Annotated in this window: 55 protein-coding genes (2 of these 55 running past the window's edge); 20 read left to right on the forward strand and 35 right to left on the reverse strand. The window is 66.1% G+C overall.

The window, feature by feature from the left end; all coding sequences use genetic code 11:
- From NM2_RS20975 to NM2_RS20985, 3 genes are all read left to right on the forward strand, one after another.
- Positions 1 to 102, forward strand: the end of a protein-coding gene (locus NM2_RS20975; RefSeq protein ID WP_067671357.1) for a S53 family peptidase. The gene continues 1473 nt to the left of window position 1, outside the view; the window shows 102 of its 1575 coding nt (coding positions 1474–1575); the start codon falls outside the window, past its left edge; its stop codon occupies positions 100 to 102.
- A gap of 25 nt (positions 103 to 127) precedes the next feature.
- Positions 128 to 676: a YdcF family protein gene (locus NM2_RS20980; RefSeq protein WP_067671360.1), complete on the forward strand. Its 549-nt coding sequence runs from the start codon at positions 128 to 130 to the stop codon at positions 674 to 676.
- 130 nt (positions 677 to 806) lie between these two features.
- A complete protein-coding gene (locus tag NM2_RS20985; protein ID WP_067671363.1) occupies positions 807 to 2447 on the forward strand; it encodes a purine-cytosine permease family protein in 1641 nt (546 codons plus the stop codon).
- A 198-nt stretch (positions 2448 to 2645) separates the two neighbouring features.
- On the opposite strand, the gene dcd is transcribed toward NM2_RS20985, so the two are convergent.
- The 5 genes from dcd to NM2_RS21010 form a co-directional block, all read right to left on the reverse strand.
- Positions 2646 to 3221 carry a dCTP deaminase gene (gene dcd, locus NM2_RS20990; protein ID WP_040828835.1) on the reverse strand — a complete coding sequence of 192 codons (576 nt, stop codon included), beginning with the start codon at positions 3219 to 3221 and terminating at the stop codon, positions 2646 to 2648.
- Between the two features lie 140 nt (positions 3222 to 3361).
- Positions 3362 to 4081 carry a hypothetical protein gene (locus NM2_RS20995; RefSeq protein WP_067671366.1) on the reverse strand — a complete coding sequence of 240 codons (720 nt, stop codon included), beginning with the start codon at positions 4079 to 4081 and terminating at the stop codon, positions 3362 to 3364.
- A 1-nt stretch (position 4082) separates the two neighbouring features.
- Positions 4083 to 4898, reverse strand: coding sequence for a hypothetical protein (locus NM2_RS21000; protein ID WP_157121210.1), 816 nt, complete (start codon positions 4896 to 4898; stop codon positions 4083 to 4085).
- A gap of 99 nt (positions 4899 to 4997) precedes the next feature.
- Entirely contained in the window at positions 4998 to 5546 is a 549-nt protein-coding gene (locus tag NM2_RS21005; RefSeq protein WP_169816209.1) for a TetR/AcrR family transcriptional regulator, read from the reverse strand.
- 120 nt (positions 5547 to 5666) lie between these two features.
- Positions 5667 to 6311 (reverse strand): TetR/AcrR family transcriptional regulator, encoded by a 645-nt coding sequence (locus NM2_RS21010; protein WP_067671375.1) that lies wholly within the window; start codon positions 6309 to 6311, stop codon positions 5667 to 5669.
- Positions 6312 to 6404: 93 nt separating this feature from the next.
- Here NM2_RS21010 and NM2_RS21015 point away from each other — a divergent pair, with 93 nt between their 5' ends.
- Positions 6405 to 7979, forward strand: coding sequence for a phytoene desaturase family protein (locus NM2_RS21015; protein WP_067671378.1), 1575 nt, complete (start codon positions 6405 to 6407; stop codon positions 7977 to 7979).
- Between the two features lie 153 nt (positions 7980 to 8132).
- On the opposite strand, the gene NM2_RS21020 is transcribed toward NM2_RS21015, so the two are convergent.
- The 5 genes from NM2_RS21020 to NM2_RS21040 all read right to left on the reverse strand — a co-directional run bounded on the left by NM2_RS21020 (position 8133) and on the right by NM2_RS21040 (position 13413).
- Positions 8133 to 8996, reverse strand: a complete 864-nt coding sequence (locus NM2_RS21020) for an esterase/lipase family protein (RefSeq protein ID WP_169816210.1) — start codon at positions 8994 to 8996, stop codon at positions 8133 to 8135.
- A 334-nt stretch (positions 8997 to 9330) separates the two neighbouring features.
- Positions 9331 to 10353, reverse strand: a complete 1023-nt coding sequence (locus NM2_RS50255) for an acyl-CoA dehydrogenase family protein (RefSeq protein ID WP_067671384.1) — start codon at positions 10351 to 10353, stop codon at positions 9331 to 9333.
- Complete coding sequence (locus NM2_RS50260) at positions 10350 to 11480, reverse strand: acyl-CoA dehydrogenase family protein (RefSeq protein WP_067671387.1); 1131 nt, start codon at positions 11478 to 11480, stop codon at positions 10350 to 10352. Before NM2_RS50260 ends, NM2_RS50255 begins: the two co-directional genes overlap by 4 nt.
- A 40-nt stretch (positions 11481 to 11520) precedes the next feature.
- Positions 11521 to 12303: an enoyl-CoA hydratase/isomerase family protein gene (locus NM2_RS21035; protein WP_067671390.1), complete on the reverse strand. Its 783-nt coding sequence runs from the start codon at positions 12301 to 12303 to the stop codon at positions 11521 to 11523.
- 279 nt (positions 12304 to 12582) lie between these two features.
- Entirely contained in the window at positions 12583 to 13413 is an 831-nt protein-coding gene (locus NM2_RS21040) for a mycofactocin-coupled SDR family oxidoreductase (protein ID WP_067671393.1), read from the reverse strand.
- Between the two features lie 298 nt (positions 13414 to 13711).
- On the opposite strand from NM2_RS21040, the gene NM2_RS21045 reads away from it, so the two are divergent.
- Positions 13712 to 14509, forward strand: a complete 798-nt coding sequence (locus NM2_RS21045; protein ID WP_067671397.1) for an enoyl-CoA hydratase/isomerase family protein — start codon at positions 13712 to 13714, stop codon at positions 14507 to 14509.
- A 119-nt stretch (positions 14510 to 14628) separates the two neighbouring features.
- Complete coding sequence (locus tag NM2_RS21050) at positions 14629 to 15336, forward strand: TetR/AcrR family transcriptional regulator (protein WP_084531393.1); 708 nt, start codon at positions 14629 to 14631, stop codon at positions 15334 to 15336.
- Positions 15337 to 15565: 229 nt separating this feature from the next.
- Here the strand turns inward: NM2_RS21050 and NM2_RS21055 are convergent, their stop codons facing one another.
- Genes NM2_RS21055 through NM2_RS21065 form a run of 3 tightly spaced genes read right to left on the reverse strand, consistent with a single transcriptional unit; the run spans position 15566 to position 17426 of the window.
- Positions 15566 to 16369, reverse strand: a complete 804-nt coding sequence (locus NM2_RS21055; RefSeq protein WP_067671402.1) for a hypothetical protein — start codon at positions 16367 to 16369, stop codon at positions 15566 to 15568.
- 22 nt (positions 16370 to 16391) lie between these two features.
- Positions 16392 to 16727, reverse strand: a complete 336-nt coding sequence (locus NM2_RS21060; RefSeq protein WP_157121211.1) for a cytochrome C oxidase subunit IV family protein — start codon at positions 16725 to 16727, stop codon at positions 16392 to 16394.
- Between the two features lie 33 nt (positions 16728 to 16760).
- Positions 16761 to 17426 carry a cytochrome c oxidase subunit 3 gene (locus tag NM2_RS21065; protein ID WP_067671604.1) on the reverse strand — a complete coding sequence of 222 codons (666 nt, stop codon included), beginning with the start codon at positions 17424 to 17426 and terminating at the stop codon, positions 16761 to 16763.
- A 110-nt stretch (positions 17427 to 17536) separates the two neighbouring features.
- Here NM2_RS21065 and NM2_RS21070 point away from each other — a divergent pair, with 110 nt between their 5' ends.
- On the forward strand, positions 17537 to 18223 hold the full coding sequence (locus NM2_RS21070) for a TetR/AcrR family transcriptional regulator (protein ID WP_084531376.1): 687 nt from the start codon (positions 17537 to 17539) through the stop codon (positions 18221 to 18223).
- Positions 18224 to 18291: 68 nt separating this feature from the next.
- Here the strand turns inward: NM2_RS21070 and NM2_RS21075 are convergent, their stop codons facing one another.
- The 7 genes from NM2_RS21075 to NM2_RS21105 form a co-directional block, all read right to left on the reverse strand.
- Entirely contained in the window at positions 18292 to 18747 is a 456-nt protein-coding gene (locus tag NM2_RS21075; RefSeq protein ID WP_067671411.1) for a PaaI family thioesterase, read from the reverse strand.
- Complete coding sequence (locus tag NM2_RS21080; protein ID WP_067671415.1) at positions 18744 to 20582, reverse strand: AMP-dependent synthetase/ligase; 1839 nt, start codon at positions 20580 to 20582, stop codon at positions 18744 to 18746. Before NM2_RS21080 ends, NM2_RS21075 begins: the two co-directional genes overlap by 4 nt.
- 43 nt (positions 20583 to 20625) lie before the next feature.
- Positions 20626 to 21474, reverse strand: coding sequence for an alpha/beta fold hydrolase (locus tag NM2_RS21085; RefSeq protein WP_067671607.1), 849 nt, complete (start codon positions 21472 to 21474; stop codon positions 20626 to 20628).
- A gap of 121 nt (positions 21475 to 21595) precedes the next feature.
- Positions 21596 to 22651, reverse strand: coding sequence for an acyl-CoA dehydrogenase family protein (locus NM2_RS21090; RefSeq protein WP_067671418.1), 1056 nt, complete (start codon positions 22649 to 22651; stop codon positions 21596 to 21598).
- Positions 22652 to 22760: 109 nt separating this feature from the next.
- Positions 22761 to 23525, reverse strand: a complete 765-nt coding sequence (locus NM2_RS21095) for a crotonase/enoyl-CoA hydratase family protein (RefSeq protein WP_067671421.1) — start codon at positions 23523 to 23525, stop codon at positions 22761 to 22763.
- A 73-nt stretch (positions 23526 to 23598) separates the two neighbouring features.
- Positions 23599 to 24363 carry an SDR family NAD(P)-dependent oxidoreductase gene (locus tag NM2_RS21100; RefSeq protein ID WP_067671424.1) on the reverse strand — a complete coding sequence of 255 codons (765 nt, stop codon included), beginning with the start codon at positions 24361 to 24363 and terminating at the stop codon, positions 23599 to 23601.
- Positions 24364 to 24378: 15 nt separating this feature from the next.
- The gene (locus tag NM2_RS21105; protein WP_067671427.1) at positions 24379 to 25569 is read right to left on the reverse strand and encodes a thiolase family protein; all 1191 of its coding nucleotides are present in this window, start codon (positions 25567 to 25569) and stop codon (positions 24379 to 24381) included.
- Positions 25570 to 25700: 131 nt separating this feature from the next.
- Between NM2_RS21105 and NM2_RS21110 the strand changes: the two genes are divergently transcribed.
- Genes NM2_RS21110 through NM2_RS21120 form a run of 3 tightly spaced genes read left to right on the forward strand, consistent with a single transcriptional unit; the run spans position 25701 to position 29188 of the window.
- Positions 25701 to 26852, forward strand: coding sequence for a CaiB/BaiF CoA transferase family protein (locus tag NM2_RS21110; protein WP_067671430.1), 1152 nt, complete (start codon positions 25701 to 25703; stop codon positions 26850 to 26852).
- 27 nt (positions 26853 to 26879) lie between these two features.
- Positions 26880 to 27662, forward strand: coding sequence for an enoyl-CoA hydratase/isomerase family protein (locus NM2_RS21115; protein ID WP_067671433.1), 783 nt, complete (start codon positions 26880 to 26882; stop codon positions 27660 to 27662).
- Positions 27663 to 27679: 17 nt separating this feature from the next.
- Positions 27680 to 29188 carry a class I adenylate-forming enzyme family protein gene (locus tag NM2_RS21120; protein ID WP_067671436.1) on the forward strand — a complete coding sequence of 503 codons (1509 nt, stop codon included), beginning with the start codon at positions 27680 to 27682 and terminating at the stop codon, positions 29186 to 29188.
- A 277-nt stretch (positions 29189 to 29465) separates the two neighbouring features.
- Here the strand turns inward: NM2_RS21120 and NM2_RS21125 are convergent, their stop codons facing one another.
- On the reverse strand, positions 29466 to 30881 hold the full coding sequence (locus NM2_RS21125) for a wax ester/triacylglycerol synthase domain-containing protein (protein WP_067671439.1): 1416 nt from the start codon (positions 30879 to 30881) through the stop codon (positions 29466 to 29468).
- A gap of 606 nt (positions 30882 to 31487) precedes the next feature.
- Between NM2_RS21125 and NM2_RS21130 the strand changes: the two genes are divergently transcribed.
- Complete coding sequence (locus NM2_RS21130; protein ID WP_067671442.1) at positions 31488 to 32717, forward strand: DUF445 family protein; 1230 nt, start codon at positions 31488 to 31490, stop codon at positions 32715 to 32717.
- Positions 32718 to 32813: 96 nt separating this feature from the next.
- On the opposite strand, the gene NM2_RS21135 is transcribed toward NM2_RS21130, so the two are convergent.
- Positions 32814 to 33464, reverse strand: coding sequence for a TetR/AcrR family transcriptional regulator (locus NM2_RS21135; RefSeq protein ID WP_067671609.1), 651 nt, complete (start codon positions 33462 to 33464; stop codon positions 32814 to 32816).
- Positions 33465 to 33731: 267 nt separating this feature from the next.
- Between NM2_RS21135 and NM2_RS21140 the strand changes: the two genes are divergently transcribed.
- Complete coding sequence (locus NM2_RS21140) at positions 33732 to 34622, forward strand: alpha/beta fold hydrolase (protein WP_067671445.1); 891 nt, start codon at positions 33732 to 33734, stop codon at positions 34620 to 34622.
- 85 nt (positions 34623 to 34707) lie between these two features.
- On the opposite strand, the gene NM2_RS21145 is transcribed toward NM2_RS21140, so the two are convergent.
- The 6 genes from NM2_RS21145 to NM2_RS21170 form a co-directional block, all read right to left on the reverse strand.
- On the reverse strand, positions 34708 to 35472 hold the full coding sequence (locus tag NM2_RS21145; RefSeq protein ID WP_157121212.1) for a hypothetical protein: 765 nt from the start codon (positions 35470 to 35472) through the stop codon (positions 34708 to 34710).
- A gap of 64 nt (positions 35473 to 35536) precedes the next feature.
- Entirely contained in the window at positions 35537 to 37111 is a 1575-nt protein-coding gene (locus tag NM2_RS21150) for an aldehyde dehydrogenase family protein (protein ID WP_084531381.1), read from the reverse strand.
- Between the two features lie 25 nt (positions 37112 to 37136).
- The gene (locus NM2_RS21155) at positions 37137 to 38297 is read right to left on the reverse strand and encodes an NAD(P)/FAD-dependent oxidoreductase (protein ID WP_084531382.1); all 1161 of its coding nucleotides are present in this window, start codon (positions 38295 to 38297) and stop codon (positions 37137 to 37139) included.
- A 4-nt stretch (positions 38298 to 38301) separates the two neighbouring features.
- Complete coding sequence (locus NM2_RS21160; RefSeq protein ID WP_067671454.1) at positions 38302 to 38496, reverse strand: ferredoxin; 195 nt, start codon at positions 38494 to 38496, stop codon at positions 38302 to 38304.
- A 29-nt stretch (positions 38497 to 38525) separates the two neighbouring features.
- Positions 38526 to 39767, reverse strand: a complete 1242-nt coding sequence (locus NM2_RS21165; RefSeq protein WP_067671457.1) for a cytochrome P450 — start codon at positions 39765 to 39767, stop codon at positions 38526 to 38528.
- Positions 39768 to 39876: 109 nt separating this feature from the next.
- Complete coding sequence (locus NM2_RS21170) at positions 39877 to 40290, reverse strand: SCP2 sterol-binding domain-containing protein (protein ID WP_067671615.1); 414 nt, start codon at positions 40288 to 40290, stop codon at positions 39877 to 39879.
- A gap of 308 nt (positions 40291 to 40598) precedes the next feature.
- Here NM2_RS21170 and NM2_RS21175 point away from each other — a divergent pair, with 308 nt between their 5' ends.
- The gene (locus tag NM2_RS21175; RefSeq protein WP_067671460.1) at positions 40599 to 42095 is read left to right on the forward strand and encodes a carotenoid oxygenase family protein; all 1497 of its coding nucleotides are present in this window, start codon (positions 40599 to 40601) and stop codon (positions 42093 to 42095) included.
- 244 nt (positions 42096 to 42339) lie between these two features.
- Here the strand turns inward: NM2_RS21175 and NM2_RS21180 are convergent, their stop codons facing one another.
- A complete protein-coding gene (locus NM2_RS21180; protein ID WP_067671463.1) occupies positions 42340 to 42972 on the reverse strand; it encodes a TetR family transcriptional regulator in 633 nt (210 codons plus the stop codon).
- A 157-nt stretch (positions 42973 to 43129) separates the two neighbouring features.
- Between NM2_RS21180 and NM2_RS50265 the strand changes: the two genes are divergently transcribed.
- On the forward strand, positions 43130 to 43876 hold the full coding sequence (locus tag NM2_RS50265) for a hypothetical protein (RefSeq protein ID WP_067671466.1): 747 nt from the start codon (positions 43130 to 43132) through the stop codon (positions 43874 to 43876).
- Positions 43877 to 43878: 2 nt separating this feature from the next.
- Entirely contained in the window at positions 43879 to 45039 is a 1161-nt protein-coding gene (locus NM2_RS50270) for a spirocyclase AveC family protein (RefSeq protein ID WP_067671469.1), read from the forward strand.
- Positions 45040 to 45202: 163 nt separating this feature from the next.
- Here NM2_RS50270 and NM2_RS21195 read toward each other — a convergent pair whose 3' ends face one another.
- Together NM2_RS21195 and NM2_RS21200 are read right to left on the reverse strand one after the other, a co-directional pair.
- A complete protein-coding gene (locus tag NM2_RS21195; RefSeq protein WP_067671472.1) occupies positions 45203 to 46342 on the reverse strand; it encodes an acyl-CoA dehydrogenase family protein in 1140 nt (379 codons plus the stop codon).
- Entirely contained in the window at positions 46339 to 47502 is a 1164-nt protein-coding gene (locus tag NM2_RS21200) for an acyl-CoA dehydrogenase family protein (protein WP_067671475.1), read from the reverse strand. Before NM2_RS21200 ends, NM2_RS21195 begins: the two co-directional genes overlap by 4 nt.
- Before the next feature lie 711 nt (positions 47503 to 48213).
- On the opposite strand from NM2_RS21200, the gene NM2_RS21205 reads away from it, so the two are divergent.
- The 4 genes from NM2_RS21205 (at position 48214) to NM2_RS21220 (ending at position 52934) form a co-directional block, all read left to right on the forward strand.
- The gene (locus NM2_RS21205) at positions 48214 to 50124 is read left to right on the forward strand and encodes a nitric oxide reductase activation protein NorD (protein ID WP_067671479.1); all 1911 of its coding nucleotides are present in this window, start codon (positions 48214 to 48216) and stop codon (positions 50122 to 50124) included.
- A 26-nt stretch (positions 50125 to 50150) separates the two neighbouring features.
- A complete protein-coding gene (locus NM2_RS21210) occupies positions 50151 to 50969 on the forward strand; it encodes a CbbQ/NirQ/NorQ/GpvN family protein (RefSeq protein WP_084531394.1) in 819 nt (272 codons plus the stop codon).
- A gap of 89 nt (positions 50970 to 51058) precedes the next feature.
- Positions 51059 to 52219 (forward strand): acyl-CoA dehydrogenase family protein, encoded by a 1161-nt coding sequence (locus NM2_RS21215; protein ID WP_067671482.1) that lies wholly within the window; start codon positions 51059 to 51061, stop codon positions 52217 to 52219.
- 70 nt (positions 52220 to 52289) lie between these two features.
- On the forward strand, positions 52290 to 52934 hold the full coding sequence (locus tag NM2_RS21220; RefSeq protein WP_067671485.1) for a TetR/AcrR family transcriptional regulator: 645 nt from the start codon (positions 52290 to 52292) through the stop codon (positions 52932 to 52934).
- A gap of 39 nt (positions 52935 to 52973) precedes the next feature.
- Here NM2_RS21220 and NM2_RS21225 read toward each other — a convergent pair whose 3' ends face one another.
- Positions 52974 to 54128: a spirocyclase AveC family protein gene (locus NM2_RS21225; RefSeq protein ID WP_084531385.1), complete on the reverse strand. Its 1155-nt coding sequence runs from the start codon at positions 54126 to 54128 to the stop codon at positions 52974 to 52976.
- Positions 54129 to 54339: 211 nt separating this feature from the next.
- On the opposite strand from NM2_RS21225, the gene NM2_RS21230 reads away from it, so the two are divergent.
- Positions 54340 to 54990, forward strand: coding sequence for a TetR/AcrR family transcriptional regulator (locus NM2_RS21230; RefSeq protein ID WP_067671488.1), 651 nt, complete (start codon positions 54340 to 54342; stop codon positions 54988 to 54990).
- Between the two features lie 38 nt (positions 54991 to 55028).
- Here NM2_RS21230 and NM2_RS21235 read toward each other — a convergent pair whose 3' ends face one another.
- From NM2_RS21235 to NM2_RS21245, 3 genes are all read right to left on the reverse strand, one after another.
- Entirely contained in the window at positions 55029 to 56372 is a 1344-nt protein-coding gene (locus NM2_RS21235) for a protoporphyrinogen/coproporphyrinogen oxidase (RefSeq protein WP_169816211.1), read from the reverse strand.
- Positions 56369 to 56737 carry a hypothetical protein gene (locus NM2_RS50935; protein ID WP_169816212.1) on the reverse strand — a complete coding sequence of 123 codons (369 nt, stop codon included), beginning with the start codon at positions 56735 to 56737 and terminating at the stop codon, positions 56369 to 56371. The genes NM2_RS21235 and NM2_RS50935 overlap by 4 nt, the downstream gene beginning before the upstream one ends.
- 125 nt (positions 56738 to 56862) lie before the next feature.
- On the reverse strand, positions 56863 to 57072 hold the 3' end of the coding sequence (locus NM2_RS21245; RefSeq protein WP_067671495.1) for a hypothetical protein. Its footprint extends 516 nt past the window's final position; the window shows 210 of its 726 coding nt (coding positions 517–726); its start codon lies beyond the right edge, outside the window — the gene reads right to left on this strand; it ends in the stop codon at positions 56863 to 56865.

Consider the following 57072-nt stretch of genomic DNA (forward strand, 5'->3'; position numbering starts at 1 on the left):
TATCGGGCCGGTACGGGCTGGGACGCGTGCACCGGACTGGGCGTGCCGAACGGCGAGGAGCTGCTGGAGGTCGTGCGGCACTACCTGATCTACGGGGCCTGATAACCGCGCTGGCTACGATCGGCGGATGTCACAGCGCCGCGTCGGAGCGAGAGCGAGGTGGGTCGTCCTCGTCGTGATCGTTCTGCTCGCGGGCACGGTGGCCGCGCTGTGGCCGGTATACGTTCGGCCGCAGGTGGATTCGCCCGCGCGGGCCGATGCGATCCTGGTGCTCGGGGGTGCGCACGACGGACGCGAGGAGCTCGGATTGCGGCTCGCGCGGGAGGGTTACGCACCCCGTGTGCTGTTCTCGGACCCGTACGAGCACAGCCCGCTGATGAATCGGATCTGTCACGGCGGATACCGGGTCGAGGTGGACTGCTTCGACCCGGATCCGCGCACCACGCTCGGCGAGGGCCGTGCCCTGGCCGAGCGGGCACGGGCGGGACATTGGCGGCGGGTGATCGTGGTGACGTTCACCCCGCACGTCTCGCGGGCCCGCTATGTGCTCGGAAAGTGCTGGGGCGGAGAGATTCTCATGGTCGACGCGCATCCGCCGATCTCGTTCGGGCGGTGGGCGTACAACTTTCTCTATCAATCCGTGGGATATGTCAAGGCCGTGACGGAGAATTGCTGAACTCTCCCGAATTCGCCGCCGAAGGTTGTGACGTAACGTATCCGTAACGGCCCGGCAAACGCCGCTCTACATTCGCGAATCACGCTCTGCCCTGTGCCTGTTCACGCAGGCCGGGATCGAGGGAGTTCACGTGGTCGAGGTCGAGGATCGCCGGGTGCAAGCCACCGCGACGAAGGAAACACTGGAAGACTACACGTTACGGTTCGCACCGCGCAGCTATCGGAAATGGAGTCCGGCCGTCGTCGGCGTATCGGCCCTGGGCGGCATCGCCTACCTGGCCGATTTCTCCATCGGAGCCAATGTCGGCATCGCGAACGGCACCGGGAACGCCCTGCTGGGCATCGGCATCTTCGCGGTCGTCATCATGCTGACCGGATTTCCGCTGGCCTACTATGCCGCGCGCTACAACATCGATCTGGATCTGATCACCCGCGGCAGCGGATTCGGATACTACGGGTCGGTGATCACGAATCTGGTGTTCGCGTCGTTCACGTTCATCTTCTTCGCCACCGAGGGCTCGATCATGGCGCAGGGATTGCAACTGGGACTGCATATTCCGCTGTGGCTGGGTTATCTGGCCTCCACACTGCTGATCTTCCCGCTGGTCGTCTACGGCATGAACACCCTGGCCAAACTGCAGGTGTGGACGACGCCGCTGTGGCTGCTGCTGATGGTGCTGCCCTTCGTGTTCCTGCTTGTGCGGCACCCGGATTCGGTGCACAGCTTCTTCGCCTACGGCGGAAAGGACGGCGGCGGGGTGAGTCTCACGGGCGCGCTGCTGGCCGCCGGTGTGTGCCTGTCGCTGATCGCGCAGATCGCCGAGCAGATCGATTATCTGCGCTTCATGCCGCCGAAAACCCCGGAGAACAAGCGCAAATGGTGGGGCTGGATGCTGCTGGCCGGGCCGGGCTGGGTGATCTTCGGCGCGGTCAAGCAGGTCGTCGGCCTGTTCCTCGCGGTGTACCTGATCGCGAATCTTCCCGGCGCGCAGAATATCGCGAATCAGCCGGTGCATCAGTTCCTGGAGATCTACCGCGATATGGTGCCGAGCTGGCTGGCCATGACGCTGGCCGTGGTACTCGTGGTGATCAGTCAGATCAAAATCAATGTGACCAACGCGTATTCGGGTTCGCTGGCCTGGACGAACTCCTTCACCCGCGTCACCAAGACCTATCCCGGACGGCTGGTATTCCTCGGTGTGAATCTGGCGATCGCGCTGATTCTCATGGAAGCCAACATGTTCGACTTCCTGAACAATATCCTGGGCTTCTACGCCAACTGCGGTATCGCCTGGATCGTCACCGTCGCAACGGATATCGCGATCAACAAATACCTACTGAAGATCTCGCCGAAGCAGCCGGAATTCCGCCGCGGCATGCTGTACAACTTCAACCCGGTCGGACTCGTCGGATTCGGCGCGGCGGCGGTGCTGTCCATCCTGACCTTCTTCGGCGCGTTCGGGGAAACGCTGAAGCCGTATTCGCCGATCGTCGCGGTGGTGCTGGCCTTCGTGCTGACCCCGCTCACCGCGGTCCTCACCAAGGGCCGCTACTACCTGCGCCGCACCGACGACGGTATCGATCTGCCGATGTTCGACGAGCACGGCAACCCGTCCGGGGAAACCCTCACCTGCCACGTCACCGGCGTCGACTTCGAACGCCCCGACATGATCGCCTCCGCGGTCCCCGGCCCCGAGGGCGAAATCCAGTACATCAGCTCGCTGGCCCTGTCCACCGACAAGTCCGGTGAGCACGTCCTGCCCGGTCACTGAGCCACCGACCTCGGACGCGCCCCGTCCCCGAGCCGCCTCGCGCGGTCCGGGGACGGGGTGCGTCTGTGTATGCAGCCAGGCTTGTCAGGCGAAGGACACGTCGCACCTGCGCTCACAGCCGGGGAAGATCCGAGAAGCGATCCGCGTAAATCCGGTCGTGCCCGGGTACTGCGCGGCAACGGCCGGACTGCGGCTCGGTCAGGGCTTGGGCAGGGGAAAGTTCAGGTAGGCGCGCGACGGGGTCGGACCGCGCTGGCCTTGGTACTTCGACCCGGCTGCACTGCTTCCGTACGGGTTCTCCGCCGGGCTGGTCAGACGCAGCAGGCAGAGCTGCCCGATCTTCATCCCCGGCCACAGCGTGATCGGGAGATTCGCGACGTTGGACAGTTCCAGGGTGATGTGGCCGGAGAATCCGGGATCGATGAATCCGGCCGTGGAGTGGGTCAGCAGGCCCAATCGGCCCAGACTCGATTTACCCTCGAGCCGCCCGGCCAGATCGTCCGGCAACGTACACACCTCGAGCGTCGAGCCCAGCACGAATTCGCCCGGATGCAGAACGAACGGTTCCCCCTCGGTGGGTTCGACCAGGCTGGTCAGCTCGTCCTGCCGCTGCGCCGGATCGATGTGGGTGTAGCGGGTGTTGTTGAACACCCGGAACATCCGGTCCAGCCGCACGTCGATACTCGACGGCTGGACGAGCCTCTCCTCGAACGGCTCCAGCCCCAGCCGACCACTGGCCAGCTCGGCACGAATATCGCGATCGGAAAGCAGCACGCGGAAATCCTAGCTGTGACCCGCCGCGTCTCCGTTGAGTGGCGGCGGGAACCGCTCCCCCGCCGCTGCCCCCGAGCCGCACAGGCTCGAGGGCAGCAGCGTCCCCGCACTCCGCGATTCCCGATAATCGAGTTGGAGTATCAGACCGTGGCGTAGTCGCGCGCGGCGGCGGGGTCGTACTCGGGCGCGCGAATTACGAGCCATGTCATCACCAGTGCCATGACGAGTGAGGAGAGCCCGACCAGGATGTACGTCGGTGTCTGGAAGTGCGGTCCGAAGAAGAAGGTCGACGCGGTGAAGTAGCAGACCGTCATCATCAGGAATCCGCCACACATGCCGAGCGACATGCCTCGTCGGCTGCCGTGGCGCAGCACCGAGATGATGGCGCTCCCCGGGTAGCTCAGGACCGTCAGTGCGAAGATGTCCAGATAGATCGGGTCGTCCATCGACTGCTTCAACCAGGTCCACGCCACGATCATCGCCGCGCACCCGCCCAGTAGGCCGAGGCGGTACTGCCATACCGACAGAGTCGGCGCCAGCTCGTCCTTCGCGTACTTCAGCGTCTGGACGATGAAGGCGATCTCGAACGCGACGGTGAAGATGAGCAGAACCCAGAACAACTTGGGGAACCAGTGGTGGTAGGTGCGGAACCAGGTGTTGTAGCGGGCCACGAAAGAGGAGTCGTGCGCGAACCAGAAGAAGGTCAGGAATACCGGGATCGGGTAGGTACGGTGCGCCTTCGCCACTTTGAGGGCCGCGAAGAACCAGATGTAATTGCCCAGCATCGCCAGGCCGCAGAGAGCGAAGACCGGGACGGTGTGGGCGTCGAGCGCATCGAAGATCGGCTGCGGATTACTCATGTCAGACGCTCCCCATCGCGATGCCGGCCACCTGCGGAGCGGCTGCCGTCTCGTTCGTCCTTGCCCAGGGCTTGCGCACCGCAAGGCTGACGATCCACGCCAGGACGACAGCGAAAGCGCCGCTGCCCAGCGCGCCCAACGCCAGATAGAAGTGGTTGGTCGTCCCGCTGTGGAGTGAGACGGCCAGCGGAAGCGAGGTCATACCCTGTGTCGCGAACATGAGCATAGGCACGGCAGGGATGAGCAGCCACTGCTGGCGCTTGGGCAGCACCCGCTCGAGCCCGGCGACACCGGCGGCGATGCCGAGACAGAAGGAGACATACGTGAACGGCGTGAAGAATGGGACATCGCCGACCACGAAGGCCTGCGGTCCGTAGTAGATCCAGGTCGGTCCGGCGGTCTCGGTCACCAGGATCTCGAATCCGATGCAGAACGACAGCGTCGCGAGCCAGGCCGCCCAGAACTGGCGCGTGGTCACGCCCTTGCTCGCCCTGCGCAGCAAGGCATACGCGCCGAAGGGGAGATACCAGAAATAAAGGATGCCGATGAAGGCTGGGATGTCGCGACCGAACGTGTGAATCCAGGTGATCTGGCCGTGCTCGGTGTAATACACGTGTACGAGCGAATCACCCAGGGCTTCGTAGGGTATGGCCAGTCCCGCGCCGATCACGAGGAAGATCAGCAATAGGTCACCTCGACGCCGGGATTCGACGATCGCGTAGCCGATCGACAGCAACGCGAGCGCCGACATGCCCACGATCAGCACCAGTTGGCCGATATGCGGCATCGGGACATCGGAAGGGACGGGAAGGTCCATGGCGAGCTCCTAATACTCCATCACTCTAGCGAGCAATCACTCGCTAGAAGATAGTGCGCCACGTCACTTTTGACAAGCCGCGTCTCAAAAAGTGGGCCGCTAATCCCGAGAACCGGTATGCAGCGTCGCGCCCACCAGCATCCGCGTCATCTCGGCCAAAAGACGTTCACCGCCGAGCGGAGCGGGAAACAGCGTGTCCTCGAACATGGTGGTCGCGACCACGGTGGCGGTGGCGATGCGTACGGCCACCGGCACGTCGAAGTCCAGGCCGTACGTCCGGGCGATGGCTTCCCCAACGGTCTCCAGTCGAGAGAGTGCCGGCTGCGCACCCCCGGTGAGCGGATCGGCCGACGCCAGAGCGGCGATCAGATGCCGGTTCCGGGCGACCAGCCCGTGCAGCTCGACGACGAACTGCTGCAGGACCAGCGCAGGGTCCCCGCCGGGAATCTCCGCCGCCATCCACTTCGCCGTGAAGTCCTCGAGGAAGCGGTCGAAGGGGCCGAGGACAGCGGCTTCGTAGAGTTTCTCCTTGGTTGGGTAGATGCGGAACATCGTCGGCTCGGCGACGCCCGCGCGGCGGGCGATCTCCTTGGTCGTCGCGCCGCCATACCCTCGCTCGGCGAAGGTCTCCACAGCGGCGGCGAGCACCAGGGACCGCACCTCTTCGGATGTACGTCGAGGTCGGCGGGCGCGGCCCGCGGTGCGGGTTTCGGGAGTCACGCCCTGCAACCCTAAATGACGCGCCGTCGACCCTGCCGGGGTGACCGGCTACGGTCGGTGCGAAATCCCGTGCAAGATCATGGTGACGACCTCCTGCTCCTGACGTGCATGTGTGGGCCGGACCTGGCCAACGGGATATAGCCAGTCTTCGTGCAGCACCATCGAGAAGATCATCCCGACGGTGGCAGCCCACGTGGCGACCGGGTCGATATTGCGATAGTGGCGAGCGTTCCCTTGCTCGAGGAGCAGCTTCTGCATCATCGACATCGCATCGGCGAAGCGGCCACCGATATCGGACGCTATTCGATCGAGGGAGTTGTCCTTGCTGTCGGCCTTGACCGCGATGATGGTGAGCAGCATGCTCTTGTGCTCGCGCAGGAGTGCGAAGAAACCTCGGACGAACTTCGTCACCAGCTCCTGCGCCGGGGAATCGAGCGGTTGTCCCTGCACCGCCTCGGCTACATAGCCATCGATGAACTGAGCGAACGGCTCTACAACGACGCTCTCGAAAAGACCCGCTTTCGATCCGAAGTGACGGTAAATGGCCGGCTCGGTCACACCGGCACGGTCGGCTATCCAGCGCGTGCGAGTGCCTGAATAACCGTGCTGGACGAACAACTCGCGCGCCGCGTCCATGACCAGAGTCGCGACCTCATCGGTGGCTCGTCGGGATCGCGTGTTGGAAGTTGTCATGCCGAAAACCATACGCGGAATCAGAATCGCTGACAGCACTCGTCCTTACAAGATAGTATCACTATCCTAAATTCGGGGTTGGAAGGTTGCCATATGAGTGAATCGTGGGACTACATCGTCATCGGGGCCGGCCACAACGGCCTGACCGCCGCCTGCACACTCGCCGAGCGGCAGAACCGTGTGCTGGTCGTCGAACGACAACCGGTAATCGGTGGATGCACGACCAGCCTGCCGAGAGTCGCTGCGGCTCCGCATCACCTTCTGCATATCGGTGCGATGGACGATATGTTCATGGCGGGTACCAGCCTCGCCGAGGAACTGCGACTGGCTGATTACGGATACCAGGCGATTCAGCTGGACCGCCCCTATGGCTGGATGAACGAGGACGGCGACACGCTGATCCTGCACCGAGACATCGAGCGCACGCTGGCTGAGATCCGCTATTTTTCTCCGCGGGATGCCCAGCGCTATGCGCAAATCAGCGCAGTGCTGAACTGGCTGGTGGACCTGCAGGTACGGCTCGGCAGCCGGCATCCTTCCGAAGTGAGCAAGCTCGACCTGCTCAAAGCGGCCGGCAAAGTAGGTATGAACCGGAAGCTCCGGTCGTTCCTGGGCAAGATGCTTTCGATGAACATTTTCGAAATCGTCTCTGAAACCTTCGAATCGGAGGCGCTTCGCGGGCTCTGCGCGTACTGGGGCAGCATGTTCGGTCCTGCCAGCCTCGACGGAAGCGGAATCTATCTGGCCGGATTCGCCGCAGTGCACCGCGGCCGAGGTGTTTTGCGGGCCCGTGGCGGTATGAGTGTCATGGTGGAGGCATTGGCCGCCTCGCTGCGCGCGAGAGGTGGAGACATCCGATGCGGTCATGGTGTGGACCGGATCCTTGTCGAAGAAGGGCGCGCGGTGGGAGTACGACTCTCCGATGGTGTCGAACTGCGGGCACGGCATGGAATTCTGAGCAGTTGCGCGCCTCAATACACGCTCGGCTCGATGCTCGAAGAAGGTGTGCTCGACGCACACCACAGTCTGCAAGTCGAGATGCTGCCCGCGAATGCCGCCAACGTGGCGTTGTTCAAGATAGATATGGCTATGGGCGGGCAGCTCTCCTATCCGCAGGCGCAGGCCGCCCGGAACCGGCGGGACGGTCTCGACCTGAGGCCCACCACATTCATGACCGGAACTCTCGAAGATCACGTCGCGCAATTCCATGTCGTGACCAACGGCGGAAACGTGGATCTGCCACCGGTATATATGTCGATTATGTCGGCGGCTGATCCCAGCCTCGCCCCGAATGGACAAGACGTGCTCTATCTGCTCACCAACTGCGCGGCGCGACCGGTAGCGGGATGGGATACCGAGAAGAGCTCTTACAGCCAGGCCATGATGAAGTCTGTATCGCGATACATGGGTGGGTTGGCGACCGAAATCGGCCGGGTCGAGCACTCCCCGCTCGACTTGCAAAATGTCCTCGGGTTGCCGAACGCATGCTTCTTCCACGTGGATATGACGCCCACCCGGCTGGGCATGAACCGCCCGGCCGCGGGTCTCGGCGGCTACGGTACGCCGGTCGATCGGTTGTATATCGCCGGATCCGGCGCGCACCCGGGTGGTGGCGTCAGCGGCTGGCCCGGCCGGCTCTCCGCCCGATATGCGATGAGTAGTCGATAGTAGGGCATTGGCCCGCTGCCCCGCGGCGTTCTCCCGGGCCTCGGCGAGGACGGCGCGGTGCGGCATCGCCCCCCGCCAGGTCTATTCCCAGCGCCGGTATCGGCCGAATGCGCGAATAATCAATCCCGTCGGCGAATCGTTTACCATCGCGTGTCAGTTTATGATCGGCAGTACGAGCCGACAATCAGGCGGAATGGCATTCGACGGATCCAGATAGTTCCGCACGATACGAAGGGCGATCTCGTTGTAGATGTAGAGGCTGTGATCACCGTAGTAGTTGTCGCAAGAGTCTTGAATCAAGGCATTCGTCACGTTCGGCCCCTCCGGGAGTGCTGCTTCCCCGGGCTGTATGACGGTATCGGTCCGGGACAGGATCGTCACGTAGCGCACGGTGGGACGGGTCAGGCCGCCCGCGGCCGTCTGCCGGACGAATTCGGAATCGGTCGCGACATCGATCTCCGCGGGCAGGACTCGGCCGACCGGTGGCGAGACGACCGGGTCAGTGGCAAGCCAAGGCAGAATGCCGAATACGCCTATTCCATGACTGGGCGGCGCGGCCGCTATCAGGGCGCCGACCGCGTCCGCGCCGCCGTGTCGGTTGACGTAGTTCAGCGCAACGAGCCCACCTTGTGAATAGGTGACCAGGTCGACCTTCGCCGCGCCGGTCGCGGCCCGAACCGTCGTGACGAAAGCGGCGAGTTCCGCGGCGGATTTGTTCATGGGGCCGACTTGGCGCCAATACGGCGCGGCTCCGGGTTCGTAGCCGTAGTCGAGCCCGAACACACAGTAGCCATCGGCACGCAGGCGCGGGGCGTACATCGACCAGTTCATGTACATATTCCCGAACGTCCCGTTCACCAGGACGACCGGCCGGGGATGCGCCGCGGTGGGCTTGCAATCGAAGTCGTTCATGCCGGTCGGCAGCGCGTCCGGATGCTCGAGCGCGTATCGGATAGCGCTGACCGCATTGGTCTGTGGTGGCCCCTGGACAACCGGCTGCGAACGTGCGTTCGCCACTGTTCCGGCTGAGATGGCCAGTGCCAGAAGGCAGGCCGCCGGCACCCGGGGCGCAACGCCACATAGTGTCTTATGAAGTCGAATCATGCTTAACAGAGCCAAGATTGCTCCTCAGTCAGCCGGGCTGGACATCGGATCCGATGCATTGAGCTCGCCTATCGAGTTTCACATCCCGCATCATGCATGTCAACGATCGTTCTCGCATGGTCGGCAGGTAGACGGGTCGGCGCGCCCCATGACGGAACCGCGCGTGTGAAGGACCGCCGAGGGTCCTCCACGCGCGCGCACCAGCCACGTTCGGATACCGCGGGCTCGACCCGGGTGACCGAAACGCTCAGTTCGTCGCGGTGAGCTCGCACCACAGGGCGTTCTCGCCCTGCGCCAGCGTCGCATCGCCGACCAGCTCGGACCAGCGGGCCTCGCTCTGGACCGCATCACGCCACGCCCACAACTTCGTGGTGAGCCGGTGCAGCGGGTATTCGGCCGTGATGCCCATCGCGCCGTGCAACTGGTGGGCGATCCGGGCCGTCTCGGTGGCGCTGGTCGCGCAGACGATACGAGCCACCGCTGCCGCAGCGAGTACCGAATTGTCCTGCGCCCCAGACGAAGACAGCTCCACGGCCCGATCGACCGTGGCGTCGGCCTGTAGCAACTGGGTTCGGATGGTCGCCAAACCCGCTGCGACAGAGGGGATCTTGACCAGTGGCGCGCCGAATTGCTCTCGCGTGCGCACATACTCCCGGGTGAGATCGTAGGCGCCGCGGACAGCGCCGAGCACCGCCGCCGACCACAGCACCCCGAGCCGGGCCAGCACGACATCCCGCTCGGGCGCCGATGCCAGCACCGCACCGCGCGCGGCGGTGAGGACGACGGTGTCACTCTGTTCGCCCGCGAGATTCACGCCGGGCTCGACCGATACGCCGGGATCGCCGATCATGAAGCTCACCGGGGATCCGGCCTCCGGATACACGATCACGCGGTCGGCGCCCCGAGCCCACGCGACCCCGCCCAGTCGGGCGGTCACCGGGCCCTCGCCGTCCCACGCCTCCGCGGTAACGGCGATCACCGACAGGCTCGCGGGGTCGATGTGCTGCCCGGCCTCGGCCAGCACCCAGTTCGAGGTTGACGCCTCGATCAGCGGCACGCCGATACCGTGCTGCCCCAATGCCTCCGACAGCACGGCCAGATCGGCAAGGGTGCCGTCGGCCCCTCCCGAGGATTCCGCGATCCCGACGACGTTCAGGCCGAGTTTCACCATCTCGGGCCAGATCTGCGGCAGCTCGCCCGCGCCGCCGCCCGGGCCGGCCGACTCGGCAAGGTCGGAGATCAGTTCCCGCAGAGGCGATTCCGCGCTCATATCCGCGACTCCTGTTTTGCGATGATCGAGAGCAACACATCGGCGGCGCCGCCGCGGATGCTGAAACCGGGAGAGGCGAGCAACGCCTGCCCCAGGAGACTGTCGGGTGTAGCGGCGCTGCCGCCCAGTACCTCTCGCGCGAATTCGATGACGTCGCGCTCGAAGGTGTTGCCCAGCAGTTTGAGCGTGGCAGCCTCCTGCACGGGCGCCCGGCCGGCGTCGAGGTGCCGGGCGACATCCCAGCACATGCGCCGCAGCGCGGTCAGCCTCGCCACCAGCGCGCCGAGGCGGCCCTGCAGATTGCGATCACGTACCTCGTCGGCTCGATCCACGATCGACGCGAGCAGTGGATATGTCGAGAGCACCCGTTCGGGACCGCCGCGTTCGAAGGACAACTGCTCGACGACCTGCTTCCAGCCCTGGCCTTCCGTGCCGATCAGGTGATGCTCGGGCACGAAGACCCCGTCGAAAACCGTTTCGTTGAAATGATGTTCGCCGGACATGTCGACGATCGGCGTCACCTCGACGCCCTCGGCGTGCATGTCGACCACGAACTCGCTCAATCCCAGGTGTTTGCGCTCGGACTTCTCGGTCCGCGCCAGCACGTAGGCGTGCGTCGCGTGATGGGCCCCGGTGGTCCAGATCTTCCGGCCGGTGATACGCCACCCGTCCCGCACCCGCTCGGCCGTGGTGCGCACGGCCGCCAGATCGGATCCGGCGCCCGGCTCGCTCATGCCCAGGCAGAAAAGGATTTCCGCGCGGGTGATGCCGGGCAGGAGTTCCTCGCGCAGCCGGTCCGAGCCGTGCCGCAGGATGGCGGGCCCGATCTGGCGGTCGGCGATCCAGTGCGCGGTCACCGGCGCGCCCGCGCGCAGCAGTTCCTCGGTGACCGCCAGCCGGTCGACGTTGCGGTATTCGCCGCCGCCGTATCGCCGCGGCCAGGTCATCCCGATCAGGCCGCGCGCGGCCAATTCCCGGCTGAATTCCAGGTCGAATGAGCGCATCCACGAATCACACTGCGGCACATAGCGTCCGGAGTGCTTCCAGGTGGCCGTCAACTCCCGGACGGTGCTGCGCAATTCGTCGTGATTCAGCCGCGCCGAACCCTCGGTTGCAACGGTCGACATCTTCTTCCCTCTGAGTTCTCTTGTCCCGTACCAGTTCCCGCTATCGCCGCCGGAAGACCGGATCACGCTTCTCGGTGAATGCGGCGAACGCCTCGGCCGAATCCTCGGTCGAGGTGATCACGGCCATATGCGAGGAGATCATGTCCAGCGCGGTGCGCAGATCCTGATCCAGACCCTGATACACCGACCGCTTGATCACCTGGACGGCCAGCGGCGCCCTGGCCGCGATGGCCCTCGCCAGCTCGTACGCGGCGTCGAGCACCGCATCGTCCTCGTGCACCTCGGAGACCAAGCCGATCCGCAGCGCCTCGTCTGCGCCGACGAAGTCACCGGTCCACAGCAACCGCAAAGCGTTTGCCACTCCGACGATCCGGGGCAGGTAATAGCAACCGCCATCGCCGGGCACCAGGCCGACGCGAATATAGCCCTCGGAGAAACGAGCAGACCGGCCGGCCAGGCGGATATCGCACATCAGCGACATATCCATACCCGCTCCTACCGCCACCCCCCGGACCGCGGCGATCGCCGGCTTCGACAGCGCCTGCATCGCATATGCGACCTGATGTATCCGCCGGCTCAGATATTCCTTCTCCGCCAGCGGTCCCCGCTTCTCCCCCTTGAACTTGCCCAGATCCACCCCGGAGCAGAACGCGTCGCCCGCCCCGGTCAACACCACGACCCGGACGTCATCGTCGGCCTCGGCCTCGCGCAGCACCCGCGCCCACTCATCGATCATCTCGAGGGTGAAGGCGTTCTTACGCTCGGGACGATTCAGCAGGATGGTGGCGACACCATCCTTGACCGAGTACTCCAGATCACTCACTGCTGCTCCCGTCCGCTGTCCAAGCGCGAATCGTCGCCTGCTTCCTCAATATTGATACACAGTTTCTCACAACTACACGCGACGCATCAACCATGGCGTCCACCACGCCGGATCCGAGAACCGTGAGCATAAAAGGCTCGGGCCGGATCAACGTTGATCCGGCCCGAGCGCCGCCGGCAGCCAGAGTGGGACTGCCCGCGCGGTGTCAGATGCCGACGGAAACGACGCCCTCGCACCGCATCGCCGAACATGGCGAGGGACGCCACCCGCGGTGACCCGTCAGCGGTAGTTGGTGAAGCCGGCGTCGACGACGACCGTCTGACCGGTGACGTACTTCCCGGCGTCGGAGACCAGGTGCAGGATCGTGTCGGTGACGTCCGAGCACTCCAGCAGCCCGTTCGGCACCGGCAGCGGGTTCTGCAGGTTTTCCGCGATCTCGGGGAACTGCTGCACGTAACGACCGAACGCCTCGTTCGCGACCATGGGCGAGTTCACCCCGGTGGGATGCACGGTGTTGACCCGAATGCTCTCCGGCGCAAGGGTGTTGGACAGCGTCCGCATGATACCGACCACACCGTGCTTGGCCGCGGAGTACCCGGTGACGCCGGGGTTGCCCTCGGAGATGCCGCCAACGATGCCGTTGGTCGAGCTGGTGATGATGATCGAGCCGCCACGGCCGCCGGACCGCACGTGCGGGATCGCCGCGTAGACGGTGTTGTACACACCGATCAGCATGACCTCGACGGCGGAGACGAACGACTCGCGCTGCAGCCGCTCGTCACCCGTGATCGGCATGATGCCGGCGTTGGCCAGCACGATGTCCAGGCGCCCGAACTCACCGATCCCCGCCTCGAGGACCTGCTGGACGGCGTCGAAGTCGCGCACGTCGGCGACTGCCGCGTGGATGCGGCCGCCGGCCTTCTCGACCAGCCGGATGGTCTCGTCCAGATCCTCGCGAGTGGCCAGCGGGTATTCGACCTGCGGGTTGTCGGCGCACACGTCGAATCCGATGATGCTGGCGCCTTCCTCGGCCAGCCGGACCGCATGCGACCGACCCTGGCCCCGGGCGATGCCCGAGATGAAGGCGACCTTGCCCTCTACACGTCCCACGAGTTACCTCCACGATTGTGTCCGCATCGCTGATCCGATCCGGGAGCGGCATGTACGGAATATTTGAGCCCACTCGTCTCTAAATACTAGTGGCTGATCTCACATCGGTCAATAATCGATTATCCACCGAGGTCGAGGCGGGCTCTCGACGGCGTTGACCGGCCGTTGTCCCAGGGATACTATTGAGACGATTCGATTCATAAATCCTCCCAAGCGCGGATCTGGTCCGGACGGGTGTCCGACTCTGCACGCAGCAGCCTCATCACGGCGCGTCAACGGAAAGGACCGGCGATCACGAATGGCGCCACAACCGGCAACCCTCGAGGTAACCACCCACGAAAACGGCGTGCGCGAGATCATCTTCTCCCGGCCGAAGCTGCTCAACCGCTTCGACGAGATGCTGCACCACGAACTCACCGACACCCTGGTGGCGACCAGCACGGACGACCGGGTGCGCGCGGTGGTGCTCGGCGCGCAGGGCCCCGCCTTCTCCGCGGGCGGCGATTTCGAGTTGATGGAGAACGCCTACAAGGACCCCATCACCCGGCGCGCCATCGTAGACGACGCTCGACGGCTGCTCGACGCATTCCTCGACCTGCCCCACCCAGTGGTCGCGGCCGTGCAGGGACCGGCCATCGGACTCGGCGCGACGATCGTGCTGGCCTGCGACGCCGTCGTCATGGTGCGGTCGGCCTCGCTGGCGGACACCCACGTCAACGTCGGGCTGGTCGCGGGCGACGGCGGCTGCCTGGTGTGGCCACAGGCCATCGGCATGCTGCGGGCCCGCCGTCATCTGCTGACCGGCGACCCCCTCGACGCGGTGACGGCATTCCGCCTCGGTGCGGTCACCGATCTGGTCGACACGCCGGAGGAGGCGTTGCCCGCCGCGCGGGCGGTGGCGGACCGCATCGCCGCGAACGCGCCGCTGGCGGTCCAAGGTACGAAGCGGGCGCTCAACCGGGTGTCACAGCAGCGCGCCGGAGAGGTCGTGGATCTGTCGCTCGCCTACGAGGAGCGCACCCTCGGATCCGAGGATCTGCTCGAGGGAGTCGCCGCGTTCCGCGCTCGGCGACGCCCACGCTTCGCGGGCCGATAGGCCGGATCCACAGTGGGCGTGGACATGCCACACGCATGGAGCGGTCGGCTGGATATTGAGACGGGTAGGATGTTATCAATCCCGTCCGAGCAACCGAGCCGATCGAAAAGGTGGACGACGTGCCCGCCCGCAAGAACGCACAGGAAACCGCGGCGCAGGCGCCCGCGCCCCGCGCCAACGGCGCACGGCCGCGCGGGCGCCCCCGGCGGGAGATCGACCTGACGGCGGTCGCCGATGTCGCGGCGAAGCTGTTCAACGAGCAAGGTTACGACGCGGTCTCGATCGAGGCTGTCGCCGAAGAGCTTTCGGTGTCACGCGCGACGCTGTACCGCACCGTGCCCACCAAAGAGGATCTGCTCGGGATGGTGCTGGAAAGCAGCACCGCCGAAGTGCACCAACTCGCTATCGAGGCACTGGAGGCCGCGGCCGATCCGAGTGAGGCACTGTTCGGGCTGATCCGGATGCAGATCGCTGCCGCGATCCGGTTGCGCGACTATCTTTCGGTGTTCTTCGGCGGTGCGGGCCTGCCACCCGACACGTACGCCCGGTGGCGGGTATGGGCTCGTGACTACGAGGACCTTTGGGTGCAGGCCGTCAGCCAGGCGATGGACGCCGGCGTGCTCGAACCGGACGATCCGAAGCTCACCACCCGGCTCATGCTCGGAATGATCATGTGGATATGCCGGTGGTACCACCCCTCGCAGAATGTCAGCGCGGACGAGATCGCCGATTCCGCTATCAAACTCATTCGCCGCGCCTCGGCGCCGAACGCCGAGGAACCCGCCCCCTGGGTGCCCTTGCCACCAGTGTTCTCGGACCGCCGGTAACCCGGAGAACGCATCACGATTCCGGGGCGAGAAGCTTGGCCACACCGACGATATCGGTGGCCCTTCCATCGGATATGGAAGAACGGCAGGGCGCTGGCCACGAATCGCGTGTGGCCGGCACCCGACGCGAGCGATATTCAGGACCGATGCCGCGAGGAACCGTCGATCACCCTCGTGCCGCTGACCTTGGTCGCGACCTTGCCCTTACCTTGCAACCGGCGCGTGAGCCTCAGCGACGATCGGGCACAGTTGTGTATGACCCCGCATCGCGGGATCCGGCTTCTTGGGCGTCCCCGGGTCTCGGCTTTGTCTGTGTGGTGGCCGCGTGCTCGCGTTCTTGTGTCCGGATGGCTCGGAGTAGGCAGATGGACATCATCACCATCCAGAAAGTGAAGGACGGAAGCGCGATCCACCAGGAGAAGAAGCCGTCCCAGGCGAACGGTCCATGTTTGAAGAAGGGGTTGAGGATCGCGCCCTGCACGTCAACCATGACGAAAATGTTGAGATAGGCCAGCCAGCGCGGGAAGACCGAGGGGCGGGATTTGTCGGCGAGCACCGCGAACGCAAATGACATTCCTTGGAGGAGCACCACCAGGCCGGGGTTGAGGAACATGAACCAGCCGAGGTCGTTGAGGCGCAGGGTGATTTCAGGGTTGTCCAACGGACGAAAGGCTGCGGTATTCCAGATCACCACGGGAATGATGAACACCAAGGTGAATGCGGTGCCCATCGCCAGCTGGGTGTAGGCCATCACGGAGTAACGGCCTTCGATCCGTTTCATCTGAGTCGTGATGGCTGCGGTCCATGCGCCGTAGAGCACGCCGCCGAGCGCGACGAACACGGCTCCGAGCCTGATCGAATTGACATTCGAGGCGTAGCGTTCAGCGACCATTTCGGCGGTATCGAGCGGGCTGATAGGGGGTACCCATCGTGCGAAGACGGCCAGGCCCATGACCCAGCAGAATGCGGCCACGAAACCCATGTAGGCGCAGACACGTTGGCTGGTGAAGTTCATCGGATCGTCTCTGGTCATTCGGTTGGCCGCCTATCCCGTTTCAGAGGAAGTGGATATAGCTGTGAAGGTGCATTCCGAGATACATGGCGATGAGCACCGCCAGCCATGTCAGCAGGAGCCACGCTCCGAAGGCCAATTTCAGCCACGCGACCGAGGCGCGTACGTCCATGTATTCCGCGCCGACCAGGTACGCTTTGATCAGTGCGAGCCCCATGATCAGACCGACGTCGACGAGCAGGGCCGTGCCACCTGTGTTACCCGGGTTGAGGATTCGGAACAGTAGCCATCCGATGCTGGTGAGGGCCACCAGGGTGGCCCCGATTCCGTAGAGGAATCGGTCACGCGGTGTTGTCCGCACGTCTTGGACGTCTTGCACGGCTCCTACCTCCTTGCGGGATTGCGCCGTCGGCTAGGTGATGTACAGCAGGGAGAACAGAACCAGCCAGATGATATCCACCATGTGCCAGAACAATCCGACGGAATAGACTGCGCCGCGGCGATCAGGCGATGGTGTGGCCTGCCCGTTGCCGACTGCTCTCGCGGCGAAAAACAGCCCGGCCGAACCGGCGAGCACATGGACGATATGAAAACCGGTCAGGACGAAGTAGAACATGAAGAAATCGTTGGTGCCGACCGTGTGGCCATCGTGGGCCGCCAGGATGTACTCGGTGATCTTGATCAGGATGAACAGCACGCCGCACAGCCCCGCCCAGAACAGCATTCGGCGGACGATATGTGTCGAATATCCACTGTCCCAACGGCGTAGCGCCACAGCGACCAGTACTGATCCGCTGATCAGTACGACCGTGTTGACGAAGCCGAGACCGATATGCAGGCCTCGCGCCGAGGTCTCGAACAGGGCCGGGTTGCGGCCCCGGTTGTAGGAGAACAACGCAAAGAAGATGGAGAACTGAAACAGGTCGCAGATCAGCAGGAGCCACAGGCTCGACTCGCCGGGGATCAGTTTCGATCGAGCGATCCGTTCACCGGGGCGTCCCGATGAAGGCCCAGCCTCGGCCGCACACTGATCGACACCATGACCATTCACGGTCGTGGCACGGATGTTGTTCAACATGTTGAGACCGATCTCCCCCGATTTTGCGTCGTTGCAGTGATGGGTCAAGTCGCTCGAAATAGTCGACGAAGGCGGTGTCGGATCGCTCCGCGCGTCCGACGCTAACATAAATGGACCGTCGGCTCAATAGGGCCAGAGGACTATTTAGACCACGGTTGCCTATACTGGTGGCGATGTCGGACTTACGGGAACGCAAGAAAGCCGTGCTGCGGGCCACGATCGTGCGGTCGGCTGTCCGCTTGTTCGATGAGCACGGCTACGACCACGTCGGGGTCGATGAAATTGCCTCGGTATCCATGTGTTCGCGCAGTACCTTCAAACGCTACTTCGGCACCAAGGAAGACGTCCTTTTTCCCGGCTCCCAGGAGATCACCGCCGGTCTGCGCCGCGTCCTGCAAGCTGCCGACCCGAGCGCGGACCGCTGGGATGTCGCGCGGGCGGCGGTTATCGGGCAACTGCGGTTGTTCTTCGATGCGCTGGATCCCGAGGTGCGCACGACGTGCTTGCGCCTATGGTTGACAGCGCCTTCGCCGCGGCGCCGCTACCTCGAGATCGCTCATGAATTCGAAGAGATACTGCAAGAATTCTTTGCCGCTGGACTGGCCGACGATGCCACGACGCATATGCGCACACAGTTGCTCGCATCAGCGATGGTGAGCGCATTGCGGGCCACGATGCACGCCACGATCGAATCGCACGGTGAGGTCGGCGATCTCGCCGAGACAGCGTTCACAATGATCGAGGCCGGCGTGCCCGCACTGGCATCGGCGTCGATGCGGCAGGTCACCGGCGCCTGAGCCGAACGGGAGCAGTAGCATGGCGGCGGTCACACGAACCGTGTGACCGCCCAGCCGCAGGCTCTTGTTCAGCCGATATGCCGCGAAGCGCCGTCGATCACCATCGTGCCGCTGACCTTGGTCGCGACCTTGCCCTTACCGTTGACAACAGTGACGGTGATGAACGCCAGCGTCCGACCGCACCGGTCCACCTCCGCCACGAAGGTCAGCGGCAGGGTCGCGGGCCGCAGAAAATCCGCGGTCAGCGTCGCGGTCGCGGGCATGCGCTCGACGTCCAGGACGGTCGACCCGACGATGCCGAAGCAATGGTCCGCGACGGCGATCACCGCGCCGCCGTGCACCGCGCCGACCGGATTCAACGGCCACTCGGAACTGTCGATCATCAGCTCCGCACGACCGTATTCGATGCTGACGCAACGCAACCCGATCTGCTGGGAGGTCGGCATATTCTCCGCCCAGGCCGCCCACCGGTCCCACCCAGCGCCGTGGGGAGCCGCCCCGGCGGAATACTGCTCCGCACTCACTTCGCCGCCCGATCGGCGTAGAGGTCCTCGATCAGGCTCGCGTACTTGGCGTGGATGTTGCGCCGCTTCAGCTTTGCGGTCGGGGTGAGTTCCTCGCTGTCCGGCGCCCAGGCCAGGCCCACCACCGCGAACTTCTTGATCTGCTCGTTGCCGTTGAGCCGCTCGTTGCCGCGATCGACCACCTGCTGGACCTCCGCCCGCAGCTCCGGCGAGTCGACAAGCGTTTCCACCGGCGAGTCGGCCAGGCCGAGACGTTTGGCGTACACCGGCAGTGCCTCGGGATCCAGGGTGATCAGCGCGGTCATGTACCTCTTCCCGTCCCCGACGGCGACCACCTGACCGAGCAGTGAGCTGTCTCCCTTGATCGCGGATTCGATCAATGCCGGCGACATGTTCTTGCCCGCCGCATTGATGATGATCTCCTTCTTGCGATCGACGATCGAGACGAAGCCCAGCTCATCGATCTCCGCGATGTCCCCGGTATGCACGAAGCCTTCGGCGTCGATGGTTTCGGCGGTCTGTTCGGGCAGGTTCAGGTAGCCGACCATGTTCTGGTCCGAACGGGCCAGCAATTCACCGTCGTCGCCGAGCTTGATCTCGACACCCGGCAGCGGCCGCCCGGCGGTGCCGGCCTTGAAATCCTCGACCCGGTTGAACACGTTCAGCGAAACTTCGGTCGCGCCATAGGCTTCCAGCAGCGGGACACCGACCGCCCGGAAGAACCGGACGATGTCCGGGGTGCACGGAGCGCCACCGATGAAGGCCGCCTTGATCCGGTCGAGGCCGAGCCGGGCCAGCACCGGACGCAGCGTTTCGATCCCGCGCGCATGCTCGGCGGCGAGTTCGTCGCCGACCTCGGCGGAGATGTCGGTGCCCGCGTCGGCCGCGCTGACCCGGCGCAAACCGATCTCGATCGCGGCCCGGCCGGCCTGCCGGGCGGCTTCGTCGGGATTGGCTTCGACCATGCCCTCGATCGCCACCTGCAGCTTCTCCCACATCCTCGGCACCGAGAAGAAGGCGTCGGGGTGCGCCGCGGCGAGGACCTTCGGCAGATCCCGCATATCCGGGCAGACATGCAGCGTCGCGCCGTAGCACAGCGCCATGTAGTGGGCCGTGATCCGCCCGCCCGCATGCGCCATCGGCAGGAAGGAGACGATCCCCTCGCTCGGCATCGGCAGCGCGGCGTCCAACGCGCGCTGCTGCGCCATCACCGTTCGATGCGACCACAGCGCGGCCTTCGGCTGCCCTGTGGTGCCCGAGGTGTAGATCAGCGTCGCCAGGTCGTCGACTCCGACAGAGCGCCACGTCTGCTCGAAATCGAAGGCCGGATCGCCGGAACTCTCGAGTTCGGCGAGCGTGCGCGTGCCCCCGTCGCCATCGACGACGACCAGGTGCTCGACCTTATCGCCGAGCGCGGCGATCGCTTGCTGGGTCTTGGCCAGGAACTGCTGCCCGGTCACCACGATCCGCGCCCCGGCGTTGCCCACCTGGTATGCGATCTGCTCGGCCGCGGAGCTGTTGAAGATGGCGAATGGCACCAGCCCCAGATGCGTTGCCGCGTAGTCGATCACGTGACATTCCACGGTATTGGGCAGGAGTATTGCGATGGTGTCGCCCTTGCGCAGCCCGAGGGCGGCCAGGCCCGCGGCCACCGCGCGGACCCGCTCGCCGAGTTCGGCCCAGGTCAGCTCGAATCCGTCCGCATGGGATCGCAGCGCCGGTCGCTCGCCGTACTGACGTACCGTGCGTTGGAAGGCCGCGGGAACGGTCGGCGCCGTGAGGGGCGAGTCGGTCGCCGGGCTGGGCGTCGACGGTGCGGTCGATTGTGTGCTCACTGGTCGTACCTCCTCCGGCCATCAGCCGGGCAATTCTGGGTTGTCACGCTGTGGTCGCGGCGTTCGGACGGATAGGTGCCGAGGCCGTCTGATCGGAATCGATGAACGCGAGCAGTTCGTCGCCGAATCGATCGGGGGCCTCGAGCATCGGATAGTGGCCGCAGTCGGCGAGTTCGACGAGCCGGGCGTCGGCGAGGCGCTCGTTGAGCCACCGGGCGCCCCTGGCCGAGTGCACCGGGTCGGTGGCGCCGATCAATTGCAGCACCGGCACCCGCACGCGCTCGATATCGTCGAGGAGATCCGTCTCGAGCATGGAGTGGTAGCAGGCCACCGCGGCCCATGACGGCATCGACAGCGAGCAGCTCACCAGCCAGTCCAGCACCGCCTCCGCGGGTGGGCGATGGAATCCCGACAGGATGGACTCTCGCCGTGCCGCGAAGCGGTCCCGCTCCTCGGCGGCGATCAGCGGCGGAACCAGCTTCTCCGGTGGCAGCCCGAACGGGAAGTCGGCGCTGCGGCTGGCCCGCACGGCATTGGAGCCGACCAGGACCAGCCGCTCGATCAGCTCGGGGCATTGCGCGGCCGCCCGGAACGCCGCCTGGCCGCCGAACGACCAGCCCACCACGGTGGCGGCGGTGACGTCCAGCCGGCGCAGCGCGATGACCAGATCCTGGGCCAGACGCTCGACGTCGTATCCGTCCAGGGGTTTGTCGGACAGGCCGTGACCGCGCTGGTCGATGCACAGCACCCGGTGCCGGGGCGCGAGGACGCGAACCTCGCGGTCCCAGATCCGGTGATCGAGCCCGAACCCGGCTACCAGCACGACAACCGGTCCGGCGCCGACGTCCTGCACGAACAGTCGTACCCCGTTGTCGACGTCCACATAAGGCATGGCGGTCACGCCCTTCCTGCCCGTCCAACGGACGGCCACTCGCCGATAATATTGATATTAGCCGGATCATAAATAGCCGGGAAGCGGTTCGGCGGAATTCCGTCGACCGGTCCGGCGATACCTAAAGTCCCAGCTCGACGGCCAGGATCTCCCTCATCGCCGCATTGCCGCCACCCTGCAGGCGCAGGTGCCGCGAATCCGCGTACGCCTCCGAGATGGGGTACTCACGCATGTAGCCGTATCCCCCGTGCAGTTGCAGGCCCTGATCCGCGGCCAGCGCGAACAGCTCGGCGGCCCGCAGCCTCGCCGCGGCGGCCGAGCGCGCGTCGAGCCGATGTCCGAGCTGGTCCAGCACGCACGCGCTCACCAGCGCCTCCACCGAGATGATCTCGGCCAGTACGCCGCCCAGCACATATCGGGTGTTCTCGAAGGAGGCGACCGGTCGGCCGAACACCTTGCGCTGCTGGACATAGTCGATCGTCCAGTCCAGCACCGTGCGGGCACCCGCCAGCGCCACGACCGCCGTCCAGAGCTGCTCGGCCCGCCATAGCCGGTCCAACGCGTCGCCGGCATGAATATCGCCGTCGGCGACGACGACCCCGTCCAGGCGGATATCCGCCAGCCCGGCGCCGCGCGTACCCACCACATCCGGCCGGATCTCACGGGATGCGCCCGCCGCGTCGAGGTCGACGATCGCCACCGCGGACGCACCGTCCTCACCACGCACCGGCACCAGCAGCAGGCTCGCCGACGCGGCGTTCACCACCGCGGACAGCACACCGTCGAGCCGTGCGCCGACCGGCGCCTGTTGCGCACTCACCTCCGAATGCGCCACCGCCGCAAGCTGTTTGCCCGACACGAGCCCGGGCAACGACCGGGCCTGACGATCGGCGTCGGCATGCTCGAGCAACCACGGGATCGCGACCCCGACGTGCGTGACGAACGACAGTCCCGCACCGGTCAGCCCGGCCCGCATCAACTCCTCGGCCGCGACCACGGCGAAACGGCAATCGTCCACGGCCCCGCCGCCGAACTCCTCGGGCGCCTGCACGCCGAGAAATCCGTAATCGCCCGCCTGCTCGAAGAAGTCGCCACCGGCGGCTTCTCGTTCTACGAACGTGCGGAAACTGGCACGGAACTCGTCGTGCTCGGCCTCGAATGCCACGCCGCCGCTCATGACCGCACCTCGGTCGCACTCGGCTGCCGCTTACCCGCGACCTCACGTTCGCCCGGCACCGTGACGAGCGAACGCCCCGGCGCACCGATCGCCCGCTCGCCGCGGCCGATCATGAGCCGGACCACGCCGGTGCTCGCTTCTCGACGAATGCGCGCGCCCCCTCGGCGGCGTCGCGGGAACTGCGCACCGCGTCCGTGTGCGGGGCCTGCCGGGCGAAAGCCTCGGCCGCGGGCCAGTCGGCCGACTCATCGATCAGCAGCTTCGCGGTGCGCACGGCCAGCGGCGCGTTGGCGGCGATCGCCGCGGCGAGGGTACGCGCGTGATCGGCGGCCGTCCCGGCCGGAACCACCCGGTTGACCAGGCCGAGATCCTGGGCGCGAGCCGCGCTGATGGGCTCGCCGGTGAGCACGAGTTCCTTGGCGACCGTGGGTGGGATGCGCCGCGGCAGCCGCAGCACACCACCCGCCGCCGCGACGAGTCCCCGCTTGACTTCCGGCAACCCGAACTCGGCATTGTCCGCCGCGACGATGAGATCGCACGCCAGGGCGATCTCGAAGCCGCCACCCAGCGCCTTGCCCTCGACCGCGGCGATCAGCGGCTTGGCCGCCGGGCGCTCGACGATACCGAACCCGCCGCGCTCGGTGATCGGTCGTTCCTTGGTCGCGCTGAACGCCTTGAGATCCATACCGGCGCTGAAGATTCCGCCCGCGCCGGTCAGCACGCCGACGCTCACGTCGTCGCGGGCGTCCAGCTCGTCCAGCGCGGCCGAAATCGCCTGTGCCGTAGGCAGATCCACCGCATTGCGACGCTCCGGACGATCCAGCGTGATCACCGCGATCCGGTCGGCGACCTCGAAGCGCACCACGTCACTCATGGCTGCACCTCGCCGACGCTCGGTTCCGCCATGCGCGATGCACGCTGTGCCCATGATTCGCTCGCACGCTCGTTCATCGGGGCGCCATCCGGATCGCGCCGTCCAGGCGGATGGTCTCGCCGTTGATCATGCCGTTGTCGATGATGTGCATCGCGAGCTTGGCGTACTCGTCGGGCTCACCGAGCCGGCTCGGGTGCGGCACCGTCTTGGCCAGCGAGTCACGCACGTCATCCGACAGCCGGGCCAGCAGCGGGGTGTCGAAGGTGCCCGGAGCGATGGTGTTGACCCGGATGTTCTTGCCCGCCAGGTCCCGTGCCGCGACGATGGTCATGCCGACGATGCCCGCCTTGGCCGAGGCATACGGAATCTGACCGATCTGGCCCTCGAACGCCGCCACCGACGCCGTCAGCACGCAGACGCCGCGGTCGCCGTCGAGCGGCTCGTTGCCGGCCATCCGGGTCGCGGCCAGCCGCAGCACGTTGAACGTGCCGATCAGGTTGATCTGGACGACCTCCGAATACAGATCCAACGATCCGGGTGTGCCGTCCCTGTTCACCAGCCGCACCGCGCCACCGCGCCCCGCGCAGTGCACCAGCGCCCGCACCGGACCCTGCTCCTGCGCGGCGTCGAAGACCGCGTTCACCTCGGCTTCGCTGCGCACATCGGCGGGCACGAAGCGCACGCGGTCACCGAGTTCCTTGGCGACCGCCTCACCGTTCGAGCTCGGCAGGTCCGCGATGACGACCGACGCGCCGCCGGCCAGCAACCGGCGTACCGTCGCCAGGCCCAGGCCCGACGCACCGCCGGTGACGACGGCGGAAATTCCATTGACGTCCATATGTTTTCAGCCCTTCTAGAGTCGTTCGATGATGGTCGCGTTGGCCATGCCGCCGGCCTCGCACATGGTCTGCAGGCCGAAGCGGCCGCCGTTCGCCTCGAGCGCGCCCAGCATCGTGGTCAGCAGTCGTGCGCCCGATGCGCCGAGCGGGTGGCCGAGCGCGATGGCGCCACCGCGCGGGTTCAGCTTCTTCGGGTCGGCGTCGAAATGCGCCCGCCACGCCATCGGCACCGAGGCGAAGGCCTCGTTCACCTCGTAGTGGTCGATGTCCTCCAGCCGGATGCCGGAGCGGCGCAGCACCTTCTCGGTGGCCGGGATCGGCCCGGTGAGCATGCTGATCGGGTCGTCACCGGCGACCGCGAACGAGTGGAACCGGGCCCGCGGACGCAGGCCGAGCGCCGCGGCCCGCTCCTCGCTCATGATCAGCACAGCCGATGCCCCGTCGGTCAGCTGCGACGAATTGCCGGCGGTGACGCTCCAGTTGATCTGCGGGAAGCGCGCGCTCATCTCTTCGCTCTGGAACGACGGCTTCAGCTTGGCCAGCTTGTCGACGGTCGTTCCGGGACGAGGCGTCTCATCCTCGCGCACGACCGTCCCGTCCGGGGTGGTGATCGGCACGATCTCACCGCTGAAATCGGCGGCCACGGCCAGCTCGTGCGAGCGAGCGGAGAATTCGTCCAGCGCGGTGCGGTCGAAACCCCAACGCGCGGCGATCAAGTCGGCCGACACGCCCTGCGGGATCAGCCCGGGCGCGTAACGCTCGGCGACCGACGGACCGTAGGGGTCCATCCCGATGCGCGCGGTGAGCATCGGGATGCGGCTCATCGACTCCACGCCGGAGGCGACCACGATGTCATAGGCTCCGGCGATCACACCCTGCGCGGCGAAATCCGCCGCCTGCTGGCTCGAGCCGCACGCGCGATGCACCGCGGTGGACGGCACGTGCTCGGGCAGTCCGGCAGCCAGCCAGCTCCAGCGGCCGATCGGGCCGGACTGTTCGCCGACCTGACTGACACAGCCGGTGATCACGTCGTCGACCTCGGCGGGGTCGACGTCGTTGCGCTCGAACAGCTGGCGGAATACCTGCCCGAGCAACTCGACCGGATGCACCGACGACAGCGCACCGCCCGGGCGGTCGTCCTTCGGTGCTTTCCCCTTGGCCATCGGCGATCGGATCGCGTCCACGATGACAGCGCTGCGCGTCATAACCTTCCCATCACTGCGGGTCGCGACATGTCCACGCCGCAACAACTTTCGAATCCACTATTTTTGAGCTAGCGTGTCTCAAAGATACGACGGGTCGAAGACTGTGTCAAAGGCCTCAGCGAGGAGGAAAAATGACAGGCGGAAGTGGCGCGGGGCCGCTGGCTGGACTGCGCGTAGTAGAACTCGCCGGGATCGGGCCCGGCCCGTTCGCTGCCATGTTGCTGGCGGATCTGGGCGCCGAGGTGCTGCGTGTGGACCGGCCGGGCGGCGGCAACAGCATGGTGGCCCCCGCCCTCGATGTGACCCGGCGCGGCCGCCGTTCGGTCGTGCTCGACCTTCGCTCGCCGGGCGGGGTCCGCGCGGTGCTCGACCTGGTCGCCAGCGCCGACGTCCTGATCGAGGGCAACCGGCCCGGCGTGACCGAGCGGCTGGGCCTCGGCCCGGAGGACTGCTGGGCCCGCAATCCGCGCCTGGTGTACGGCCGCATGACCGGGTGGGGTCAGGAGGGTCCGCTGGCCACGGCCGCCGGGCACGATATTTCCTATATAGCGATCACCGGCGCACTGCACGCGATGGGCCGTGCAGGCGAAGCGCCCGCGGTTCCCCTGAACCTGGTCGGCGATTTCGCCGGCGGATCGCTCTACCTCGTCATCGGCGTGCTCGCCGCGGTCATCGAGGCCGCCGAGTCCGGCCGCGGCCAGGTGGTCGACGCGGCCATCGTCGACGGCGCCGCCTCGCTCACCGCCGCGCTGCACGGCATGATGGCCGCCGGTATGTGGCGCGACGAGCGGGGAGCGAACCTGCTCGACACCGGCCGCCCCTGGTACGAGGTCTATCCGACCGCCGATGACGGGCACATGGCCGTCGGCCCGATCGAACCGCAGTTCTACGCGCAGTTCATGACCCTGCTCGAGCTCGACCCCGATGAGCGCGAACGCGCCGACGCCGCGGCCTGGCCCGAACTGCGCGAGCGGATCGCCACCGCGTTCGCCAAGCGCACCCGCGCGGAGTGGACCGAGATCTTCGAAGGCACGGACTCGTGCGTGGCCCCCGTGTTGAGCCTCACCGAGGCCCCCGATCACCCGCACCTGCGCGCCCGGGGCACGTTCACCGAGGTCAACGGCGTGCCGCAGCCGGCTCCCGCGCCGCGATTCAGCCGCACCCCCGGTGCGGTTCAGCAGCCGCCGGCCGAAACCGGCGCCGACACCCGGCAGGCGTTGACCGACTGGGGCGTGCCCGACGTGGACGGCCTCATCGACAGCGGCGCCGCGATCCAGGCCTGATACCACCAGCGTTCGAAAGGTAATCCGATGTCCGACAACGTCGTACGAGTCGAACACCACGGCGCGGTCGCGCTCGTCGTGCTGAATCGTCCCGAGCGGCTCAACGCCCTGACCTATCCGCTGATGATCGAGCTGCGCAAGATCTTCGCCGAACTCGATGCGGCGGCGCAGGTGCGCGCGATCGTGCTGACCGGCGAAGGGCGGGGGTTCTGCGCGGGCGCCGATCTGCGGGGCGGCGGATCCATCGAGGGCGCGCCGAGCGACGCCGAGGGTGTGCTGCGCACGTACTACAACCCGCTGATCGCCGAGATGGCCGCTCTCACCACCCCGACCATCGCGGCGGTCAACGGCACGGCCGCGGGCGCGGGCGCCTCCCTGGCGCTGGCGTGCGATCTGCGTGTCGCGGCCGAGAGCGCGTCGTTCCAGATGGCATTCGTCAAGGTCGGCCTGGTGCCCGACGCCGGGGCGAGCTGGATGCTGCCGCGCCTGGTGGGAGCCGCCCGGGCGGCCGAAATGGCTCTGCTGGGCCGCGCGGTCCGGGCCCCCGAGGCGCTCGGGTGGGGATTGGTCAACGAGGTCATCCCGGACGATCAAGTGCGTTCGCGCGCACTGGAACTCGCCGGCGCAATCGCGGAACTGTCGAGTTCCACCGGAACCACCCGGCAGCTGCTGTGGCGCGGCCTCGGCGTCGACCTGGCCGATCAGCTCGACGCGGAAGCCACCGCCCAGGGGATCGCCGAGCGCAAACCCGACTTCGCCGAGGCGAAGCAGGCGTTCGCCGAAAAGCGCCGCCCGAACTTCCAACGCTGAGCCACCACGGAGTCGTCATGCCTACGATCGGCGGCACCGTCGTTCACAATGCCCGTCGCGTACCCGGCCGCGAAGCTCTCGTGGCCGGATCCCAGCGTTGGACGTGGCGCGAACTCGATGACCTCGTCGCCCGAGTCGCGGGCACGCTGGCGGCGGCCGGGCTCGGCAAGGGGGACCGCTTCGCGGTCCTGTCGGCGAACTGCCCGGAACATATTTTCGCGTCCTATGCCGCGCTGCGGCTGGGTGCGATCGTCGTTCCGGTCAACGCCCGTCTGGCGCCGGCCGAACTGCACCACGTCCTGACCGATTCGGGCGCAACGATGGTGGCCGCCGCCCCGGAACAGCTCGAGATCGCGGAGACGGTGTGCGCGCAACTCACCACTGCGCCACTGCTGTACGCACTCGCCGATGGCACCGGGCACCCGAACCTGCTGGCCCGCACGGACGCCGCCGCCGTAACGGAGGATCGCGCTCGTGAATCCGATGACGCTTACATCCTCTACACCTCCGGCACCACCGGAAAACCCAAGGGCGCGTTGCTCGATCACCACCGCGCGGTGTGGGCGGCACTGTCTCAGATCATGTCGCTCGGTCTGCGCGACGGTGAACGCTACCTGCATCTTTCGCCGCTGTATCACTCCGGCGGGGTGACCTATCTCAATGCCACCACCCTGCTCGGCGGCTGCCACATCCTGATCCCGGCGTTCGAGCCGGGCGCCGTGCTGGAAACGATCGAGCAGCAGCAGGTTTCGGTATTCCTCGGAGTGCCGACGATGTATCAGTTCCTGCTGCGTCATCCCGGCGTCGGTACCCGCGACCTGTCGTCGTGGCGGATCGGGATATTCGGAGCGGCGCCGATGCCGGCCACGGCGGCCGAGGCACTGCTCACGACCTTCCCGCACGTCGAGTTCTTCCAGCAGTGCGGGCAGACCGAAGCCGGCCCGACCGGGATCTACTCGACGATGGAACAGGTTCGCGCCCAACCGGATTCGAGCGGGCATCTGGCTCAGCCGTTCGTCGAGGCCCGCGTCGTGGACCGGCACGGCGCCGATGCCGAACCCGATACGGTCGGCGAACTGCTGCTACGCGCCGAGGCGGCGATGAAGGGCTACTGGCACAACCCCGAGGCGACCGCGGAGACGATGCGCGGCGGCTGGGTGCACACCGGCGACCTGGTCCACCTGGCGCCGGACGGCGCGATGCGGCTGGTCGATCGGCTCGAGGATGTGATCATCACCGGCGGCCGCAACGTCTACTCGGCCGAGGTGGAACAGGCGCTGGCCCAGCATCCCGATGTGCTGGACTGCGCGGTGATCGCACGCCCGCACGAGGACTGGGGCGCCACCGTGGTGGCCGTGGTCACCCCGCGCGACGGTACCCGACCAACACTGGATCAGCTGCGCGCGCACTGCCTGCCGTTGATCGCCGACTACAAACTCCCCCGCGAGCTGATTCTGGGACCGGTCCCCCGCAATGCCGGCGGGAAGGTCCAAAAGTACCTGCTGCGTGCGCAACTCGGCTCGTGAACAGTTCCGGCCCGAGGTCCGGCGATCGCGAGGTGGACCGCGACGACGGCAGGTAACCGCGCGAGAGGCGTGACCATGGGGAACAGGCCGGGATGGCGCGAGCGAACCCGCCACCCCGGCCCCTGATCCCCCACCTCCGACGACGCGAGCGGCCGTCTCCCCATACCGCAAAACGGCACTTCCGCCATTCCGGTGCGCTTTTGGCCGGAATCCATATGGGTTGGCGCAGCGGGATACCGGCCAACCGCATGCCGGGATGACGAGGGCAGTCGCAGTCCTATGTGGCCAGGGCGAGAATCTCGTCCAGTCCCTGTTGCATGCACTGCCACAGCACGTCGGTGTCGGGGAAGACCTCGCCGTCGACATTGAGACCGATGCAGCAGATGCCGAGGTGCGAGCACAATGCCGCGCACATCGAAGTGCCCGGCAGCGGCCCGAATACGAACATCCGGTCGAACCGCGCCCCGGCCATATATCTCGGTTCGGTCAATCCGGGCCAGCTGCTCGTCGTCAGCACCGCCGAGGAGGTCAGGTTCTGCAGGGTGGCCGTGACGACGCCCGACGGAGCGAAATTGAGCAGCGGCGTCACCGCGCCCATGAAGTCCAGCGCCGGCTCACCGCGGATCGCGGTGACCCGCTCGTGCATCGCCTCGACCCGCTCACCGGGATCGGCGACTCCGGACGGCGCGAGGAAAAACGCACCCGCGAAACGGTTTCCGCCCATCGGATCGTTTTCCCGGCGCACCGAGACCGGCATGGAGATCGGCACATCGCCGAGTTCCTTGCCGTGTACCGCGTGGTAGGCGCGCAGACCACCCAGCGTGGCCGCCACGTAGGCATCGTTGACGGTGCCGCCGACCGCCGCGCCCGCCTTCTTCAGGTCCGCGAGTTCGCACTCGAGCATCCCGAACCGCCATGCCGTGCGCGAACGACCCTGTAGCAGTTCGGATGATGTGCCCGGGACGGGTTTCGCGACCCGCGCCATGGAGGATACGTAGTCGACGGTGCGGCCCGGATGCCTGGAGGCGTCCGCGGCCGCCGCGCCCGCCCGCCCGGCGACCTCCGGCACGGATCTGATCAACCGCGACAGTCCGCGCACCGTCGCGCGCACCGGATCGAAGTTCTCGCGCGGCGGCACATCCTCGACCTCGGCGAACGGTTCATCCCGGGTCTTGCCGAGGATCCGGGAGAACAGCTGGGTGGCCCCGGCCCCGTCCATCAGCACATGGTGGCACTGCAGGAGATAGGCGGCCCGGCCGCCCTCCAGCCCTTCGACCAGAACTCCCATCCACGGCGGCCGATTGCGATCCAGCGGAACGACGGCCTGCGCCTGTGCGATTTCCAGCAGCTGCCGCATGGATCCGGGCGCGGGCAGACCGATCCGGCGCAGGTGATAGCTCAGATCGAAATTCGGGTCGGGCGACCACACCGGGGGGCCGGTGGGTATCAGCGGATCGACCACCCGCTCGGTGAACCGCGGAACGACACGCATTGCCCACCGGTGGGCCTTCACAACTCGGTCCCACTCGGGCGCCGAATCGAGGATCTTCACCACCAGACCCGCCCAGGAGTTGGCCGGCGACCGCTCGGTCCGCCACATCAAAGCGTCGAGCGGGTTCAGCTCGGGCACCCGTCCCCAGTCGCGTAGCTGCTCGCATGCCCGCGTGACATATCGGTCGTTGGACTCACCCATTCCAAGCACCTTTCGAAACCCGCCGAATCCCGTAGATGGTGCACATCCCCGCCGTTGGAGATCATCGCCCCATGCCCCAAACATTACAGCACGATCGTTCACCCTATGAGGCAAATGACCAGGTTGGTGTGGTTATCTTCACTAGTTTTAGTGTTAACGATCGTTTCCCTTATTGATAAGTCGCTTCCAGCCCGCACAGGTCGAAGCACACCCGATCCCGGCTGGTCCCCCACCCGGAAGCCACCCCGCTCGCGGTAGCGCAAGCGATCGTTCACCGGCTCACCCGAGCATCGAGTGGATCCGGGTAGAGGTCATCGCTGTCATGTCAACACATTCCAGCCCATCCTGCTGCGCAATAACCCATGAACGAGCGAAAAGCCGAACGATCGTTATCACTCGTTTCGGATCCCCCGCTTGTTCGGCTCCCCGCGGACGGGATAGCCTCTGTGTTCAACCGGCACAACAGGTGAGCGGACGTGTACCCCGCCCGCGCCGCCCGAGCACCGTTCGCCCGGCTCTGCACCCGCCGCCCAGCCCGTACTCGACACCCGCATAACCGCGCGGGTCACCGGCCGCCCGAGATCATCGCCACAGAGGAACTGCCCCATGGCAACAGCGATCGTCGCGGATCTGCGCGACCACTGGACGCTCTACGCGCTGATGCCGATCATCGCCGCGCTCATCGGATACGTGACCAAACTCGTCGCCGTCGAGATGATGTTCCGCCCCCTCGAATTCGTCGGAATACCGCCCTATCTGGGCTGGCAGGGCGTTATACCCCGCTATACGCCGCGCATGGCGGCGACCGCGGTCGATCTGATGATGAAACGCCTGCTCGACCCGCAGGAGATCATCGCCGGAATCGATCTCGACGATCTGATGCGCAAGATGGAACAACCGATGCACGAGATGGTCGAGCAATTGACCAGGGAGGTGATGACCACCCTGCAACCGGCGTTGTGGCGGGCAATGCCCGAGGCCGTGCAAATGCTCGTGATCGAGCGGGTCGAGGCGGCGATTCCGGACACGCTCGGCCGGATCGTCGAGGACCTGCGTTCGAATGTCGATGCGGTCCTGGATATGCGCATGCTGGCGATCAACGCGCTGACCCGGGACAAGGCCCTGACGGTCAGACTGGTGAAGACCATCGGCAGCAATGAGATGAGATTCATTGTCCGGATGGGTATTCCATTCGGTTTCGGCCTCGGCCTGGTCCAAGCGATCGCCTGGGCCACGACGCATTCACCGTGGATCATGCCCGCATTCGGCGGCGTCACCGGACTGATCACCGACTGGCTGGCGCTGCAAATGATCTTCCGCCCGCTGTATCCCACGAAATTCCTGGGCCTGTTCACTTGGCAAGGCTTGTTCATCAAGCGACGCAAAGAAGTCAGCCGAGACTACGCCGAACTGATTTCGCGCGAGATCCTCACCCCGGCCAACGTTTTCGAGGCCTTGCTGACCGGCCCGTCGTCGGACCGCTTCCTGTCGCTGATCCACCGCGAGATCCAAGCGGCCATCGACACGCAATCCGGTCCGGTGCCCTCCGTCGTCAGACTCGCCATCGGCAGCCGACGGTATGACGAAGTCAGGGGCGATATCTCGAACACGGTCGTCCAGCGGATGCTCGAACGCCGGAACGTCCTGACCGATTACGCGGCTGACGCGATGAATCTTCCCGAGCTGCTCGAACAGAAGATGCAACTGATGACCAACGAGGAGTTCGAGGGCCTGCTGCGACCGGCCTTGAAACAGGACGAGTGGAAGTTGGTCTCGGTCGGCGCGATCCTCGGATTCCTGATCGGCGAACTCCAGTTGCACCTGCTGCTGCAGTGAATCCGCCCGCACCGCCCTCCGCAATTCCGCTGGAGCGGTGCGGGTTTCGCCGATCGATCCGTGAGGCCGGTCGGCCCGGGCGCCTGCGGACCCGAATCAGGGCGTCGCCGACAGCGGCACCCGCGAAAGCCCGCCCCAGCACAGGGCGACGGTCATGTCCACGGCTTCGTTCTTCGGCACCGGGCGGGCTGTCTGGAGCCAGTGGCGCGCGGTGAACTCGCTGACCCCCACCAAGCCCACGGCCAGTATTCTGGCTCGCTGGGGATCGAGCCCGGAATCATGCGCCACCACGTCGAACACCGCGTCGACACATGCCTCTTTCGCCCGATCGATCTGCCACTGGACCGACGGCTCGTCGACCACGCTCGACTCGAAGACCATCCGGAAGCCTTCTACCTCGTCGTCGACGAAGTCGAAGTAGGCCTGCACGGCGGCGCGAACGCGCTGTTGATTGTCGGTTGTCGAGCACAGTGCCGCACGCACACTCGACATCAGCGCCTCGAGGTGACTCTGCAGCACCTCGAGGTACAGGTCCAGCTTGCTCGGGAAATAGTCGTACAGCACCGGTTTGCTGAAACCGGCGCGCCGGCAGACGTCGTCGACGGTGGTGGCGTGGTAGCCCCGCGTCGCGAACACCGCGCCGGCCGCGGCGAGAAAGTGCTGTCGGCGCACGACACGGGACACCCGCGGCCTGCGTTTTCCCGCGGGCAGCGCCGTATCCGCTGCCCGATCGATGAGGTCGGTCATTTCGGCACACCCCATGGCTTCCGACGGAGAGGCGCACACGCCCATCCACCGATTGTGAACGAATCTTGACGTACGTGCTCAGCCTATCATAATATTGAGATTTACTGGATCATAAATTGGAAGTGGTGATGGACAGCCATTCCCGCAACGGGATTCACTCGGCCGGTAGGTGTGTCACAGTTCGTGCATACCCCCTGCCACACCCGCACGGATAACATGGTTGAACGATCGTTTATCACCCTGGCACAGCATCAAGGAGCTCGACCAATGACGTACCGAGCACTTCGAGCCGATTCCCCCTGGACAGCGGTCGACTGGACTTCGTTCACCCGTGAAGTGCAGTTCCGCGGCCGGCGCTTGCGCTACGTCGATGTGGGCAGCGGAACCCCGATCCTGCTGGTGCACGGCCTCGGCGGGTCCTGGCAGACGTGGCTGGAGAACCTTCCGGCGCTGAGTTCGCGGTACCGGGTGATCGCGGTCGATCTTCCGGGATTCGGCCAGTCGCAGCCGCTACCGCAGCCGGTGACCATCGATGATCTCGTCGGATCGCTCACCGCGCTCCTCGATGAGCTCGACATCGGGCAAGCCGTCGTCATCGGGCATTCGCTGGGTGGACTGGTCAGCATGCGACTGGCCGACGCACATCCAGATCGAGTGCGGCGGTTGATCCTGCTGTCCTCCGGCGGGGCGCCACTCGGCGAGGCTCGCCTGGCCGCCATCAATCTCGGTTTCACCGCCTTCAACGCCCTTTTCGCGCTGCCCGGCGTACCCGGACTGATCGCCCGGCGCCGGATGCTGCGGCGTACGCTGCTGCGCGGCTTCACCTCCGATCCGGATTCGCTGGCTCCCCAGCTGGCCGCCGAAGTCATCCCGGCGATGCGTGCGCCCGGGTTCAAGGCGGCGATCTCGGCCGGGGTCCGGGCGAACCGTGTGATGAACCCGGCACGCATCACGTGTCCGGTACTGGTGATCTGGGGCGAGAACGACCGTATCCTGCCCCTGGCCGCCGCCACCGAACTCGTCGACAACCTCGCCGACGCCCGGCTGGAGGTCATCGAAGGCGTCGGCCACTGCGCAATGTTCGAGAGCCCGGCCGTCTTCAACGCGATCGTGCTGCACTATCTCGAGGAAGCGCACACCCGCCCGTGGGTGTCATAGTCCCGATCAGCACGGCGGCTCGGGCCGACGGCCGCGGTCCTACGCGCCGAGCCGACATGTGGCCAGGCGCGTAGGACTGTCTATTTCACGCCGATGCCGGAGCGTGGCGCGGTAAGGCGCCGTCCGGGCGCACATCGGGCCTGCGCCAGGAGCTGAACGGAGCCGCGGTGCGGGACACCTGCCGGAGGTGGGCCGCACTCCACACGATCGATATGACACAGATCAGCACATACCAGACGGAGTGGAAGAAGCCGCCGCCGAACAGGAAGATCGATGTGATCGAGTACATCACCGCCATGACGGTGAAGGCGATCCATTCGAGCACCGACTGACCCCTGCCGTCGGGATGGCGCATCAGCAGCGAACTGCCCGACGGGCCACCCCACATCAACGTCCCCATGAACGAGATCAGGTACAGATCGTCGGCGAACGCTCCCTTGAGCAACGCCCAGCTGATCACCCCGGCGGCCAGCGCGCCGCCGACCCGCAACGCGTGCATCGGCATCGACTGCCCGGGCGAGAGTTCGTCGCGCCCGTACAGCACGGTCTGGACCGCGTACACGCACTCGGACAGGAAGGTGACGATGATCGCGAACCAGAACAGCTCCATGAACCAGTGGTGGTACTGGTGGAACCATTTGCCGAATTGCAGCAGATAGGAACCGTCATGTGGCCACCACAGCGCCGTCATCCACAGCGCCATCGGGTACACCCGGTCGCGGCGGCCCATCCGGGCCGCCTCGATGAAGAAGACGAACATCGCGATGATCGACACACCACCGATCACCACCACCGGCACGGCATGGTCGGTGATGGCCTGCAACGTCGGCCCGGGTTGATACGTATTCACAACCTGCCCAATCTATTTCACGCGCGGCCCGTGCCATCCGCACAGGCCGGGAAGGTCGCGCCGACTACTCAGCGCCGGGGCGCTTGCCGAGCCGGCGCTTCCAATCGTGCATCCCCAGCAAGCGGATCATGCGATCGGTAAGGCGAGCCTTGCTGGCGGTGTAGGGATACCAGTGCAATTCGGTCTTGAGCGAGACTCGCTCGCTGACGAACGCCTGCTTACGGCAGTACTTCAGAATCGCGTTCGGGCCACCGAACCGAGCGCCGATACCCGATTCCTTCCATCCGCCCATGGGCAGCGGGAACTGGAAGACATGTGCCAGCGCGTTGTTGACCGAAACGCCGCCGGCCTCGATTCGACGGGCGATCCGCTCTCCGCGGGCACGCGACGCGGTCCACACACTTGCGCCCAAACCGTAGGGGGAGTCGTTGGCCAGGCGGATGGCCTCCTCTTCGTCGGCCACCTTCATGACCGGGAGGGTCGGACCGAAGGTCTCCTCCATCATGCACTCCATGGAGTGATCGACGTCGACCAGGACCGTCGGCGGATAGAACAGGCCCTTGTCCGCGCGCTTGCCGCCGGTCAGCGCCTTGGCTCCCTTGGCAAGCGCGCCGTCGACCTGGCGCTCCACGAGCTCGAGCTGGGCCTCGGTCGCCATCGCGCCGATCTCCGCCTCGAAGGCCTCCTGCGGGTCCGAGCCCTGGCGCAGCTTGCCGACCTCGGTGGTCAGTTTGGACACGAACGCGTCGTACGCCGGGGCCTCGACGTAGATCCGCTCCACGGCGATACAGGACTGGCCGGCGTTGAACAGCCCACCCCAGATCGCGCCCTTGACCGCGCGATCGAGGTCCGCATCCGCCAGCACGATCATCGGGTCCTTGCCACCGAGCTCGAGGCTGGCCGGGATGAGCCGCTCCGCGGCGCGGATCCCGACCGCCCGGCCGGTGCGGACCGAGCCGGTGAACTGGATCATATCGACCACGTCCACCACCGCGGCGCCGGTCGGTCCGAGCCCGGTCGCGCAGCCGAGCACCGGCGGTGCGCCGATCTCCTCGTTCCACCCGCGCACCATCTCCGCCCATGCCAGCGGGGTGACTTCCGAGGGCTTGGTCAGCACCGCCGCACCGGCCATGAGCGCCGGCGGCACGTCCATCATCGGCATGCCCAGCGGATAGTTCCACGGCGTAATGATGCCGACCAGCTGGTGCGGACGGTGGAAGACCTTGAGTTCCTTCGTCAGCGAAGCCGGACCGTGCGGACGTCGCGTCTGATCGGCGAGGAATTTCGCGCCGTTCTTGGTGTAGTAGTTGATCACCTCGACCGCGACCATCGTCTCGATCTTGGTGTCACCCCAGGACTTGCCGGTCTCCTGTTGCACGAGGCCGAGAATGCGCTGGTCGTTGTCCATCAACCAGTTCAGCCAATTGTGCAGGTGGCGGGCTCGCCCGGCCGGGCCCAGGGCCTCCCACGCGGGCTGCGCGGCGCGCAGGCGAGCCGCCAGGTCGGCCACCTCGGCGGGGGTCATATCGGGCGGCGTGCCCACCACCGCTCCGGTGGCGGGATTTCGCACCTCGAATTCGGCGTTCGCGCGTCCGTTCACGGCTGCGCCGGACCGTTCGATGCCCACCTCAGTAGCCATTTGCGTACTCTCCTAGGTCCACCCGCTAGGCGGGGACTGACGCCAGTCGGCGCTGGTAACCGATGATGGCGCGGTTCTTGTTGAAGACGACCGCGCCCACGAGCCGGTCGTCGCGATATGCCTCCACCACGAGCGCCGGGCGATCGGCGTCGTCCTCGATTACGACATATCGGTTCGCCGCGCGCAGGTAGCCCGCGGATTTGATCTTCACGTCGTACTGGTCCGACCAGCAGGTCGGCACGGAGCGCAGCGGTGTCCGCTCGCCGGGGGCGGCGAGCAGGTTGGCCGCACCGGTGGCGGCCATGTCCCGGGCGTTGGTCCAGTGTTCGATGCAGGCGACGCCGTCACCGTCGGGATGCGGCCAGGAAGCGATATCGCCGACCGCGATGACGTTGTCGGTGCCGACGGCGAAGCAGAACTCGTCGCAGACCACCGTGCCCGCCGACAGCTCTACGCCCGAGTCCCGCAGCCACTCGGAATTCGGCAGCGAACCGATGGCGATCAGAACCTGGTCGGCCGCGATGCGCTCACCATTGCCGAGCACGACGGCCTCGACCCGTCCGTCGCCCTCGATCGCGGCGACGGTGCTGTCCATGCGCAAGCGCACGCCCCGGCCTTCGTGCAGCTGCGCCGCGCGCAGGCCGGCCTCGGGCCCGAGCACCGGCATCGGGTACTGACCGACGTCGATCAGCGTGACCTCCTCGACGCCCTGTTCCCGCAGCGTCGCGGCGACCTCGCAGCCGATGAAACCCCCACCGACGATCGCGACCCGGGTATCCGCGGCGATGGTGTCCCGGAAGGTCAGCGCGTCGTCGAGCGAGCGGAGCGTGTGCACCCCGGCCAGCGCCTGACCCGGCCATTCCCGGGCCCGGCGGCCGGTGGCGATCACCAGGCCGTCGTACCCGATCCGGGTGCCATCGGACAGCGCGACCTCGCGCCCGGCGGTATCCAAGCCCACCGCGGGACGGCCGAGCTCCCACGTGATGTCGAGCGTGTCGACCGGGAAGAAGCACTGCTCGGCGGACAGCTGCCCGCCGAGCAGCTGCTTGGACAGCGGAGGCCGGTCGTACGGCTGATGCCGCTCGTCCCCGACGACGACGAGTTCACCTTCGAAGCCGTTGCGGCGCAAGGCTTCCGCCGTGCGGTGACCGGCCAGCCCGGCACCCACTATGACGATCCGGCGCACCCGCTCAGTCCTCGATCTTCAGGGCCGCCACCGGGCAGAGCCGGACGGCTTCCTCGATCTGCGCGCGGTACTTCTCCTCCGGCGAGTCGTTCAGGATACGCACCACTTCGTCCTCGTCACCGAGGTCGAAGATGTCCGGGGCAGCGATGACGCAGTCGCCGTGCGCTGCACACAGGCCGGAGTCGACAGTGACTTTCATTAGTTCTTCCTCTTGCTGCCCGACTGCTGTCAGGCGGGTGTGATGGTTACGGGCAGTTCGTACACGCCGCGCGAATACGCGTCGCGGACGTAGTCGATGGGGCCGGCCGGCTTGATGTCCTTGGTGCGCTGGAACAATTCCTCCAGCAGGATCTTCATCTCCAGCGCGGCGACGTGCTTGCCGAGGCACTGATGCGGTCCGCGCCCGAAGCTCAAGTGCGGGTTCGGATCCCGGCTCAGGTCGAAGACATCGGGCTCGTGGAACGCGCGCGGGTCGAAGTTGCCCGCCGCGAACAGCATGAGCACGATGTCGCCCTCGGCGATGTGCTTGCCGTGCAGCTCATGGTCGGCGGTCGCGGTCCGGACCAGGTGCGTGAACGGCGAGGCGATCCGCACCATCTCCTGAATCGCGGTCGACGGGATGTCGTGCGCGTTCTCGCGCATGAACGCCATCTGCTCCGGGTTGCGCATCAGCTCGTGCATGCCGTGGCTCAGTGCGGTGCGCGTGCTCTCGGCCGCACCGCTGGCCAGCAGCGCCACATTGCCGATGATCTCGTCCTCCGACATGAGGCCCTCGTCGTGCGCCTGCACGATCTTGGACATCACGTCCTCACCCGGCTCATTGCGACGCAACTCGGCCAGCTCGGTCGCGTACACCATCAACTCGCCGATGGCTGCCATCACGTGGTCGAACGACGGTGTGATCCGGGTGTCGAACGGCGCTGCGAACGTGTCGACCCACGCGAAGAACTTCGCGCGATCCGCCTCGGGCACGCCGAGCACGTCACCGAGCGCCTGCATCGGCATCGCGTGGCCGATGTCGTGCACGAAGTTGAAGGTGCCCTTCTCCAGCGCCCGGTCGACGATCTCGACCGCGTAGGCGCGGAACTTCTCCTCGAGCTTCTTCACCATATTCGGCGTGAAGCCACGATTCATGGCCCCGCGGTTGCGCCGATGATCGTCGCCGGACAGCGAGAGCATCGCGGGCATGCCGCCGTAGACCGGGTCGATCGGGGTGACCTTCCACATGTTCACCGAACCGCGATCGGTCGCGTAGAGCTCGGCGTTGCGGTCGACCTCCCAGATGTCGGCGTGCCGACTGACCACCCAGGCACGATCGATCAGCATGGGGTCGGAGAATTCCTGCAGATAGCAGGGCTCCTCTTCCCGCAGATACTCGTACTGGTCCAGCGGGAGCCCGAAAGTGGTCGGATCACCGTTGGCGTAGGTGTCCACTTCGAGGATCCGCAGATCCGGCCGGGCAGTCGTCATTGTCCCTCAACCTCTTCTACATAGCTGATGTCGGATCCGGGCATACTTATTAGCCTGACAGTCTCAAAATTTACTCAGTTGGCCCGAATGTGTCAAGCGTCACTATTGGTCAGGCGTCGACGCCGATCGGGTGCTCCTCGCAGTACTTGCGGTACTCGGCGAATGCCGGAGCGATAGCCGGAAGCATACCCAACAGTTTGGTAACCGGGCCATCGATCTTGACCTTGCGGCGCGCGACGGCCATCGGAATGTTCAGCTTCCCGAGCCAGAAGCCGTGCCCGTCGTCGGACGACATGGTCAGCACGAGCTCGGTGGGCTGCCCGAGAGCAGCGTCCCCCATGGTGACGACGGCAGGATTCTTGGTAGCGTCGAGCACGAAAGAAGCGTCCGGATCGGTGTAGTTCACCCGGAACGACGTGTTCGCGGCGACGAACTTCGGGCCGATCACCGGATCGACCATCAGGGCCTGCAGATACGGACCGAAGTGACCGTACATTTGCTCGGCCGAACCGAAAATTGCCATCTTGGGGATTCCTTCCATCGACGAGTGCCCAGCCTTCGACCCGAAACGGTCTCCGGCACCGCGCGCGGAGTGCTCTTACACATCGAAGCCCCCGAGCCTGACAAGATACTAGCCTTGCTGTCTCAAAAATACAACGGATTGCCGAATACGCCGATCGGAAGAACGATCTATCGCTCCGAGAATTCGGTAGTATTCCAACATATATGCAGGTAAAGTCGCACATACGAGAACGATCGTTTACTACAGACGAGAGGTTTGATACGTTGAGGGCACGCGCATCGCCGCGCGCGCTCTTTCGAGGAGGACTGATGGGTTACCCACTACCCAAAACCAACGCGCTCCGAGGCCCCTTCCAGCCGATGCGGTTCGAAGCGACCGTGGACGAGTGCATCGTCAGCGAGGGTGAGATCCCCGAGGATCTCGCCGGTGGCTTCTATCGCACCGGCCCCGCGTGGAAGCGCCCCACCAAGCAGGGCAACGACGCACTGCTCAGCATGGACGGCATGCTGCAGGGCCTGGTGATCCGCGACGGCCGCGCCGACTTCCGCAACCGCTGGGTTCGCACCCCCAAGTACCTGCTCGAGGAGCGGTACGGCCGCGGCATGTTCGAATGGACCGACAACGGTTTCGGCGACTGGCGCGACTCGGCATACGGCGACGTCAAGCGTGACCGCTTCACCGAGGGAGTTCCCCAGGGCACCGCCAACATCAACATCTTCCCCTTCGCAGGCGAGATGGTCGTGTCCGGCGAGCAGGGCGGTCCGCCCATCGCGATCGACCCGATCACGCTGGAGACCCGCGGCGTCGTGCCCTGGTCGCCGAAGCTCTCGGCCGGCCTGCACACTCCCGCGGCCTACGGCGCCACCTGTTTCGCCGCACACCCGAAGTGGGACCCCGACACCGGCGTCCTGTACGGCTGGAACTACCGGGACACCGCCCCGTACGTCACCATGCACTTCGTGCACCCGGACGGCACCGTCGAATCCCGGGACCTGACCGACGCGCCCTACAACACCGTCGCCCACGACGTCTGGCTGACCCCCGAGTGGATCGTCATGCCGTTCCAGCCCTTCACGGTCAGCAAAGAGAAGATCACCGAGAAGCAACTGGGCATCTGGGGCTGGGAGACCGAGCTGCCGATCGTCATCGCGCTCATCCCCCGGCACGACATCAACGGTGAGGTCCGCTGGATCACCACCGATCTGCCGCCGCAGTACATCATGCACACGATGTCGGCCAACGTCGAGAACGGAAAGCTCACCCTCGACGGCCCGATCTTCAACCGGCCGCCGTTCCCGTTCGAGCAGGACTTCGCCGAGGGCGACGACATCGCGCTGTTCTTCTCCATCGCCAAGAGTTGCCTGGGCCGCTGGACCATCGATCTGGAGACCGGGGCCGCCAAGTCCGAGCAGCTCTCGGACCGGCCCTCGGAGCTGCCGAAGGTCGACGAGCGGTTCTACGGCAAGGGCTACAGCTGGGGCTGCCAGGTCGGCGGTGTGGTCAAGCGCCAGGGCATGTCGATGAACAGCCTGGTGATGACCAACATGAAGACCCTGCAGGAGCAGGTCTACGAGATCCGCACGACCGAGCCCGCCGCGGTCCTCGAGGCGACTTTCGCACCGCGCCACAAGGATTCGCCGGAAGGCGACGGCTACATCATCGTCCCGGTCTCCTGGTGGGGCGAGCGTCGCGGCGAATTCCAGATCTTCGACACCTACGACATCACCAAGGGCCCGATCTGCCGGATCGACATCCCGTTCCTGATGGGCTGGACCCCCCACGGCCACTGGATGGACTTCCGCTGATCGCGCGCATCACGCCGCACATCTGAAGACGACTCCGCCCCGGCCGCACCAGGCCGGGGTGGAGTCGTCTTCGCCTACGGATGGCGGGATGTCGTGCGCTACCGTCTCATTCCCGCACTGATCAGCGGAATACGTTCGAGCCCAACGAAACCCGGCGACGAGCCGAGGATCGGGCTCGACCCGGCACGTCCACCGCACCGGAGGCCGCATCCGCGGCCGAACCGCCGAGCCCGGCCCGGACCGATCAGTGACCTACCTGGTGCCGATGCAGGACGCCGTCGAGGAAGCTCAGGAGAGACTCGCTGTACAGCTGGACCGTGTCGAGTTCGTTCTGCTCCAGAGCCTTGGCAAGCCAGGGCAGCAACCCCTCGGCGGCGCCCGGGAAAATCGGCTCGTCAGGCGGCTGAGGGCGCATGGCCTCCCGCAGTGCCGCCCCCATGGAGATCGTCTCGATGCCATCGAGAATCTGGATGATGAGGGGCACCGGGACCCCCGCCGTGGCCAGGACCTCGACGCCCTCGTCGTACCGCTGGCCGACATGGACGCGCGGCGGGAACATCAGAAGTACCGGCGCGGCATTGCGGTGCCGGAGGACGGCGGTGCGCAGGTTGAGACTGTTCTCGAGGACCCAGGCACGCCAGTCCCGCGGGTCCTGCGGCCGCGGCGGGCGCACCGCCTCGTCGAGGATGAGTTGGGCCACCAGGGAAAGAATCTCGTTCCGGTCGGCGAAGTGGTGGTACAGCGCAGGCGTCGTCACGCCCATCCGCGCGGCCAGCCGGGGCAGCGTGAAGGAGTCGAGCCCCTCCTCGTCGATGATCTCCAGTGCCGTGCGGCCCACGCCTTCCCGGGTGACGAGCGGCTTCCTCGGTCGTCCCAACAGTCCTCCTGCTCTAGAGGCTCAGCGTATGCGCCCGCACAGCCGGTCGGCCACATCACTACGCGCAAACCAGTGACGCGGGCCACATTCGGGAGCTATATTGCATAAACTTAAATGATTTAAGTTTCTCGATCCGACTCTCCGTCCGGAGGCCAGAATGAACAAGAAAGCGCAGATGATCTGCGTATGGTGTGGTCCGTTGTGTGGGTTGCTGTTCGCGATCGGCGCGGTGTTCCTCGGTCGATTCATCCCGCCACTCGTCGCTCCCAGCGACGGTGCGCTGGTGGTCGCACGCAAGTGGGCCGAGCACACCGGCGAGATCCGAGTCGGGGCGATGATCTGCGTGATCAGCATGTCGCTGATCACCCCGTGGGGCGCTGTCATCGCCGCACAGTTCCGCCGGCTCGAAGGACGATTCCCGGTGCTGAGCTACGTGCAGGTCATCTGCGTGGCGGTCGGCACGACGGTCGTTGTCCTGATGAGCATGTTCTGGGCCGTCGCGGCCTTCCGTCCGACGTCCTACTCCCCCGAGACGGTGATGATGCTCAACGACATCGCCTACTACCTGTTCCTGTTCACCTGGACCCCGTTCGTGATCTGGGCCCTGGCGGTCGCCCTCGCGGTGTTCACCGACACCGGCGAAGGACCGGTCTACCCGCGCTACGTCGGCTACATCTCGCTGTGGACCGGACTGCTGTTCTGCGGGGCGGCGGGAATGGAGTACTTCAAGACCGGGCCGTTCGCCTGGAACGGGGTCATGGCGCTCTATGTCCCAGTCGTCGTGTTCTTCATCTGGTTGGCCGTACTCACCGTCGAGACCATCAAGAACCTCAACCGGGGCAATTTCCACGACCCCGCCGAGATGGACGGCACACCGACCTTCGCCCACCTTCAGGAGGCCTGACCATGGCGACCGGTACTACCAACACGGCGACGACCGGCATGATCACCGAGCCGGACGGCAACGACAAGACGCCCGCTGTCAAGATCTGGGCCGGCATCGGGACGGCATTCCTCCTGCTGAACACCTACATCATCGTCAAGTGGCTGACCGGGCCGCACTTCGAACGCGTGCCACAGGGCCCGTCGGATCCGCCGGCCTGGATGAAGGTCGAGCTCACCCTCTGGCAGACCCTGTCCATCCCCGCTGCGCTGGCGATGGTGTACTTCCTGGTCATCCGGCCCTGGCGCCGCGAGCGCAACGTGGGGATCGACGGGCTGTTCGTGCTCGCGGGGTTCACGCTGTTCGTGCAGGATGTCTGGTCGTCGGCCGGCAACCACTGGTTCGTCTACAACACCTACATGTTCAACATGGGCTCGTGGGCCAACGACGTACCGTGGTTCAACGCATTCGGCCAGCCCGGCGCGATGACCTCCGAACCCCTGCTCTTCACGCCCGCCGCCTACACCTACATCATGGCGGCAGGCGCCGCCTTCGGTTGCTGGACGATGAAGCGTCTGAAGGCGCGCCGGCCGAAGACGACGTCCTTCCAGATCGTGGCGTTCGGCTTCGCGGTGATGTGCCTGTTCGATGTGTTCATCGAGGGAATCATCTGGCTCCCGCTGGGCGTCTTCGAATACCCGGGCGGCCACTGGGGCATCTTCCCGAACAGCTACCACAAGTTCCCGCTCAACGAGATGGTCACCATCGGCGCGGTCTTCACCGCGATGGCCTCCCTGAAGTACTTCCGCGACGACCGCGGTCTCACGGTCGTCGAGCGCGGAGTACAGAAGCTGGGCCTGACCCCGGGCCGGTCCGTCGCGCTGCGCGCCCTGGCGGTGATCGGCTTCGTGCAGATCGCGATGCTGCTGTTCTACAACGTGCCCAATACCGCGGTCGGCTTCAACTCCACCGAATGGCCGAGGGACCTGCAGCAACGCTCGTATTTCACCAACAATATCTGCGGTGCGGGCACTACCCGGGCCTGCCCGGGCGGCAGCAATCCGCAGATCACGAAGAACTCGGTCTGGCCCGCTCCCGATGGCGCCGTCGTCGTGCCGAGCGGCGGCCATCCGCTGCCTAAGAACGTGCCATTCCGGCGCGGGACATCCAGCGGCACAAGGTAATCGCGGGTGGGCGGCCGCCATCGATCACCCGCCCCGCCGCATATCGCGGACGACTCCGCTCCGGCCTGGTGCGGCCGGGGCGGAGTCGTCCGCGATGCCTGCCCGGTTCCGTTATCGATGCGGATGCCGTTCCGAGCGCACACCGGGCGGGTGGAGGGCCGAGCTACCGCAGCCCCAGTGACCCGCTGATGATTTCGCGCTGAATCTCGTTGGTGCCGGCATAGATCGGCAGTACCAGCGCATGACGGACATGGCTTTCCATGTCGTATTCGGTGGCGTATCCGTAGCCGCCCATCATCTGCATGCCGTCCAGTGCGATGCGCTTGGCGAGCTCGGAGGTCTTGACTTTCGCCATGGAGGTCATGCGGGTGGTCACCGGGTCGGGTCCCTGCTCGAGGCGGCGGGCCACCTCATAGGTCAGCAGCCGGGCGCATTCGAGTTCGGTGGCCAGATCGGCGATCCGGTGCCGCAACGCCTGGAATGTGCCGATCGATTTACCGAACTGCTTGCGCTCCTTGACATACGCGATGGTGTCGTCGAGGGCGCGTTGCCCGATACCCAGACCGACGGCCGCGCCCAGCAAACGCTCGCCGTCCAAGCCCGCCATGATCTGCGGGAATCCCCGCCCCGGCTCGCCGACGATGCTGTCCTCGGGCACGAAGCAGTCGGTGAAGAAGACATCGTTGACCTCGCGCCCGCCCAGCGTGGAGATGCGGCGCGTCTCGATGCCCGGCGACTCGCGTGGCACCTCGAAGATCGTCAGACCGTTGTGCGGCTTGCCTTCTCTGCTGGTGCGGGCCACGAGCAGAATGTTCGACGCCCGATGCGCGAAGGAGCACCAGGTCTTCTGTCCGTTGAGCACGTAGCCGTCGCTGACCTTCGTGGCCGCGCAACTGATCGCGGCGACGTCGGATCCCGCGCCCGGTTCGGAGATCGAGATGGACATCACCTCGCCGCCCGCGATGGCCGCCAGCGCGCGGGCCTTCTGGTCCTCGGATCCGAAACGCTTGTAGCAGCCGGCCACAGTGGTGGTCGAGCCCAGGGCCTTGACCGGCGCCAGCCCGCGCCACAGCTCTTCGAACAGGATGGTCTGCTCGACGTAGGTGCCGCCGGACCCGCCGTACTCCTCGGGGATCGCCACGCCGAGCCAGCCGAGCTGAGCCAGCTTGCGATACAGCGTGGTCGACTGGGCTTCTTCGTCGGGATCGAGCAATGCCTCGCGCTGCTCCCGGGTGCCGCATTCACGTCCGCAGAAGTCGCGGATAGCGTCGCGGAAATCGCGCTGTTCTTCCGTCAGATTCATGCCTGGCTGAACTTTCTGTGCGGAAACAGCCCGGCCGCCACGCCGTTGCGCAGCACGGCCGGTGCACCGCCGGCGACGACGTTGGTCACGCAGTCGCGGTGGATACGCTGAATCGCGAAGTCGGTGGTCGGCCCGTAGCCGCCGTGGAGTTCCATGGCCTTGAGGCTGATCTGGGGGCCGATGGTCGCCCCGAAGAGTTTGGCCTGCGTCACCTCGGCCAGGCGGGGGAATCTCCCGTCGATCGCCGTGGCCGCCGCCCGGTAGGCCAGCAGCCGCAGCGCCTCGATCTGCACCCACATGTCGGCCATGCTGTGGTAAACCGACTGGAAGTCGATGATCGGCTTGCCGAAAGCCTCGCGGCGCTGCGTGTAAGCCGACGCCTCGTCGTAGGCGGCCTGGCTGAAGCCCAGCCAGAACCCGCAGTTGTGCAGTCGCTCCAGGTTGAACGCGGTCATCAGCCGGGCGAACTGCCCCGGTCCGACGATGACGTTCTCGGCGGGGACCCGCACGTCGGTGAGGACCATGTCACCGTGGTGGATACCGCGGTCGCCGATGTACACGGGACCACGCCGGATCTCCACACCCGGCATGGAGGTTTCCACGACCACCGCGCCGATGCCCTTGGCGCCGGGTATGTCGTCGAAGCGCACGAAGGTGGCGTTGAGGTCGTTGACGTTGGATCCCGTCACAAAGCTTTTGTAGCCGTTGAGGATGTAGGAATCGCCGTCACGTACGGCGGTGGTGCTCAGGTGGGTCAGCGCCGATCCGGCATCGGGTTCGGTCAGGGCGATGTTGCAGCCCCGTTTGCCCGCGACGATGTCGTGGAGGTACTTGTCTTTCACCGCGTCGTCCCCGAGCAGGAACATGGACGGTCCGGGGCCGCTGGTACAGAACACCGGCTCGGGAGGCAGCCAGGACTGGCTGTAGCGGAACAGCGCCTCGACGACGATCAGGTACTCCATCGCGCCGCCGCCCTGCCCGCCGAACTCGGTGGGCATGCAGACACCGAAAAGGCCCGCGGCTCCGAGGCGTTGGAAGATCTCGGCGTAGGGGGCGTCATCGCTTTCGTCCCACTGCCGCACCTCTTCGGCCAGTGAGCGGCCCACTGCTTCGGCGCGTTGTTGGAGGTCTTGCTGGGCGGGTGTGAGTGTGAAGTCCATTTAGCGACGTTCCTCCTCTGTGACGCTCGGCGGCATCGCCTCGAAGTCCCCGGTGTCGGGGGCGATGGCCGCCGCGCGCAGCTTGTGTCTCAGCACGCGGCCGACCCCGGTGCGGGGCAGCGCGTCCATGAACTCGATATGACGGGGATTGGCGAACAGGGCAGATCGGTCCGCAAGTAGTCGAACAGCTCGCGGAGCCGGATCGACTGTTGCCCGACAATGCATGCCTTCATGTCGTCCGCACCCAACTCGGAGGGCACCGCGTGCACGGCGGACTCCACGGTGAGCAATGCCGTCCGGCCGGCTGACGGGAGCGCGAATGGTCGTTCACTCAGCACATGACGACTGTAACAGAGATATCTGTCGCCGAGCAGACATATGTCTGCATTCAGACAAGTAGCCAAGTGGCGTCCGGTAACATAGACGAGTCATCTCAGAAATTAATCATCGACCGGACCGACCCCCTCCGCGGGTCCGCAGGGGCAGCGCTGGAGGGCCGCCGCTCGATGGCGTGACCAGGGGCCACCGCCGGTCGCGTCGATGCGAGGTTGACCGCGATTACCGAAAACAGGAATATGTAGAGACTGTCTCCACTATCTCAGTGGAGGCGGGGCGTCGCCCGCGCCCAGCCCCATTGGGTGGGCTCGGCTGGATCCGGTTCGTGGAGCGCCGTCACAAGGCAAGCGGCCCTGTCGATTTGGAGCATGTCGGATGAGTGCGATCAAGGACGTGAGCGGAGCGTCGACGCCCGAGCATGCCTGCACACGGCCTGCGGATGCGCTGACCCATAACCGGCGCGCCGGGGTGAGCGCATCCGGAGATGATCAGCTGGACACCGCGGTCGCCGAACCCGGCAGCGCGCCGCCGGCGGTCGCCGGGGACGTGGCGCGCTTCGGTTTTCTCGCCTCGGCGATCGCGGCGCGTCCGCTCGCGGTCCTCGCCGGCGAGGCCGCGACCACCTACACCGATGGACGGACGATCTTCGTCGATCCGGCCGCCGACGCGGTGGACGTGCGCGACGCGGTCGCGCTGCACGCCGCCCTGCTGGCCGGTGGTTCGCTGCGCAAGAGCACGGTCGCCCGGCTGGCACGCCATCGCAAAGCCGTTGCGGCGCGCTATCTTTCGCTGGAGGCGGTGCGGATAGGGGTCCAGTTCGGCCGGCTACTGCCACCGGCGACCGTCGAGCGGATCGCATCGTTGCGCACTCGCAAGGTGTCCGCCGACAGCGCCGAATCGCTGCGGCGCGCGCTCAGTGGCGAGTCGATCCCGGAGCCGCCGGCGTGGACCGGCGTCGTGAAGGTCTTGCGGCTGCTGCGGTCCGATGCCGCCGAACTGGGCGGTGAACCGACCGACGACGATCTTGCCGGTCGCACGCCGATCCACGAGCAGCCCGAACTCTCCGAGGACGATGCGGAGGATTCGGAGGAAAGCAAGATCCTGAAGCTCTTCTCGGCGCCGGGGGTGAACAATCCCTTCGGCGACATGCTCCAACGGCTGCTCGGCATGGGACGCAAGGCGGCCGGAAAGAATGAGGGGGGCGGGGAGTTGTCGGTCGCCGGGGAGCGAATCGCACCGGTCGGCGCGCGCGGCAAGCGCACCACGATCGATCGCCTGTTGTCCGCGGTGTTCGATGCGACGCCGGCTGCCGGAATCCGATATCCCGAGTGGAACAGCACCAAGGGCGAATACCGCCACGACTGGTGTCTGGTGGCCGAATATCAGCCGGGCGAACCGGACACACCCACAGCTGCGGCACTCGGCAGTAACGAGTCGCTGCGCCGGCCGCTGGCGCGCGTCGGCATCGAATCCGAACGACACCGACGCCAACCGGACGGGGATTCGCTCGATCTGTCCGCTCTCGTCGACTACGAAACGAGCCGGCGGCTCGGTGACGATCCCGAGCCGAGGATCTACGAGAACACCCGCTCGACCCGGCGCGACATGTCGGTGGTCGTCCTGCTCGACGCGTCCGGGTCGACCGCCGAAGGCGAGGGCGAGGACACGGTTTTCGAGCAGGAACGGCAATTGGCGTGCGACCTGACCGCGAGCCTGGAATCACTCGGCGACCGGGTGGCCACATACGGGTTCTATTCCCGCGGAAAGGATTCCGTCAGGTTCCTCCGAGTCAAGACGTTCCCCCAGCGATTCGACGCCCCGGCCCGGCGACGGCTCGCGGCGGTGCAGCCGTCCGGATTCACCCGGCTCGGCGCGGCGATCCGGCACAGCACCGCAGTGCTGCTGCAGCAGGCGCAGGCCAAGAATATGGTCTTGATCGTCATCGGCGACGGGCTCCCCTACGACGACGGCTACGAGGGAAGGTACGCCCGCGACGACACCCACCAGGCGATCGGTGAAGCGATGCGCAGCGGCGTCGGCGTGGTCGGGCTCGGCATCCGCTCCTCGACCGATCCCGCGGTGCTCGAACACATCTGGTCCGACGCGCCGTTCCGGGTCTTCGACACGGCCGGCGACGTGCGCCGGCATCTGCGCGCTCTGCTGCTGGACGCACTCGCGATGACAAGGAGCAACGGCCGGCAACGCGAGGTGTCCAGCACCGAGCAACGGACCCACCTGCGCGCGTTGCACGCGGCCAGGCGAAAGAACTCGAACACCTATGTGTGAATTCCCGAGAGACCGAGGCGAACCCCATGACAAGTGAAATGACCATGCCGGATACCGATCTCGGCGCGAACACTTCCCGGCCCTACGTTCCCGTCGGCGATGAGGTCGAGATCTTCACCGCCGCATGGCAATCGGGACTTCCGGTGATGCTCAAGGGGCCGACGGGCTGCGGCAAGACAAAGCTGGTCGAGCACATGGCCGCTAGTTTCGGCGTGCCGCTGTTCACCGTCTGCTGTCACGAGGACATGACGGCATCGGATCTGCTGGGCCGCTATGTGCTACGCGATTCCAGCACCGAATGGGTCGACGGACCCCTGACCCAGGCGGTGCGGCAGGGTGGCATCTGCTACCTCGACGAGGTCGTGGAGGCCCGCCAGGACGCCATCGTCGCCGTGCACTCGCTGGCCGACCATCGCCGTGAGCTCAACCTGGAACGACTCGGCGGACTCACCTTGCGCGCGGCCCCGGGATTCCAGTTGGTCGTGTCCTACAACCCGGGTTATCAGAGCATTCTCAAGGACCTGAAGATGTCGACCCGGCAGCGCATGGTCGCACTCGATCTAGGCTTCCCGCCCGTCGAGATCGAGCGGCGGATCATCCGGCAGGAATCTGGCCTGGACGACGCGAGGGTCGATGCCATCATCCGAATCGGCCAGGCGATCCGGCGGCTCGACGACGCGGGATTACGCGAAGTCGCCTCCACACGCGCGCTGATCGCCACCGCACGGCTGATCCGGTCCGGCCTGTCCCCGCGGGCCGCCGCCGTGGCCGCCATCGCCGGCCCGTTGTCCGACGACGACGACACCCGCGGTTCGCTGACCGTGCTGATCGATTCATATCTCTGATGCCGCGCATGCCGCGGTCGTGATTGACGGTCGCGTCACCCGCCCATATATTTGAGACGACTAGACTCACAAAGAGGGAGCGAAGCGACGTGGCCGCCACATCAACAAGATTCACCGAGGAACAGCTCGAGTTCGCCGCGGCGGTGCGCGAGTTCTGCCGACGGGAATGCGGTACTCGTGAGCAGTTGGACGCACTGACCCACGGCGGCACCGAGCAGCACAGCCCCGAGCTGTACGCCAAACTCGCCGCCACCGGATACATCGGGGTGTCGCTTCCCGAGGAATACGACGGCAGCGGCGGCGGCATCATCGAGCAGGTGCTGCTGTTCGAGGAGCTGTGGTACGGACTGGCGCCGGTGCACGGTGCGGGCACCTCGCACACAGTGGCCGGAATCTACAAGCGGTTCGCCTCCGAGGAGCAGAAGAAGGCCACGCTGAGTGCGATCGCCTCCGGCACGGTGATGTCGATCAGCGTCTCCGAACCGCAGGCCGGGTCCGATGCGGCCAATATCTCGTGCAAGGCGACCCGCGTGCCCGGCGGCTACCGGATCAACGGACAGAAGACCTGGTGCTCGGACGCCCAGTTCGCGGCGAACATCACCGTGGTCACCCGCACCGACCGCGGCGACAACCCACACCAGGGCCTCACCATGCTGGACGTGCCCGCCGGCGCCGAGGGCCTGGCCATCCACCCGATCGACACCATGGGCGGACGCGAGGTGAACAACCTGTTCTTCACCGACGTCTTCGTGCCCGACGCCCAGGTGGTCGGCGAGGTCGGCGAGGGCTGGCGCCAGCTCATGGCCGGGCTCAACGGCGAACGCGTCGTCTGCGCGGCGCAGGGCCTGGGCATGATGCAGCGGACCTTCGACGACTTGCTGGCATACCTGAAGGAGCGCAAGCAATTCGGCCAGCCGATCGGGTCGTTCCAGGCCGTGCGGCACCGGGTCGCGGATCTGGCGCTGGAGATCGAGTCGGCCCGCGCCCTGACCTACGACACCGCACTGCGGCTGGAACGCTCACTGGGCACACCGCAGGAGCTCATCCGGCTGACCTCCATGGCCAAGGTCAAGGTCACCGAGACCGCCAAGCGAGTCGCACTGGAGGGTGTACAGCTCATGGGCGGCTACGGCTACGCCGTCGAGTACGGAATGGAAGCCCACCTGCGCCGGGCCATCCCGGCGACGATCTACGCCGGCACCAACGAGATCCAGCGCGAGATCATCGCAGGTAGCTACGGCCTGCGATAAACGGACGTCCGGTTTCGCGCAGATGTGTCATTATTATTGAGACAGTTAGGCGCGATAATTGAGGAGCCGGATGCCACGACGCGAGCCCACGACGGCGACCGGGCGGCGCTCGCCCGGCCGACCGCGGCGAGTGATCGAACCCGCCGCGGTCGCCGACGCCGCCGCCGCGCTGTTCGCCGAGGGCGGCTACGACGCGGTGTCCATCGAGGCAGTCGCGGAAAAGCTCGCCGTTTCCCGCGCGACCCTCTACCGGACCGTGCCTACCAAAGAACATTTGCTGGGCGTCCTGTTCGAGCGCAGCACCCGGGACCTGTACCAAGCAGCCATCGCTGTGATCGAAAAGACCCCCGATCCCGGCGATCGGATGTTCGGCCTCGTCCACCTGGGGATCTCCGCCGCCGTTACGATGCGCAACTACATGCCGGTGTTCTTCGGCGGGGCCGGGCTGCCCAGCGATGTCTATGCGCGGTGGCAGGACTGGACCCGGCGCTACGAGTCGCTGTGGGTCGTGACCGTCAACAGGGCGATCGAGGCCGGAGTTCTCCCGCCCGCGGATGCGATGGTCACGACCCGGCTACTGCTCGGGATGTGCATCTGGGTATCGCGCTGGTACCGCCCCGATGGCACATACTCCCCCGAAGAGATCACCGCGGCGGCAACACGATTGCTCGGCAAGTTCGCATGCGCCCCACACGCCGGTGCTCGTTCGCAATAGCTGCGAACGAGCACCGAGTCGCTTCGCGTGCGCGTGTGATTACCGCTCGAACGGCACCACCGGTGGCACCGTCACACCGGTCGGCGGCACGTAATGTCCGTTCGTGTCCACGTAGCCGGTGGTGGGCTTGGTCAACGGCACCGACGGACCGGGGCAGGCACGGTCGGTGCCCTCACCACAGATACCGCTGGTGAAGTACGAACGCTTCTGGACGTCCCGCGGCCACGCGGTCGAATGCGTGCCGACCCAGTAGTTCGGGATGTTGTAGGTGACGAACATCGCGCCTTGCATGGCCATGATCATGGCCAGCAGCCGGAGCACGAACTTCTTGCCCTGACCACCGCGCACCTCGTCGATGCCACGTTCGACGATGCTGTGCCCGCGATCGTTCACGAAGAACCTGACGCAGGCGACGATGGTGAACGTCGCACCGATGGTGAGGCCCTCGTGCAGGGGGTACTTGTGGTACGTGTCGGCGAAGATCCCCCAGTGACCGCCCGCGTAGTTGAACGTCCCCATCGGCATCCAGATCAGGCCCTCGAGGAAGACGTCGAATACGAACATGAACGCGAAGCAACTCGCCACCAGACCGACGTTGCCGATTCGCGGGAACCACGCCCGCATCTTCCGCATGAAGGCGCAGCCGAGCAGCATCACGATCGTGAAGATGTAAACGTAGGCCGGAGAGCTGAACAGCACGGGCTCGCTGAGCATGTGCCCGGGCGCGCCGAACGACTGCCAACCGGGAACGCTGTTCACCCACGAGCCACGGTTCCACATCCACGTGTTGTAGGTGAACCAATGCCCTCCGTAGGACGACAGCGGATCCTGAAACCCGACGGTGAAGAACGACGCGACCAGAATCCCGTCGACTCCGACTCGACGCTCACGCAGCCACGGCCGGACGACGAACCACAGGAGTAATCCCACGGCCGCCGGGATCGAAATGATCTGCCAGGCCATCAGATCGACCTTCATCCATCCGGGCGGCTGCGACGGGCCGGGCTCGACGCGGACGAAGAACGGGCCGCTCACCCATCGGTAGATGATCCACGCCTCGAAAGCGACCAGCAGCGCGCCGAGCGTCGCCCACACCAGCACGGGTTTGGACTTGGCCGGCTCGACGGCCCGTTGCGGCCCGCCCGCCGCGGCTTTCGGGGCCACCAGCGGCCCGGCACCCTCGGTCACAGTCATTGTGAACTCTCCTAACCGAACGACGCAGCAGTGCGTCCGGTGTGGTCAACGCGGACTGCGCACGGCGGCGATAAATGTAGAGACAGTCTCTACATGATATGAGTCACAGCATCTCAAAATCAAGAGGCCGACACCTCCCGCAACCCGGAAGCGCCCGCACCGGCGACCCGATCGACCCGATCGACCCGGACCGGTCTGCTTGACTGGGTGCATGAGTGTCAGCACACAGACCGGCCGCGCGCGCGGCGAGGCCCGCAACGCCATCCTGGTCAGTGCGCGAAAACTCTTCGGCGCCAAGGGCTACCACGGCGCCAGCATGCGCGACGTCGCCCAGCACGCCGGGGTCAGCGAGGCTCTGCTCTATCGATACTTCGGCGCCAAGCCGGCGCTGTTCGAGGAGGCCGTACGCGTGCCCTATCGGGGCTTCATCGAGGAATTCCTCGCCGACTGGGAGCATCTCGAGGTGCGCCTGTCCAACGAGGAGATGGTCACCCGCTTCGTCACCCGGCTCTACGATTTCGTGCTCGCCCACCGCGACATCATCTTCGCCCTCGCCGCGGCGAACCGTTTCGAGGACCTCGCCATCGACGAAGCGAGCACACTCACCGCGGGCATTCATCGGCTGACCGAATACATCGCCACAGAGGCCGAGTCGCGCGGATTCGGCCATGCCGATCTCGAGATGGTCGCGGTGTGCACCATCGGGCTCGTCATGGCGGTGGGCATCCTCGACGACCTGCTGTTCCCGGCCGGCGCCGACCACCCCGCCAAGGAACGAATGATCAGCGAAATGTGCAAGTACGTCCTCGCCGGCGTCCAACAACCTGCTGACGATCATCGAGCGCACTCGTCCGGGCACTGAGTGCGCTCAGCGAACGCCTCCGGTGCATCGACCGCTGATCACGTACGGCCTCCGAACAGCGTCCAGCCGAGGTTTCGTGCGGCGGTTTCGCCGCTCACGATGCTGCCGTTGACCGACTGCATGCCCCTATAGTCGCCGGCGAGCTGCACCGAGTCGGCCGGGTCGAGCAGGCGATCGAGTTCCGCGATCGTTCGGTGGCTGCCGGGGACGGCCCGCAGCGCGGCGGGGCTCCAGCGGTCCACCTGGGTGAATTCGACGTGCTCGCCGATGCCGGGCTCGATCCGCTCCAGGTCGTTCAAGGCCTGCGCGACGAGCTCCTCGTCCGTCCAGTCCCAGCGCGGTGTGACCCACTCGTGGTAGAGAAGCACCCCGATCAGCCCCTTACCCTCCGGCGCCGATCCGGGCGAGAGCTGGTGCTCATAGCTGATCGTGGCGAGCGACCCGAGCTGCCCCGTCCCGGCGACGGTCAGCACCGACCGGCCGGCCGGCCGGCGGCTCAGGGCGAACCGGATCGAGACGTAATTCGCCGGCTCCAGGGCGTCACCCAGCAACCGGCCCACCGAAGGATCGAGCTCCGGGAAGATCTCCGCGACCCGCGGCGCCGGAACCGTGAGCACGACACCGTCGACACGCTCGCTCCGCGGGCCGTCGGGGCCCTCCCACGCGACCACCGCGCCACGCCCGTCGCGGGTGACGGCCGTGACGCGGGACGAGGTCTGCACGTCGAGGCGGTCCGCGAGCGCACGCGCGAAGAAGTCCAGCCCGCCGCGGTACCCGAGCAGCCCGCCGAGCAGCACCTTCCAGATCGTGAACCACAAGGCCAGCACCGACAGGCTCGGGCCGTCGACGACGTAGATTCCGCCAAGCACCGGCCCGAGGAGATGGTCACGGATCTCCGCGTCGAGCTTGCGGTCGCAGTAGGTGCCGACCGACTCGGTGTCCAGCACGGCACTCACCTCGACCCGATCGAAGCCGACCTTGGCGCGCGACCGGAGCAGGTCGACAAACGTCCTGAGCAGCCGGAGCTTACTTCTCGGCGACAACAGCGGTGTCCGCGCGAAGTCGACGATCGCGCCGAGGCCCGCGGCACGCAGCTCGTGCACCCTGTCGTCGCGCACCACGCCGATCACCGCCGGTGGGGCCACGAGCCGGTCGCCGACACCGGCCTCCCGCGCGAGGGTCCGCATCGCGGTATAGGAGTCGGCGAGCACCGTGGCGCCGGTGTTGAGCACGAAGCCGTCACGGCGGATCGACGCCGTCTTACCACCGACATGGTCGTCGGCCTCCAGCACCGTGACGACGCATCCCTGCTGCTGCAATCGGAAGGCGGCCGACAGTCCCGCGACCCCGGCGCCGACGACTATGACCCTCGGGCGACTCATGACTCGGTGGCCTCCGACAGCGCTTTGGCCCCCAGTCTCAGACAGACCAGCGAACCGGAGCCGAACAGCACAGCGCTGAGCCGCGAGATCCGGCCCCGGCGTAACGCGATGGCGACCGCGACGAGGTCGGCGACGTCGCATGCGGCCGCGACCCGGAGCATCTGCCGTCGGCCGGCGCCGGAGACGAGCGGCCCGGCGGCCAACGCGAAGTCCCGGGTCCCGCCCAGCCGTAGGAACAGGTCCGCGCTGTCGTCGGACGAAGTGTCCATCCCGAACAGCTTCGCGGCCGTCGTCGGAATCAGCCAAGCACTGGCGCCGATCGCCGACCGGGTCGCTGCCAGAGCCGTCACAGCGGAAATAGGCAACAGAACTCCTTTGTTCAGGCTGTTCGCCAATCGCGACCATCGCGACCGAGGAAGGCCACCTCGTGCCCGCACGAGATGGCCTTCGTCGGCGGCAGCACTGCGCCACCGCCGACGGTGCCGCTCGATCAGCTCGGGTCGGTGCCCTCGGCGATCTGCTTGGTCAGGGCCACGTGCACCGTCCACGTCATCCCGAGCATCCAGGTCACCAGGGCAGTGAGCGGGATCCAGAATCCGAACAGGCCGTTCCAGGCGAAGGGACCGGTCTTGAAGAACAGGACGAGACCGGCGGGAATGATGATGAACGAGACCCACAGGCTCAGCCAGCCGACCCAGCG

The sequence above is a fragment of the Nocardia miyunensis NBRC 108239 genome (assembly GCF_001613065.1).
Lineage (GTDB): Bacteria > Actinomycetota > Actinomycetes > Mycobacteriales > Mycobacteriaceae > Nocardia > Nocardia miyunensis.

What these genes read in the sequence shown, in the direction of transcription:
- NM2_RS21095 (WP_067671421.1), bottom strand. Translation starts at nt 23,525, where the DNA reads ATGAGTGACGTGGTGCGCTTCGAGGTCGCCGACCGGATCGCGGTGATC.
- NM2_RS21010 (WP_067671375.1), bottom strand. Translation starts at nt 6,311, where the DNA reads ATGACAACTTCCAACACGCGATCCCGACGAGCCACCGATGAGGTCGCG.
- NM2_RS21160 (WP_067671454.1), bottom strand. Translation starts at nt 38,496, where the DNA reads ATGAAAGTCACTGTCGACTCCGGCCTGTGTGCAGCGCACGGCGACTGC.
- NM2_RS21205 (WP_067671479.1), top strand. Translation starts at nt 48,214, where the DNA reads ATGAGTGCGATCAAGGACGTGAGCGGAGCGTCGACGCCCGAGCATGCC.
- NM2_RS21195 (WP_067671472.1), bottom strand. Translation starts at nt 46,342, where the DNA reads ATGAATCTGACGGAAGAACAGCGCGATTTCCGCGACGCTATCCGCGAC.
- NM2_RS20995 (WP_067671366.1), bottom strand. Translation starts at nt 4,081, where the DNA reads ATGAGTAATCCGCAGCCGATCTTCGATGCGCTCGACGCCCACACCGTC.
- NM2_RS21015 (WP_067671378.1), top strand. Translation starts at nt 6,405, where the DNA reads ATGAGTGAATCGTGGGACTACATCGTCATCGGGGCCGGCCACAACGGC.
- NM2_RS21115 (WP_067671433.1), top strand. Translation starts at nt 26,880, where the DNA reads ATGTCCGACAACGTCGTACGAGTCGAACACCACGGCGCGGTCGCGCTC.
- NM2_RS21165 (WP_067671457.1), bottom strand. Translation starts at nt 39,767, where the DNA reads ATGACGACTGCCCGGCCGGATCTGCGGATCCTCGAAGTGGACACCTAC.
- NM2_RS21070 (WP_084531376.1), top strand. Translation starts at nt 17,537, where the DNA reads ATGGACCGTCGGCTCAATAGGGCCAGAGGACTATTTAGACCACGGTTG.
- NM2_RS21210 (WP_084531394.1), top strand. Translation starts at nt 50,151, where the DNA reads ATGACAAGTGAAATGACCATGCCGGATACCGATCTCGGCGCGAACACT.
- NM2_RS21135 (WP_067671609.1), bottom strand. Translation starts at nt 33,464, where the DNA reads ATGACCGACCTCATCGATCGGGCAGCGGATACGGCGCTGCCCGCGGGA.
- NM2_RS21055 (WP_067671402.1), bottom strand. Translation starts at nt 16,369, where the DNA reads ATGACCAGAGACGATCCGATGAACTTCACCAGCCAACGTGTCTGCGCC.
- NM2_RS21110 (WP_067671430.1), top strand. Translation starts at nt 25,701, where the DNA reads ATGACAGGCGGAAGTGGCGCGGGGCCGCTGGCTGGACTGCGCGTAGTA.
- NM2_RS21125 (WP_067671439.1), bottom strand. Translation starts at nt 30,881, where the DNA reads ATGGGTGAGTCCAACGACCGATATGTCACGCGGGCATGCGAGCAGCTA.
- NM2_RS21045 (WP_067671397.1), top strand. Translation starts at nt 13,712, where the DNA reads ATGGCGCCACAACCGGCAACCCTCGAGGTAACCACCCACGAAAACGGC.
- NM2_RS21130 (WP_067671442.1), top strand. Translation starts at nt 31,488, where the DNA reads ATGGCAACAGCGATCGTCGCGGATCTGCGCGACCACTGGACGCTCTAC.
- NM2_RS21235 (WP_169816211.1), bottom strand. Translation starts at nt 56,372, where the DNA reads ATGAGTCGCCCGAGGGTCATAGTCGTCGGCGCCGGGGTCGCGGGACTG.
- NM2_RS20980 (WP_067671360.1), top strand. Translation starts at nt 128, where the DNA reads ATGTCACAGCGCCGCGTCGGAGCGAGAGCGAGGTGGGTCGTCCTCGTC.
- NM2_RS21090 (WP_067671418.1), bottom strand. Translation starts at nt 22,651, where the DNA reads ATGAGCGGCGGCGTGGCATTCGAGGCCGAGCACGACGAGTTCCGTGCC.
- NM2_RS50260 (WP_067671387.1), bottom strand. Translation starts at nt 11,480, where the DNA reads ATGTCGACCGTTGCAACCGAGGGTTCGGCGCGGCTGAATCACGACGAA.
- NM2_RS50270 (WP_067671469.1), top strand. Translation starts at nt 43,879, where the DNA reads ATGGCGACCGGTACTACCAACACGGCGACGACCGGCATGATCACCGAG.
- NM2_RS21150 (WP_084531381.1), bottom strand. Translation starts at nt 37,111, where the DNA reads ATGGCTACTGAGGTGGGCATCGAACGGTCCGGCGCAGCCGTGAACGGA.
- NM2_RS21100 (WP_067671424.1), bottom strand. Translation starts at nt 24,363, where the DNA reads ATGGACGTCAATGGAATTTCCGCCGTCGTCACCGGCGGTGCGTCGGGC.
- NM2_RS21000 (WP_157121210.1), bottom strand. Translation starts at nt 4,898, where the DNA reads ATGGACCTTCCCGTCCCTTCCGATGTCCCGATGCCGCATATCGGCCAA.
- NM2_RS50255 (WP_067671384.1), bottom strand. Translation starts at nt 10,353, where the DNA reads ATGAGCGCGGAATCGCCTCTGCGGGAACTGATCTCCGACCTTGCCGAG.
- NM2_RS21220 (WP_067671485.1), top strand. Translation starts at nt 52,290, where the DNA reads ATGCCACGACGCGAGCCCACGACGGCGACCGGGCGGCGCTCGCCCGGC.
- NM2_RS21105 (WP_067671427.1), bottom strand. Translation starts at nt 25,569, where the DNA reads ATGACGCGCAGCGCTGTCATCGTGGACGCGATCCGATCGCCGATGGCC.
- NM2_RS21140 (WP_067671445.1), top strand. Translation starts at nt 33,732, where the DNA reads ATGACGTACCGAGCACTTCGAGCCGATTCCCCCTGGACAGCGGTCGAC.
- NM2_RS21230 (WP_067671488.1), top strand. Translation starts at nt 54,340, where the DNA reads ATGAGTGTCAGCACACAGACCGGCCGCGCGCGCGGCGAGGCCCGCAAC.
- NM2_RS21085 (WP_067671607.1), bottom strand. Translation starts at nt 21,474, where the DNA reads ATGCCTTATGTGGACGTCGACAACGGGGTACGACTGTTCGTGCAGGAC.
- NM2_RS21065 (WP_067671604.1), bottom strand. Translation starts at nt 17,426, where the DNA reads ATGTTGAACAACATCCGTGCCACGACCGTGAATGGTCATGGTGTCGAT.
- NM2_RS21170 (WP_067671615.1), bottom strand. Translation starts at nt 40,290, where the DNA reads ATGGCAATTTTCGGTTCGGCCGAGCAAATGTACGGTCACTTCGGTCCG.
- NM2_RS21120 (WP_067671436.1), top strand. Translation starts at nt 27,680, where the DNA reads ATGCCTACGATCGGCGGCACCGTCGTTCACAATGCCCGTCGCGTACCC.
- NM2_RS21175 (WP_067671460.1), top strand. Translation starts at nt 40,599, where the DNA reads ATGGGTTACCCACTACCCAAAACCAACGCGCTCCGAGGCCCCTTCCAG.
- NM2_RS50265 (WP_067671466.1), top strand. Translation starts at nt 43,130, where the DNA reads ATGAACAAGAAAGCGCAGATGATCTGCGTATGGTGTGGTCCGTTGTGT.
- NM2_RS21200 (WP_067671475.1), bottom strand. Translation starts at nt 47,502, where the DNA reads ATGGACTTCACACTCACACCCGCCCAGCAAGACCTCCAACAACGCGCC.
- NM2_RS21225 (WP_084531385.1), bottom strand. Translation starts at nt 54,128, where the DNA reads ATGACTGTGACCGAGGGTGCCGGGCCGCTGGTGGCCCCGAAAGCCGCG.